This window comes from Burkholderia sp. HMSC10F09, assembly GCF_001806955.1.
Lineage (GTDB): Bacteria > Pseudomonadota > Gammaproteobacteria > Burkholderiales > Burkholderiaceae > Burkholderia > Burkholderia multivorans.
In genome coordinates this window covers 1-53,877 of the sequence record NZ_KV786505.1, presented here as the reverse complement: position 1 = coordinate 53,877, position 53,877 = coordinate 1, and the positions used below count along the sequence as shown (strand labels likewise).

Sequence of the window (53,877 nt, the reverse complement as noted above, 5' to 3'; positions counted from 1 at the left end):
GGCACCGTGACGCTCGGCCGCCAGTACGATCCGGTCGTCGATCTCGTGCAGGGGCTCACGGAGGACAACTACTTTGGCGGCGTGTTCGCGACGCCCGGCGATCTCGACAACTACGACAACAGCCTGCGCGTGAGCAATTCGGTGAAGTACACGAGTCCGCTGATCGCCGGCTTCCAGGCCGAAGCGCTGTACGGCTTCGGCGGCGTCGCCGGTGCGACGGGCAGCGGGCGCACGTACAGCTTCGCGCTCGGCTATGCGAACGGCCCGCTGTCGCTCGGCGCCGGCTACTTCTTCGCGAACGGCGGCACGACGACCGCAAACGGCATCCGCTCGTGGACGAGCAGTTCGGACACGCTGTTCAACACCGTGATCAATCAGGGCTTCTCGAGCGCGAAGTCGATTCAGATCGTGCGCGTGGCCGGCCAGTACGTGGCCGGGCCGGCGACGTTCGGCATCGCGTATTCGAATACGCAATACGGCGCCGATACGCTGTCGGCGTTCCGCCAGACCGCGAAGTTCAACAACGGCTCCGCGTTCTTCAACTGGCAGTTCTCGCCGGCATTGCGCGCGGGCGTCGGCTACAACTACACGTCGCTGACGGGGCCGACCTCCGCGCATTACAACCAGGTCAACGTCGGGGCCGACTATGCGCTGTCGAAACGCACCGATCTGTACGCGCTGTTCGGCTATCAGAAGGCGAGCGGCCATACGCTCGACGCGAGCGGCGCGCGCGTGAACGCGACCGCCTCGGTCGGGTCGTACGGCGTCAATTCCGGTACCGATACGCAGGAACTGGCGATCGTCGGGATCCGGCACAAGTTCTGACCGCTGCCCGCCGTCGCGATAGCGGCGTATCGGCAAGCGTCGCGACGGGCGCGCACTGCGGTGTGCGCCCGTTTTTTTGCGCGCTCGAAAACAAGGCGCCCCATCGCGTGAGCCGCGTGTGCGGCCCGTCACTGGCGGAGGCTGGCGAACTGGACCGTTAGTTGCGTCAACGTGCCGATTGTCACGATGCGGTCGTCGGCCTGCCGATGGCATCGACGAAAAGTGTGCCGCCAAAACGACCGAACAGTTCCGTACCGACAGCACCGGACTGTCCATGGCCAGCGCGCCGTACGCAGCCGAATAATCCTTCAGTCGACGACAGCGACCGACATCGCCGAAGCCGAAGCGAACCGCAAAGCGCACCGACAGCGGTTCGGCTATATTCACACCTTGCTTTTCGTCAGGCGAATACGCCGTGCTCGACGCTCGCATGCGCGCGCGGCCGCCGGCGCCAGGCAAACGAACCCTTCAAGGGTGACGGAGACTCGTCCGGTCATCGGCCGCCCACAAGGCGACCGGCGCGCTGGACGTCAATAGAAATATCAATCGATATGGAGATGGCTGATGGAACGAAGCATTGTCGGCATGCGCTGCAAACCCCTGATCACGGCCGCACTCGCCGTCGCCGCATTCGGCGCGGCGTCGGGCGCACTGGCCGATCAAGTCGTCAAGATCGGCAGCGTTGAACCGACGACGGGCGGCATCGCGCACCTCGGCAAGGACAACGAGAACGGCGCGCGCCTCGCGGTCGAGGAAATCAACGCGAAGGGGCTGACGATCGGCGGCCAGAAGATCACGCTGCAGTTCGACCCGCAGGACGACGCGGCCGATCCGCGTCAGGCGACGCAGGTTGCGCAGAAGCTCGTCGACGACAAGGTCGTCGCCGTGATCGGCCATCTGAACTCGGGCACGTCGATCCCCGCCTCGAAGATCTACAGCGATGCGGGCATCGTGCAGATTTCGCCGTCGGCGACGAACCCGACCTACACGCAGCAGGGCTTCAAGACGACCTATCGCGTGGTCGCGACCGACGCGCAGCAAGGCCCGGCGCTCGCAAGCTACGCGCAGTCGAACGGCGTGAAGACGGTGGCCGTCGTCGACGATTCGACCGCGTACGGCCAGGGTCTCGCGAACGAGTTCGAGAAGAAGGCGAAGGCGCTCGGCCTGAAGGTGGTGTCGCACGACGCGACGAACGACAAGGCGGTCGACTTCCGCGCGATCCTGACCAAGATCAAGGGCGAAAACCCCGACGCGATCATGTACGGCGGCATGGATGCCACCGGCGGCCCGCTCGCGAAGCAGGCGAAGCAGCTCGGTCTGCGCGCGAAGATCCTGTCTGGCGACGGCGTCTGCACGGACCAGCTCGCGCAGCTCGCCGGCCCCGCGGCCGACAACGTGCTCTGCTCGCAGGCCGGCGCGGCCATCGAGAAGATGCCGGGCGGCGCCGCGTTCGTCGCGAAGTATCAGAAGCGCTTCAACCAGGGCATCAAGTTCGATGCGCCGTTCGCGTACGACGCCGTGTACATCGTCGTCGACGCGATGAAGCGCGCGAACTCGACCGACCCCGCGAAGATCCTGGCCGCGATGCCGGCGACCAAGTACGAAGGCGTGATCGGCACGACGACGTTCGATTCGAAGGGCGACCTGACGCACGGGATCATTTCGATCTACGGCTACAAGAGCGGCAAGAAGACCTTCCTCGATCAGGTCCGGATGTAACGGCGGCCGCGACGTCGGCTCGACGGGTGTCGCCGCCCGTCGGCGCCGGCGCCGCGCGGGCCGGCTTTGCTTGACGGAGGACAGCAATCATGTGTGCGATGGCGTATGCCGATTTTCAGCAGGAGTTGAAGAAGGCGCAATTGACCGCGCGCGAGTTCGCGCGGCTGATCCGGATGAATGAAAGCTCGATCACGAACTATTCGAGCAAGGGCACGGTACCGTCGCATCTCGCCGTGATCGCGACGCTGATCGGCGCGCTGGCCGCGCACGAAATCGACTTCCGCCGCGTGATCCGGCAGACGCGGATCGAGCCGAAACGGCCGCGCGGTGTCGGTGCGTTTCCCGCAACGGCCCATCCGCGCACCGCAAAGCGCGGCGACGAACAGTCGTAAAACGCGTCAACCGGCGGCCGCGAACGGCACGCCGCCGCGCGATGAGACTATCCGTTCGGATCGCTCGCATGCGCGCACGCGCGAGTTCACGATAGACGGCACGTCGTTCGATGCGCGCTTCGCAAGCGGCGTTCGCGATCGGTCGATCGCTTCTCGCCGCCCCGCCCTGTCATGCCATCGCAGCCGCCTGTGCGGCCGCCTGAGTTCGCTGCAGCAACTGCTCCCGCATCTTCCCCATCGTCGCGATGTTGCGCGTCTGCACGTCGCCGAAGCCGCGATTCACTGTGCCGCCCGCACGTGATCGAGCAGCACTTGCAGCGGATGCCGCACCTGCCGCGCGGACATGCGCTTGACCTGACTGCGGCACGAATAGCCGGTCGCCAGCGCTTCGCCAGCCGGCTCCGGTGCATCGACGTGCGCGGCCCACGACTGCGCGTAGATCGTCCGCGACGTATCGACGTTGCGAGCCTCGTGTCCATACGTGCCCGACATCCCGCAGCATCCTGCCGGCTGGACCTGCAGACGCAAGCCGCGGCGCGCGAATACCTGCACCCATTGCTTGCCGCTGTCCGGTGCGTTGGTCTTCTCGGTGCAGTGCGGCAGCAGCCGATACGCGCGTGCCGCGTCGCCGGCCCGCGTATCGGCCCGTGTATTACCCCTCACATCGGGCAGCACATCGAGCAGCCACTCCTGCGGCAGCGCGACCGGCGGCACGTCGTGCAGCCCCGGCACCTTGCGGTATTCCTGCCGATACGTGAGCGTGATGGCGGGATCGACGCCGACGAGCGCGACGCCCGCACGCGCGAGCGCAGCCAGCTGCGTCGCGTTGCGGATTGCGGCCCGCTCGAATGCGCGCAGGAAGCCCTGCACGTGCAGCGCCTTGCCGTTCGGCGCGAGCGGCGCGAGCCACACGTGAAAGCCGAGCCGCGCGGCCAGCTCGATCAGCGTCGCCAGCTGTTCGGTGTCGAAATAGCGCGTGAACGTGTCCTGCACGATCACGACGCTGCGCGCGCGCTGCGCATCGGACAGCGCGGCGAGCGCATGCGGATCGGCCGGCCGCACGTTCCACTGCCGAATGACGGCCGCGAGATCGAAGCGGCTCAGCAACGGGCTGTCGACCATGCCGACGTGCCGTTCGAACAGCGTGCGCACCCAGCCCGCACGCATCAGTCCGTTGTATAGCGCCGGCACGCGCGCGAACCACGGCACCGTGAATTCGAGCGAGCCGATCAGGTAGTCGCGCAGCGGCCGCAAGTAGCGCTGGTGATAAAGCTCGAGAAAGCGCGAACGGAACTCCGGCACGCTGACCTTGACCGGACACTGCCCCGCGCAGGACTTGCACGCGAGGCATCCGGCCATTGCGTCGTACACGTCGTGCGAAAAGTCCGCTTCGCCGCGACGTGCGGCGCGCGTGTTGTGCCAGCGGTCGACGAAGCCGCGCAGCCACGGCTGCCGCTCGCGTGCGGCGGCGAGCACGTCGGCGCCCGCTTCTCCTTGCAGACGCAACCATTCGCGCATCAGCGACGCGCGCCCCTTCGGCGAATGCACGCGCTCGCGTGTCGCCTTCCATGACGGGCACATCGCGTCGTCAGGATCGAAGTTGTAGCACGCGCCGTTGCCGTTGCAGTGCATCGCGGTGCCGTAGCTTTGCCATACGCGTTCGTCGATCTGCCGGTCGTGCTCGCCGCGCGTCGGCACTTCGTCGATCTTCAGCAGCCGCATCGCGGGCTGCGGCGGCGTCGCGATCTTGCCTGGATTGAACTGGTTGTGCGGATCGAACGCGGCTTTCAGCTGCTGCAGCGCCGGATACAGCTCGCCGAAGAACGCCGGCGCATATTCCGAACGCACGCCCTTGCCGTGCTCGCCCCACAGCAGCCCGCCATGCCGCTGCGTGAGCGCGGCTACCGCATCCGACACGGGCCGCACCAGCGCGGCCTGCTTCGGGTCCTTCATGTCGAGCGCCGGGCGCACGTGCAGCACGCCCGCATCGACGTGGCCGAACATCCCGTACCGCAGCCCGTAGCGGTCGAGCAGCGCGCGGAATTCGGCGATATACGCGGCGAGATTCTCGGGCGGCACGGCCGTGTCTTCGACGAACGGTTGCGGGCGCGCTTCGCCCTGCACGTTGCCGAGCAGCCCGACCGCGCGCTTGCGCATCGCGTAGACGCGCTTCACCGCATCGTCGCCGGCCGCGATCGTATGGCCGAGGCGCTCGACCGTCGTGTCGGCGCGCAGATGCTCGACGAACGCGCGTACGCGCGCGTCGACGTCGTCGGCATCGTCGCCGCTGAACTCGATCAGGTTGATGCCGAGCGTCGGGCGGCGGTCGTCCTGCGGGAAATAGTCGGCGACGCTGCTCCACACGAAATCCTTCATGGCGAGCATCAGCACGGTCGAGTCGACGGTTTCGATCGACAGCGGCTTGAGCTCGAGCAGCGCGCGCGCATCGCGCAGCGCCTCCATGAAGCCGGCGTAGCGCACGTTGACGAGCACCGAGTACTTCGGAATCGGCAGCACGTTGAGCGTCGCCTCGACGACGAAGCCAAGCGAGCCTTCCGCACCGCACAGCACGCTGTTGAGGTTGAACCGGCCGTCGGGCTCGCGCAGGTGCGCGAGATCGTAGCCGGTCAGGCAGCGGTTCAGCTTCGGGAACTTCGCCTCGATCAGCGCGGCGTGGTCGTCGCTGATCCGGCGCGCGGTGCGATAGACCTCGCCGATCCGGTCCTGCCGCGCGCAGCGGCGCGCCAGCTCGTCGTCGGACAGCGCGGTGCTATGCAGCCGCTCGCCGCCCGGCAGCACGAAATCGAGCGCGAGCACGTGATCGCGCGTCTTGCCGTACGTGCAGCTGCCCTGCCCGCTCGCATCGGTGTTGATCATCCCGCCGATCGTCGCGCGGTTCGACGTCGACAGCTCCGGCGCGAAAAACAGTCCGTGCGGCTTCAGCGCCGCATTGAGCTGATCCTTGACGACGCCCGCCTGCACGCGCACCCGGCGCCGCTTGACATCGATCTCGAGAATCCGGTTCAGGTTGCGCGACAGATCGACGACGAGCCCGTCGGTCAACGACTGCCCGTTCGTGCCGGTGCCGCCGCCGCGCGGCGCGACGACGATGCCGCGATGCGCCGGCTGCGCGAGCAGCCGCGCGAGTCGTTCGACGTCGCCTACGTCGGCAGGGCACACGACCGCCTGCGGCAGGCGCTGGTAGATCGAGTTGTCGGTCGCCTGCACCGTGCGGTTCGCGTAGTCCGCGCGGATCTCGCCGGCAAAGCCGGCCGCCCGCAGCGCATCGAGAAAGTCGCGATAGGCCGCGGCGGTCGGGGCGGCGGGACGGGGCAACGGAGCGATCGGCATCGGAGGAACAGGTCAAGAGAATGAATCGGTCCGCGGCCGCCGCCGAATCATGAATTTTGAGCAAGTTTCCGCGCGGCCGGGGTTTCCAGTATCGTTCGGTTAATAGCCGCAAACAAACGTATTCTTATCAGTCGACACTTGCATAAAACTCATGAATTATCGGCGTTTGACTCCGTCCATGTCGTTGCTGCTCGTCTTCGAGGCCGCCGCGCGTCATGAGAGCTACACGCGCGCGGCTGACGAGCTGTCGCTGAGCCAGAGCGCGATCAGCCGGCAGATCCAGACGCTCGAGGATCAGCTCGGCGTGCCGCTGTTCCGGCGCGAAGGCCGCTCGGTAAAGCTGACCGACGTCGGCCGCCGCTACTTCGCCGAGGTCGGCGGCGCGCTCGGCCGCATTCGCGGCGCGACGCTGCAGGCGATGTCGCATCAGGCGGGCGCCGGCACGCTGCGGCTCGCGACGCTGCCGACGTTCGGCTCGAAATGGCTGCTCCCGCATCTGCATGACTTCTATGCCGCGCATCCGGGCGTGACCGTGCATCTGCATTCGCGGATCGGCAACATCGATTTCCACGTCGACGATCTCGACGCGGCGATCGCGGTCGGCACCGGCGACTGGCCGGGCCTGCATGCGCACCGGCTGTACAACGAGTTTCTGATCGCGATCGCGAGCCCCGACGCGCCGCCCGACGCAAACGGCGAGCGCGCCCCTGCGTGGGCCGCTCGGCAGACGCTGCTCGGCGTGACGAGCAATCAGCACGCGTGGGCGGAATGGTTTGCGCACTACCGGCTCGACCACCGCCAGATGCGGATCGGCCCGAGCTTCGAACTGACGTCGCACCTGATTCAGGCCGTGCGCGCCGGAATGGGGATCGGGCTCGTGCCGAAAGTGCTCGTCGAGGACGAGCTGAGCCGCAACGAACTGGTGTCGATCGGCGAAGCGATCACGAGCCGGCGCAGCTACTACCTCGTGTATCCGCCGGAGAACGAATCGTTGCCGTCGTTGGCGGCGTTTCGGGATTGGCTGATGAACGCGCGCTGAAACGTGCGATCGAGATCGGGTTCGGGTTCGGATCTGTTTGAAACGCCGCTTCCGCGCGATCGTGCGCCGCGCTCGTCGCTCATGTGCCGGCGAAGCGAGTGCAGCGCTGTTTCTCCAAACCTCAAAGACTGATCGCAGCGATCCCGGCCAGCACGACGACGGCGCCGGCGATGCGGCGCGCCAGATGATCTTCGCGAAAGAGCCAGTACGCGAGAAGCGAGCCGATGATGATGGACGATTCGCGCAAGGGCGCGACGAGCGCCAGCGGCGCAGAGAGCATGGCGGTCAGCACGAGGACGTAGGCCAGCGGAGAGAACACGGCGACGATGAGAATCGGCACGGTATCGACGCGGATGGCGGCCTGGATTCGATGCCCTCGCCGCAGCGCGCTTGGCGTCATGATCAGACTCTGTAGCAGCAGTGTGCCGGCGTAGTAACTCACGGGCGCCAGGTGCAGCGTGGTGACCGAGTAGCCGTCCCACAGCGTGTAACCGGCAATGGCGGCACCCGTCGCGACACCCCACAGCATTCCCTTGAGCGGCGCACGCCCGTGCGTGGCTGGATGGCCAGTGACGACAAAAATACCCGCAACCACGAGGCATGCACCGAGCATCGCGACCGGGGTAAGCCGCTCGCCCATGAAGAGCATCGCGAACAGTATCGTGAGTAGCGGCCCCGTCCCTCTGGCGACCGGATATACGACGCCGAGTTCGGCGCGATCGTAACCGGCCTGCAAGGCCAGCGAGTAAACGATGTGCAGCGCCGCCGAAACGGCCGCCCCCGCCGCAAGTTGCCAGTCGATCGTCTGCTGCCCCTTGACGATCTGCACGATGCCGATCGGCACACAAAGCAGTGTCGAGACGCAGCTATAGGCCCAGACGAACACCAGCGTGTCTTCCCGCTTGTACTTCGAGGCGAGGTTCCACACGGCGTGGGCGACGGCCGCGGCGAGGACGATCGCAATCGTGCCGGACTGCATCAATCGATGTCGGGCAGATCGATACCGGCGCGCTCTGCGCAGCGGCTGCGCGCGGGATCGCGCAGCGCGAGGGCGGCGACCAGCGCGTCGATAACGACGAGCTGCGCCAGGCGACTGCCCGCAGCGGCCATCTGCGCCGGCAACGGCGCGCCGCCGACGACCAGCGCGATGTCTGCGAGGTTCGCCAGCGGCGTGCCGTATTGGTTGGTGACGGCAACGAGCGTGGCGCCGGCCGAGGATGCCGCATCCGCGACGGCGAGCGTCGACGACGTGCGCCCGGTCGAACTGACCGCGATGACAACGTCGCCGGGCCCGAGAAGCCGAGCCGCGATCATCGCCGACAGATAGTCTGGAATCCCGACGGTTGTCACGCCGACCGCGCGCAACCGGAAGACTGCGTCGGCGGCGACGGTAGCCGAAGGGCCGGCACCGAACGCGAATACCTGGCGCGCTTGCTGAATCGACGCGACCGCCTTGTCGAGCGCGGCGATTTCGATGGCCCCGCTGAGTGCGGACAGTGCATCGACGCCTGTGCGGATGGACGTCTCCAGCACTGCGGCCGAGCTCGCGTCCGCGGTGAGTACTTCAGGCGGCGCGAAAAAGCGGGCGGTGCCGCGAGCACGCGCGATCTCGATTTTGAGCTCGGTGAACCCCGTGAACCCAAGTGCACGTGCGGCGCGAATGACGGTGGGCGGCGAAACACCGGCACGCGCGGCGACCTGTGCGGTCGTGCTCGCGCCGACGAACAGCGGGTCGCTCAGCAGGAGCTGGACCACCTTCGCCTCGCTCGCGGCCAGATCGCCGCTGCGGGCTTGAATGCTGCCGATCCATTGCTGCAGACGTCGCTCGCCGCCTGAAACGCTATTACCAATATCTTCGCTCATGTGTAATATATTACGTACCATCCGCTACGCGCGCAACCATTCCGTCGGCATGCGCGGTTAAGGAGTCCCTCTCATGAACGCCGAAATCGATACTGAAATCGCTGTCGTCGGCCCCGGCGCCATCGGCACCACGGTCGCGGCGGCACTGCACGAAGCGGGCCGCACGCCCTTACTGTGTGGCCGCACGCCCCGCGATGAGCTGACGCTGCGCGATGGCGACCGCCTCATCGTCGTGCCCGGCCCGGTCCGAACGGATCCCGCGGAAATCGATCGCACGGTCGATCTTGTCTTTCTGTCGGTCAAGGCAACGCAAACTGCCGCGGCCGCAAAATGGCTGGCGGCGCTGACCGGTCCGGAAACCGTGGTGTGTGTCTTGCAGAACGGGATCGAGCAGTCGGATACGGTGGCCCCGCATTGTTCGCAAGGGCGGATCGTTCCCGCGGTCGTATGGTTTCCCGCGCAGGCGCAACCGGACGGCTCGGTACGCTTGCGAGGCGACGTGCGACTCAGCCTGCCGGATACGGCGGATGCCCGCACGGTGGCCGACGCGTTGCGCGGGACGCGATGCGCCGTGGACGTGACGGCCGCCTTCAGTTCTCTGGCCTGGCGCAAATTGCTGCAGAACGCGGTAGCCGGTCTTATGGCGCTCACGGTCCGCCGCGCGGGCATGTTCGGCCGCGCCGACATCGCCGAGCTTGCGCTGGCTTATCTGCGCGAATGCCTGGCGGTGGCTCGTGCCGAAGGCGCTGAACTCGGCGACGAGGTGCCACGAGAGATTCTCGACAAGTTCCGCGCAGCGCCTGCCGACATGGGCACCTCCATCCTCACGGACCGGGAAGCCGGCCGGCCGCTGGAATGGGATATCCGCAACGGTGTCATCTCGCGTCGCGGCCGGATGCACGGCATTCCGACGCCGATCAGCGACGTCCTTGTGCCGCTCCTCGCGGCCGCGAGCGACGGGCCGGGGTGATGCCGTGATCAGCGGTCGTGCCGTTCGCTCTCTTGCTCGTCGCATTCGGAGCCAGGAGCATTCCCGACCTTTTCGACATGAAGAAAGTGCATGCCCACCGCTCGCTACTCCGAACCGCTTCCCTTCTGGTTTCCTTTTGCGTTCCCAGCACGGGACACGCAACTTCCTTCAATTGCCATCGGGCCGGCCATCCGACCGAACGAACTATTTGCTCCGTCCCAGAGCTGTCAAAATTCGACGATCAGCTTGTGATCGCGTGGTCGCTCGCGACAACGTCTCAACAGCCGCGGTGATTCCAGTCTCTATGAAATGATAACGATCCATGTTAACCAGCGCGCCGACGCGGCCCGTTTGACGTTCGATGCATCTTCATGGAACGGTCAGAACAGCGGCCGGGAATTCAATGGTGATGCCGTCGTGCGGGCCGACGGCAAGGCGTTCTGTCTAGGTGCGGATGGCTGCCAACTCGATTTTGCTATTCACGGCGCGCAATTGTGGCTCGAGCAACACGATCAATGCGGCAAAGTACTAGGGCACGGCACAAGGTCGATTTTCAAGGCCCGTAGCGATGACGAGCACGCTCCCAAAAGGGGCGTCGTATTGGAATGACGCACTTGCACTGTTGTTCGCGGGCAGCGGACGCCGGATCGCACCTACGCGCTGATCTTGTAGCCATGACTGCCCGTGTCGCGCGTAAAGGATGTGTTCGCTCGTGAGATTGTGAGCCGCGTGTCGCGTTCCGCGCGCCTCGCTCGGAACACGATCATTGTGCCGCGCCCGCTCGAGCCGTACGTTCCGCCAGCGGGCGAGTAGGAAAACCGTGACGAAAGAGATCGGGTTGGCACCCACGAGATACCACGCAGGCGCCATCGGGTCAGCCCCTCTCGGCCGACTGCAAGATTACCTCCCCAAAGTCAAATCCCTTGAGATTACTCGCCTCTACGGCTCTTCGAAATTTCTCGGAAACAAATACTGTCGCCGGCTTCTCTTTCAACCGGAACATATCAACGTCCCGCACCCGCTTTTCCAAGAGAACAATCTTATTGAATACTGTCGCCTGAGGGTAGACTTTGAATTTGGACGCATCCATATCTACAGCGCCTTCCAGCACACGCGTAACATGGAATCCGCTCATACCGTCCACTGGAGCTTGAACCGGTAATATCTGTCCGCTTGCTTGAAGGAAGGGCATCAACGCATCTAACGCTCTTTTACTAAATACGAGAAACGGAGAAAGCATCGCCTGCAAATCACAATCTTTCTTCTTGCGCGGCGTTCCCCAAGACAGTTTGGGCGGCAAAAAGCTTCCGTCAAACTGCTCTCCACAAAGCGCCGTCGCCTTTATCGCGACACTCTCGTCATATCCAATTTCACCCGCATCATCGACCTGAACCAACGCTTGGAATGCGTCGTCCTGCCTCAAGCCATAGATATTGTTCATATACCCTCACAACTCAGAAAGAACAGATTTCCACGGTGTATCTCTGGATGCATTTTGCAACGTCTCTCTTATCGTCTGAAGCTGGTCGAGAACGGCTTGTTTGCCACCCAGATCAGCATCCTGCAGCAACTGGTTTACTTTTTGGAAATACGTATTCGGATGCTTCCCGTTATGCAATATCCCGGCGAGATTGTCCGTATTATTCCGATTAGGCAAGAATACGCCATTCAATTCAGAATCGACATCAATGCCGTATTTCGAGAGGATGGCGCGCGCCGGCGCCGCTTCCTTCGCGGTATCCCCGACGATGTGGTGCGCGGCAGAGTTGGCCGGACGAGTCACGCCTGACTTTTCCATGTTATTGCTCAGCTTGACCGAACACCAGCCCCACGGATCGACCCACTGCTGTGAATTTGGCCCATAGGCATATAAGTTTCCGCCACCGTACAGGCCGATCGGATCTTGATTGATGAACCGCCCTACGTCTGGATCATAGAAGCGGAAGGTGTTGTAGTGCAGGCCGGTGCCTTCGTCAGCATATTGCCCGGCATAGCGCAACGGTTGCTCGATCCTGGCGATGTGCTTGTTGCTCGACTCAACTTTGCCCCACGCCGTATATTGCCCGGTCCATGCCAGTTCGCCCGACTCGTCTGTCACTTCGAGTGGGGCTCCAACAAGATCAATATGGAAGTGGTAGATCCGCGCTGCACGCTTCGCGGTGTCGATCGCAGCGGCGGCCAGAGCTTCGGCGATCACCTTGTCGACGCGGGCTGCAGGCGAGTAAGGCGCATCCGGACTGTACACATAACTGCTCACGCCGGTCTCGCGCACCTCCTGAGCAAGCCGCAGCCCCTCCCAGACGAACCGCTTCGTCTCGGTGCGCTGCTTCACTCCGCGGATGTCGAAAAACGTATCGGACTTCGCGATGCGCCGACCGAGGGGATCGTAAGCGACGCGCGATTCCACAACACCACGCGCGTCCTGCGTGCGCACCGCGATCAACCGATCCTGCCCGTCGTACGTGAAGCGCTGCGTCCGGTTGGCGCCACGCGTCTTGGCCACCAGATTGCCGAACGCATCATATTCGAACCGCAGATCCTGCCACATTCGCAGACGGTTCCCTTCGACATATCCGCGGCTTCTGCGCTGCACATCGTCGAGCAGGTTACCGGCGGCATCCCACGCAAACTCCTCGAGCTGCCGGCCCAAGATGTTCACGCGGCGAGTCAGCTGTCCAGCCGGGTCGTAGCTGTACTGCGTGCTGCCGCGCAGGTTGTCACTCGTTTCGATCAGTTCACCGGCGGCGGCGTACCCGTAGTTACGCCACAGATGGCCGCGCCCGCGGCCCAGCGCCTCTGGGTGGAAACCGGCGGACTGCCAGACCTTTCGGCCGAGCGGGTCATACGCAGAACGCTGAATCAGCCGCCCTTGCGTACGCGTCACCTCGCGATGCAGGTCGTCGCGCTCGAAGTCGCTGACTATCTGATCGCCGCACCGAATTTGATGCACGTGGCCTGAGCCATAGCGCAGCATCTGCAGCTTCTGCTCGTGCGGCAATTCGAGCGCTATTACGTTGTCCAGCGCATCGAGCGTGTACTGAACGGTTCCGTTCGCACCATGCTCGGCAACAAGGCGGCCGGCCTTGTCGTACTCGAACTCGACGGTATCCGGCGCAACGCCGAGCGCGACGCCCATGGCCGTCGGGGTGCGCTCCACCTTCAGCAGCCGATCTCCCTTGTCACGCTCGTAGCGGGTCACTTCGGTCGGCGTATGCTGGACCTTCAGGTTGCCCATCCGGTCACGTTCGAAGCGGACGGTGCGGATCGGTCGATTCGAGGTTGTACCGCTGTCCGGCGCGCCGACGATGTCCAGCGCAACCAGTTCGCCGGCTTCACCGTACCCGAACCGCCGCTCGACACCATCGGGACGTGTTTCGGTCGCTAGTCGACCGCCGGCGCCATACGTGAAGGCGTAGTGCGCGTGCCCCTGCTGTAGCTCGCGAAGCCGCCCCTCGGGATCGTAACGAAATTGGGTCCGTCGACCAGCCGGATCAATTGCCTCGACAAGTTGCCCGCGCGCATTGCGCAGCGCTTGTTGAATCCGGCCGCCGAGTCCGACGTGCTTCACTACGAGCCCGGCGGCATCGTATTCGAACCTTTCGGAGCTGCCGTCGGGATACGTGATCCGACGGGGCTCACCGGTCGGACGCACGTCATACGAGATGCGCTGTCCGAGCGCGTTCTCGCCCGCGAGCGGAAGGCCGAACGCATCGAAGAACGCACGCGTTGTCTTGCCTGAGCAGTCCGTGTAGCCGGCCAGTTCGCCAAGGCGGTTCCATTCCAGCATTTTGCGGCCGCCGCGTGCATCGATGTGCGCGGTCGGCAGCGCGGTCAATCCCGTGGGATATTCGTAGCGATTCTCACGGCCCAGTGGGTCCTGAGTCGACAGCAACCGACCTTGTGGATCGTATTCGGCGCGCCAGGCGCCGCCATCGGCCCCGATGATCTCGACGGGCCGCATGCTGTTACCGTCATAGCGAGTACGCGTCGTGCGCCCGAGCGGGTCGGTCTCGGCAACGATTCGGCCGGCGTCGTCGTACTCAAACTCGACCGTGCGCTCACCCGGCAGCATGAGCATCGTCGGCATACCCGCGTCGTTGTACTTGATCCGGTAGAAGCCGCCGTCGAGGTCGGTGTACTCGACGATCTGGAACGCAGCGTCGAATCGCCAATGCGCAGTACGGCCGTCAGCATGCCGAACGCGGGTTTGCCGACCGTCGACGTCGTACTCGAAAGTCCAGTGTTCACCCTCGCTGGTGTTCGTCTCGACGACCCGCCGCTGTCCTTCGATCGTTGACCACACGTAGCTCGACGTGAAACCCAGCGCATTGGAATGGCTCGTCATCAGGCCGTCGGCATACGTGAATCGGCGCACGATCGCGCCGTTTGCATCCGTCACAGAGGCTAGTTGGCCGTTTTCGTCGTACCCGTACGTAACGGCAACCCGGCGCTCGTCACCGTGAACGAGCGTGACCGCGCCAAGGCGCCCATGCTCCGGTTCATAATCGAGCGCAGCCTGCAGGCCGCCGCACGTCTGGATCTCGGTGACGCGGCCACGGCTGTCGCGCTCGAACTGGTACCACTGTCCGGCCTGATCCTCAATACGGCGCACCCACGCAATACGCCCGGAATCCGGCTCGTATCGGCCGAAGTCGAAATATGTCTCGCCGATGTCATGCAGGATGTAGCGGCCATCCGGCGTGCAGGTCAGGTATCGCTGGTCGGCCTCGCTGAAAGCCGCTTGCCCGGTACGCAATAGCGGGAATCCGCTCTCACGCCCTTGGGCGTCGGTGTACCAGAGGCGTCCGTCTCGCGCTTGAAGTCGAAGCTCCCACGGCAGCACCCAGCCGCGGCCGAGCGTGCCTACGTAATCGAGGCTGCTCGAATAGAACCGCTTGATCGCGACTGGAATCGGGCTCGGGATGACGTAGTCGATTTCTGATTCGGCCAACAGAATCTTCCGACCCGTCGTGACGTCGACCGGGTTGCCGAACATCCCGCCGATCGCCTTGTTGATCGCGGGACCGGCAACATAGCGACCTACGGCTTCGCCCAATACGTATCCACCGATAAACTTCGCAGCGCACGGCAAGACCGCGCGCGATAAACCGCCTGCCGCCTTCAGCAGTCCACCGAGCCCGCCGACCAGACCCGCAAGTGCAAAGACCCAGTCGGTCGCAGTCCGCAGCCACGGCGGGACTTCATCGTCGACCGGAAGATACGTCTGAGTGCCGCCGTGGAAGAAGGTGTCGTGCGAACCACCGCCGATCGTCGCGCCGCAAGTGATCTTGTCGTCCTTGCGGGCCGCAGGCCGATTGTTGATGAAGATGTTTGTCGAGCCCTGGGCGACCAGCGGAACGGGGTTGTGCTTGCTGCACGCCACGCCGCTCAGCGTTGCATAGGCCGCCGGCTTGCCGTTGACATAGACGTTCGTCGAGCCGGTGATGATGTTGCCGGACTGCGAGCTGAACATCTTGCCGATCGCCTCGCCTAACGATAGCAGCCCCTGTGCACCGATGCCTGCTGCCATACCCGCCAGCAGCGCCACACCGAATCCACACGTGAATGTCGCGAATGCCACGGCGGCGATCAGGGCGATGCCGAGTAAAGCGCCGACCAGAAAGCCCGCGAGCGCGCTCGTATGCTCGATCGGATCAGTGACGCGTGCGGCTTCGTACACGATGAATGTCCTTTGCTGTTGTCATGCCGACGCTTGCTCAGCCGGCCGGTAGCCGTCGAGCCAGGTGCGCCAGAATGTGTCGAAGGTGCCGTTGAAGCTTTTCGCGTTCGACGCCGTGAAGATAAGTACGCGCCCGGGCGCGACGATGAACGCGGCTTGCCGTTGAAACACCATCTTTGCGCCGTTCCGATAGGCGGTGTCGATGCGTTCTCCAGGCATCCCGTCCGCCTCAGGCCCGAGCCGCTCGGCTTGACGACCGAGCAGACGAAGGCCCTGCAAACGGGATTTGAGCAACGTGACCTGCCGGTCGATGTATGGCGCGAGCGTTTCTCCATCCTTGAGCCAGTCGCGGGCCACACTAAGGTTCGGCTGCGTGGTCAAGTCGGCAGGCACAAGCAGATTGGTTGTGCGATCCTCGAAACCGTCTGGCAGTACGATGCTGCCTTCGTGAATCCGGATGCGGTTTTCGGAATCGGTCATGCGGGTAATCTCGTGAAACGGGGAAGTCGAAAGGAGTCAGGCGCCTTGGTAAAACTCAGTTGCCGGGCAGTGCGGTAGCGGCGTCCTGACGCAAACGCAAACCGCCCAACAACAACGCAACCTGCGAGATGAGCCAGACGTAGAAGGCAATGCCGAAGCCCGTGATCGGAGTGGCGTCGGCTTCGTTGAAGTACCACTTCGTCGTGAACAGCGAGCAGAGTGCGCATACGACTGCCGCGCCGGAAAATACGCTGGCGCGTCCGTATCGTGCACGGCCAAACTGGACCGCAGCGATCACATAAAGCGGATTGGCGAGCCATGAAGGATTGAGCATCAGCAACCCGCACCAGCCCTGAGCGAGAACGGACATCCCGATGAGCGGGGCTTCCTTTTCGAAATACATCGCGGGCAGCAGCAGCGAGACGACATACAGCCCGACCGATGCCCCCAGGACGGTTCCTCGTCGAACGCGTGGCAGCGATTCCAAGGCACGCGTCATTGCCTGATTCCTTCGCAAGCCGGATTATCGATTACCCACACGCTCATTCCGTTTGGCCAGCCGGTGTCACGACCTTTTCGCCACGCGCGCGCATGGCCGCGCGTTGCGCTTTCGGATCGACCGGCGGCCACGGCGCACCAGCCGCTACAATCTTGCGGCGGATTGCGTCGATGCGCGCACGCGCCGGCGAATCGGGCGTCGTGTGGTTTTTCAGTTCGTTCTGCAGCACCCAACCGTAAGAAACGCCCGTTTCGTCAACGACCTTCGGGTCCGCGCCATGCGCAAGCAGATAGTCGACAGCATCCCACTGTTGGAGCGACGTTGCATCGAAGATAGCCGTCGTACGAAGTGAATCGCGAAGATTCACGTCTGCCTTATGTTCGACTAGCAGCTTCAACTGCGGCAAGAGCTTGTTCTCGGCGACTTCAAAAATCATTGGCGTGTCGCCACTGGGCCGCCAGTTGGGATCGAGGCCACCGTCCAGCAGCACGCGCAGCAGATTCGGTGTGTCGGCACGCAGAGCGACATCGACGACCGTCCCACCGCTGGCTCCGACCGGCGCCTTAGGATCAGCGCCATTCTTGAGCAGCGCCGAGATGATCTGGTAGCGCGTATTCGATGCGTCGTTCTTGACCGGCACGATTTCCTGCACGGCATACGACAGTAGTGTCGTATTCTTTGCACCCGGTGCATTGAGGTCGGTCTTCGGTGCAAGCTGCTGCACGCGGGTAAGGTCGCCGTCATGAATGGCCTGCGCTAACGCGAGCTGCTGCCCCGAGAAAAACTCTTCCGGTGCGTAACGTTTGAAGCCAGTCATGTTCGTCCCTTGAGCTTGAGTGGGCCACCAGAGCGGTGAGGTCGCTCCCACCAGTACGGCAATGGCGCCGGCAGTTATCGCCTTCTTGTATTGCATATCAATGTGATGAATTCAATTGGGAAACCAGGTCGAACTCGTCCTTGGCGACCTGCTGATTCATCCCGCTCGTCACATCTCCCATCATGTGCCGACCGACGGTGGTGATGCTTTGGCCGTCGAGTGTAACGGGGGTGCCAATCGCTTTAGGCATGAGTTGCGCGGTACCGTCGCTAATCGGCCCGAGCCGGCCTTCCTGCAGTCCGGTCAGGATGTCGCCGTCTACCCGATAGGCCGTGATGTTGGTCGCTTGAACGGTTCCGCCGTATTGCGCGACGGTTTCCGGATTGAGGCCGGCCGCATTGAACGTCACGGCCGAACTGCCACTCGCTTCGGCCGCAGCAGAAGCCATCCCCCCGCCGAGCGAGTGTCCTGTGAAATCGACATTCGACGATATGCCGGCCTGCTCGAGGCGGTTGCCGATCGTGACGGCTTTGCGATAGTACGGGGATTCCCCACCGAGCCCTTGGGCAATGTTGTTGGTCATGTCGTCGCCGACGGGACTGAGGCTCTGCGTCCCCTTGAACGCGATCGTCGGCTTCATGCTGTCGCCAAAAACCTTCGGGTCGGGGGTGTACATCTGCGCACCGAAGTTGCTGTCATTGAGATGGAAGTTGTCCGGCTTCAGGCGGAATGCCTTGAGCGCTTCCGGATCGTTGGTGACCATCTTCCATCCGGTGGGCGGCGGATCGTTCGGGTGATAAACGTGATCAGCCAGTTTCGCCATTTGCTGGGCTTTCAGGGAATTCGCCAGCTTGCCCGCGGCGGCGCGAGTCGCGGGATCAGGGCTCGCCAGCCCTTGGGCAATCATCGCTTGTGCTTCCGCCCACTGAAGCGCAAGCGCTTGTTCAGGCGCCTGTGCACTGCCCTGATTCAGGTGGATGACCGGCGCGTCGAGATAGATCCCGTTCGCGTTCATGAGGATCGTCGACGGTCCGTGCGCCAGCTTGATGCCGTCCGGCGTCATCGTCACGATGCTTTCGCCGACACGAAACTCCATGCCGTCGCTGGCCTGGTGACTCTGCATCCCGGGGCCGGCCTTGCTTGCGATCGCCTTCGTGTTGATCACGTTCGCGGTGGTGTCGCGCGTCAGCGCGATGGTTTCCATCAGCCCGCCCTGTGCAATCTGCTTGGTTTCGCTGCCCTTGAGCAATGAAACAGTGCGCGCGCCGGCTTCGACAGTATGCGTTTCGGAATCCTTGATCACGGTCTTCATATCCTTCTGCGCATGCAGAAAGACTTCCTGAGCACCGTTCACGTCGGAAAACCGCAATTCGTTCGAGCCCTGTCCTTTGTGCGTCTGGCTCTTGATCCCCATCGTCTGGCCAGCCGCACCATGGTACGGATTGCCTTGCTCGCCGTTGAAGACGCGCCCCACAATCACCGGGTTATCAGGATCGCCCTGATTGAACGAGACTAGAACTTCCTGCCCGATCCGCGGAATCGCAGCTGCACCCCACCCCGCACCCGCCCATGGCTGGGACACTCGAATCCACATCGAGTCAGACCCATCCATCTGGCCGCGCCGATCCCACAAGAAGTGCAGCTTCACGCAACTGCCATTCGTATGGATTTGCTCGCCCTTCGGGCCGACAACAATCGCCGACTGAGTTCCATGGATGACCGGCTTCGGCGTGTTACGCGGCGCGCGGTACGGAATGTTTTGCGGCAGAAGCGCAAACGAGTTGCGGTACGGCATCTTCGCGGCATGCTGGGTGTAGTCGTTCACCGCTTCATGCCGCACGTGCAGGATTGCGTATTCCTGATTGTTTGCCATCACAGGATGGTTGGCTACCGTCACACTGCATGCGGTGGTCATCCTCCATGCATAGCCACTACCGGTATATCGATGCGCCTGCGCTTCCTCCGCCTGCATCGCGATGCGCGCGTAGCGATTTCCGTCGTCACCGTGGTCATACAGCGACTGGTGCTCGAAACGCTCGGTCGCGTCGAGCCGCGCGTGTCGCAACGTCTGCGGCTCGGCTTGTACGAGCATCAGTGGCGACGACGGATTCTGATGATTGAAATCCTGGAACGTAACCTTGCCGACGCCAAAACGCCGCCCTTCGTGCAGCTGATCGATTCCGTTGAACTCACTGGCTTCGCTGTCCGCGTAAGGAACCGTCGAAAGTCCTTCGATCGGGCGGAACACGAAGTTGGTATCGCCGATCACGAGAATGTGTTTGTCCTTCTCGTAGCGGTGCGTCCAGATCAGCCCTTCCTGCTCCATCAATCGCGCGCAGAAGTTGTAATACGACTCCTGGTACATCACGATGTACTCGATGGGTTTCTGGGCGGTCCGGATGTCGAACTCGAAGTCGGTGAATCCGTGATCCTGGAAAATCTCGCCGAGGATCTCACGCGAAGTCTTGTTCTGGAAAATTCGGCAATCGGTCGAGCGCGTCAGGAACCAGAACCAGGGCACCGCGGTCATGTGGTACTGCGTTACGCGCCCCGGATTGCCGGCGCGATCGAACGACGCGACATACCCGTCGAAATAGCGGTTATTGTCGGCGCCGCCGGACATTACGATGCGTTCGAGTGTCGACTGCCGCGCATTGTGATCGAGCCGCAGCTTGATCGGCTGGCCGATCAAATGATCCGGCGTGAGATCATGCTTATGCGACAGCAAATCGAGATGAATTTCCGGCAGGCGATTGACGTGTTCGTCGATGACCGCAGCACCGACCAATAACACGTCGGGCCCGAGCGGAGATTCGATCGTCACATACCGGTTCAGTTGCGTCAGACGAGCGACGCCGCCCGTTGCATTGTTGAGCGCATCCGCAATCGCAGCGGGCGTCTTGTTCATCAACGAGAAACCGGTCTGCGCCAGCTGGACCGCGCGTTGCACGGTGTCGAGATGGCCCGCGACGCCAGCAAGCGGGCCCATTTGGCCGGCCACTGTGGACGCAATTGGACCGGCAAGGCCGCCGAGCGCACTCAGTGAGCCCAACGAATTCCCTCCGAATCCGCTCGGAATACCGCCATTCGGGGCGAAACTCATTCTTGTTCCTTTCTTCTCGTCTCAGGTTCTACCCCGGCAGACCGCCAATCCGAGGCCCCGCTACTGTAGGACAAATTGCAACAGGGCGAAAGATGCTCGAAACTACCTTTCGATTTCATTTCACTGAAAAGGCAACCTATTTATCGGGCGAGGGGGTGGTTGCCCGAACACGGCTCACCGCATCGCAGGGTTGCGCCCGTAATAGCCGATAGCAGCGCGATCTGTACAAAGCCGGTGATCGGCACGTAGCAGGCCAAGATCCGGTCCGCTACTCTGCCCAGCTGACATCGTCATTCCCCCGCAACTATCAATTCGGCGGGCTCCCTTCCCTACTTCGCCGGCGCGACTGCCGGTTCTGGCGCACGCCGGGCTCCATGCCGCAGCAAGGTCAAATAGAGGGCCGACACTGCGGTATCGCACCCTGCGAAGCCCGCCATCACCCGACACGCCCTCCACCCTCACATATCGATAATCGGCCGCAGCAGCGCCTGCCCTTCATACAGATAACGCAGACAGCGCTCGCGAATGTCGCCGAGCGACAGCGACGACACCTGCGTCGTGATCGTGAGGCTCGCGCACATCTGCCCGGCGCGATTCGTCAGCGGCACGCCGAGGATCCGCATGCCGACCTCGTACTCCTGATCCAGTTCCACGTACCCCTGCTCCCGGATCTGCGCGACGATCGCCTTGATCTCGTCGACCGACGTGCGCGTAAACGGCGTCAGCGGCTTGCGCTCGACGCGCGCCAGATACGCGTCGACCTCGTCGTCGGGCAGCGACGCGAGCCACAGCCGGCCGCTGCCCGTGCAGTACATCGGTAGCCGATAGCCCTGCCGGATCGACATCGACGACACGTTCGCGATCCGGCTGCGCACGATATGCACGACCTCGTCGCCGTCGAGCACGGCTACCGACACGTGTTCGCGCGTTTCGCTCGCGACCTTCTCGACGATCGGCCGCAGCATGCGCGGCAGCCGCGCCGAATCGACATACGCCTGGCCGATCCGCAGCGTCTTCGCGGTCAGCCAGTATTGGCGACTGTCGGTCTGCGCATAGCCGTCGTGCACGAGCGTCAGCAAAAAGCGCCGAGCCGCGCTTCGCGTGAGCCCGGCAAGACGCGCGACGTCGGCGACGCTCAGCCGCGGTGTTTCCTCGGTGAACAGCTGGATGATCGCGAGCCCTTTCTGCAGACCGACGATCAGGTCGCGCTCGTGGATGGGCGGCTGGGGCATGGTTTGGGTCCGAAACGGCAAACGAGTGCGATTATCGCATCGTCATTGCGCTGATCGCTCGAATCGGCCGATTCCGGCGTTGTGGCCCGGCGGCCGCGGTCGCACCATGCGTGCTGTTCGCCCTCCCACTCCGGTGCATTCATGATCAGCGGTACGACCGAATTATTGGCCATCGTCGGCTCCCCCATCGCGCAGGTGAAATCCCCGCAGAACTTCAACGCATGGTTCGCGCGTCATGGCAAAGACGCATCGATGATTCCGATCGATCTCGAACGCGAATCGCTCGACGCGTTCGTCCGGACGCTGCGCGCATGGCGCAATCTTCGCGGCTGCGTGATCACCGTGCCGTACAAGCAGGAGATCGCCGCACGCATCGACATGCTCAGCGAGCGTGCGCACGCACTCGCGTGCGTGAACGTGATCCGCCGCGAAGCCGACGGCACGCTCGCGGGCGACATCGTCGACGGCGACGGTTTCCTGAAGGCCGCGCGCCAGCACGGCTTTTCACCGCGCGGCGCGCGGGCGCTCGTGATCGGCGCCGGCGGTGCGGGCAGCGCGATCGCGTGGGCGCTGTGCGAGCACGGCGCGACCGCGCTCACGCTCGTCGATCTCGACGCGTCGCGCACGCAGCGGCTGCGCGCGCTGCTGCGCACGCGTTTTCCGGCGGTCGACACCGGCACGCAGGTCGATTCGCTCGCCGCGTTCGATCTCGTCGTCAACGCGTCGCCGGCCGGCATGCCGGACAACGACGTGCTGCCGCTCACCGAACATCGGCTCGCGACGCTGCGCGCGACCACGCTCGTCGCGGACGTCGTCACGACGCCGGACATCACGCGCTTTCTTGCGATCGCGCGCCGTACCGGTTGCCGGATCCAGACCGGCGCCGAGATGGCGCTCGCGCAGTTCGACGACCTGCGCGCGTTCATGACGGCGCCGCTCGCCGCGTGAGCCCGTGCGCCGCGCGCGCCGGCGCGAACCACTGCGCGCAGCCCACCTACCCGATAGCAAAGACAGGAGACGACAGATGAACCTCGATGCGACAACCGCTGCGCCATCCAGGCAGCAGACCCGGCGCGCGACCGCCAGCGGCTGGATCGGCTCGGTGCTCGAATACTACGACTTCTTCATCTACGCGCAGGCCGCGTCGATGGTGTTTCCGCAACTGTTCTTTCCGCACGGCGATCCGACGCTCGCGATCGTCGCGTCGCTCGCGACGTACGGCGTCGGCTACGTCGCGCGGCCGATCGGCGGCTTTGTGCTCGGGCGCCGCGGCGATACGCACGGCCGCAAGCATCTGCTGCTGTTGTGCATGTTCCTGATGGGCGTGTCGACGTTCGCGGTCGGCCTGCTGCCGACGTACCGGCAGATCGGCATCGCGGCGCCGATCGCGCTCGTCGTGCTGCGGTTGATCCAGGGCTTCGCCGTTGCCGGCGAAATCTCGGGCGCGAGCTCGATGATTCTCGAGCAGGCGCCGTTCGGCAAGCGCGGCTACTACGCAAGCTTCGCGCTGCAGGGCACGCAGGCCGGCCAGATCCTCGCGGCGGCGATCTTCATGCCGCTCGCATACTGGCTGCCGGCCGATGCATTCGCGTCGTGGGGGTGGCGCATTCCGTTTCTGCTCAGCGCACTCGTGCTCGCCGCCGGCTACATGATCCGCCGTCATGTGCAGGAATCGCCTGCGTTCATCGGCGAAGGCACACAACACGCGATGCCCGAATCGCCGATCCGCGTCGCGCTGCGCGACAGCTGGCGCGACATCGTGCGGATCGCGGTCATGGCGACCGCCGCGGTAATCGCGATGGTCGCGACGATCTTCGGCGCCGCATATGCGGTGCAGCCCGCCTACGGGATCGGCTTTCATGCGGATACCTATCTGGTGATCCCGTTCGTCGGCAACGTCGTCGCAGTGATCCTGATTCCTTTCGTCGGACGATTGTCCGACCGCATCGGCCGCCGCATTCCGGTCGTCGTCGGTTCGCTGGGCGCGGGGCTGCTGTCGTATGCGTATCTGTATGCGATCAGCGTCGGCAACGCGCCGGCCGCGATTCTCACGTCGGTGCTGATGTGGGGCGTCGTCTATCAGGGCTTCAATGCGGTGTTCCCGAGCTTCATGCCGGAACTCTTTCCGACGCGCACGCGCGTCTCCGCGATGTCGATCGGGCAGAACGTCGGCATGGCGCTGACTGCGCTGCTGCCCTCGCTGTTCGCGGCGATCGCGCCGCCCGGCACGCACGACATTCCGCTGCGGATCGGCACCGTCACGCTCGCGATCAGCGCGCTCGCGGCCCTCGCCGCATGGACGGCACGCGAGACGCACCGCACGCCGCTGCACGAACTGGGCGGCCCCGCCGCGACGCGCCGCGCCGCCGAACGCCTTGCACCGGCCGACGCGATCGAGGCGCGCTGAAGCAAAAACGCACAACCTGTCGCAATCGTGATGATTCGCGTCGTGTCCGGATAAAAGCGCGGCCGCCGCGGTGCCGTTAACGCGTTCGCAGCCCGGGCGCCGCGCGCTGCATGCGGCGTTCGTCCCTCCGACCCGGAGCACTTCTGCGCCAACGGCCGCGCGCGGCCGCCGGCAAGGGAACGACATGCGAAAACGATTCACGATCCGCGGCGGGCTCGTCGCGACCATCGCCGGCTATACGCTGCTGCTCGTCCTCATGGTCGCCGCGTGCATCGGCGGCCTATACCTAGGCAACGACTCGCTCGAAGCGATGTACCGCGACGACACCGCGTCGCTGCTGCACCTGAAGACCAGCTCCGAGCGCATGCTCGTGCTGCGCGAACGCATGGCCGACGTCGCGCAGATCATCAGCGCCGGCCGGCCCGCGAAGGACGAAATCGCTCAGCTTCACACGCTGCTGCAGCAGAGCAACGACGAACTGCTCGCGTATTCGCGGCTGCATAAGCGCGACGCGCAGGAGCAGACGCTGTTCGACGCACTGCAGGCCAGTCGCCGCGCGCTGCTCGATCGCGTGTTCTCGAAGGCGCTCGCGCAGCTCGATCAGGACGACGCGTTCAATTTCCTCGACACGCAGCGCACCGCGCCGCCCGATCTGTTCGCCGCCTACCAGAAGGCGATCGATGCGCTCGAAGCGTTCCAGGTCGAGCGCGAGAAGGCGCGCTACGAAGCGGCCGGCGAGCGCTTTCACCGGATCGTGTGGGCGATGGCGGCGGTCGCCGCGATCGCGCTGGTCGTCGGCTTCGTCGCGCAGCGTCTGCTCGCCAAGGCGATCATCGAGCCGATCGCGCTCGCGGTCGATCATTTCGACAAGATCTCGAAGGGCGATCTGACCAGTGCGGTCGCGATCGGCGGCGACAACGAGATGGCCTATCTGCTCAACGCGCTGAAGCGGATGCAGGACGGGCTCGTCGACACGGTCAGCCAGGTACGCGCGAGCACGGAAACGATCGTCGGCGACGTGCGTACGATCGCGAGCGGCAACGTCGATCTGTCCGCGCGCACCGAACAGCACGCGGTGTCGCTGCAGCAAGCGGCCGCGAGCATGGAGCAGTTGACGGCGACGGTGCGCCAGAACGCCGACAACGCGCGCGATGCGCGCAGCTACGTCGAAGGCGCGGCCGGCATCGCGGCGCGCGGCGGCGAGGCGATGCAGCGCGTCGTCGACACGATGTCGGCGATCTCGCAAAGTGCCGCGCAAATCGCCGGCATTGTCGGCGTGATCGAAAGCATCGCATTCCAGACCAACATCCTTGCGCTCAACGCGGCGGTCGAAGCGGCGCGCGCCGGCGAACAGGGCCGCGGCTTCGCGGTCGTCGCGACCGAGGTGCGCGGGCTCGCGCAGCGCTGCGCGGCGGCGGCAAAGGAGATCCGCGAGCTGATCGGCGATTCGACGCAGCGCGTCGAACACGGCAGCGGCCTCGTCGCGCATGCCGGTTCCGCGATGACCGAGATCGTCGCGGCCGTCGAGCGCGTGAACGCGATCATGAGCGACATCAGTACCGCGTTCGACGAACAGTCCTCGGGCATCGAGCAGGTGAACGCGACCGTCACGCAGATGGAGCAGACGATGCAGCGCAATACCGCGCTCGTCGAAGAGACGGCTGCCGCCGCGCTGTCGCTCGAGGAGCAAGGCGCGCGGCTCAGCAATGCGGTCGCCCAGTTTCGGCTGCGGGAGGCGGCGTCCGCATGAGGTGAGCGCGCGCAGTCGCAACGGTTCGTCGAGGCGATCCGAACGGGTTACCCCCCAGCCTCCACCCCGCTCGAAGCAGCGCGCGCCGTTACCTGTACTTTCGAACGGCCGACGCATATGCGGCACTCCCATTCGGGAGGGAACCGGCTGTCCGGCGAGGGGCTTTGGGCGCATCGCGATAATCGTGTTTCGCCTCCCGTCTCGCTGCGCAAACCGAAAATGAGAAGCAGTGTCGCTTCGAGAATCAGTGGCGTTGCGGATCGACCGTGCGCTTGCGCGTAACGGCTTCAACTGCTCGGCATCGCGCATCGGGCCGCTGCGGCATCTCGATCCAAAGCATCTGCGCCCACGATTCGGCATCCCGATGCGCACGCGCCGCTCGATTCCGCCGATCATTGCGCACGCATCGACTGTGTCTTTTTGACTTGCGGCGCTCCAAACGGCATCGCGTACCGACCTCCCGATACCTCTCCTCCCGACGAATTGCGGCGCAGCACGCGGCGCCGGGCGCCGCCCGCGCAACGAACGCCGACGCGCTGCACGACGTGCGCCGCCATCGCACGCGATCCGTCGCCGCAGCACCGCATCGCGATCGGCGGTCCCTCGATACGCGCGCCAGGCACGACGCTTGCCCCTGTCGGCCGGCCTGCCGTACGGCACGGCGAGCGCGCTTCGCTTCGCGGCTCGGAGCGCACACGGCTGGCCAGCGCCGCATTCACTCAGGGAGACGTTGTCATGGACGGGACCGGAGCATATCGCCATTACGACCGGCGGCGCTTTCTCGCCGGCGTTGCCGCTGTTGCGGGCAGTGTCGCGCTATCGGGCTGCGGCGGCGGGGGTGGCGACGGCGGCAACGGCGGTGGTAACGGCGGATCGGGCGCCGACGGCAATGCGGCCGCGCCGTCGATCGGCAACACGCCTTCGCCGAACGGCGGCGATCGCTACAGCCTGCCGCGGCCGCCGCTGCCGGACCCGTCGAACGCCGGCATCGACCACATCGTACTCGTCACGATGGAAAACCGTTCGTTCGATCACTTCCTGAGCTGGGTGCCCGGCGCCGAGGGCATGCCTGCGAACCGCCAATACAACGACGCGTTCGGCGCGACACATGCACCGTTCGCGCTCGCGTCCAATTCCGCGTACGGCTATCAGGCCTGCGCGTATCACGACCCGAACCACAGCTACGAAGGGGCGCGCACGCAAGTCGCGTCCGGCGCGATGAACGGCTGGCTGCTGACGCCGGGCACGAGTCAGACGCAAGGGGACCTGCTCCCGATCGGCTATTACACGTCCGCCGATCTGCCGTTCTTCAGCGCGGCGGCGACTCACTACACGATCGGCGACTTCTACTTCACCGGCATTCTGACGAGCACGTTTCCGAACCGCCTGTATCTGCACAGCGGCGCAACCGACCGCCTCGGCGACGGCATCGATACGTCGACGCTGCGCACGATCTGGGACAACCTCGCCGATGCGAACGTCGGCTGCCATTACTACTATCACGACGTGCCGTTCACGGCGCTGTACGGCACGCGCTATGTCGGCATCTCGCATCCGTTCTCCGAGTTCCTGTCGAATGCGGCGGCCGGTACGCTGCCGGCGTTCTGCATGGTCGACCCCGCTTTCGCGGGCGAACGGGAGGGCACGTCCTCCGACGATCATCCGCACGCCGACATTCGCGACGGCCAGGCATTTCTGAATCAGGTGTATGACGCACTACGCACGAGCCCGACGTGGAGCCGCACGCTGCTGATCATCGTGTACGACGAATGGGGCGGGTTTCTCGAACACGTGGTGCCGCCGACGCGGCCGATCAGCAACAACGAGCTCGCGCTCGGCAACGACGGCAAGCTCGGCTGCCGCGTGCCGCTCGCGCTGCTCGGCCCGCGCGTGCGGGCGGGCACGGTCACGCGCTATCCGTTCGATCCGAGTTCGATTCATGCGCTGCTGCAATGGCGCTTCGGCCTGAAGCCGCTCGGCGTGCGCGGCAGCGATCCGGCGACCGTCAATCTCGCCTACGCGCTCGATCTCGCGAGTGCGCCGCGCACCGACGCGCCCGCCTTTACCGTGCCGCAAGGGCCGTTCGGCGGGCTATGCGCCGGCGCAACCGCACCGGCGCCGTCCGACTCGATCTCGCAGATCGATCCGTCGCAAATGGCCGCGAAGCCCGCGGTGAATCCGACCGCCGACCGCTTCGCGGACCTGCGCGCGAAGGCGGCGGCGCTCGGCTTCGCGACCGGCGGCTGACGCACGCGCAGCCGCCAAGGGGCGGCGCCTACGACCGCGGTACCGCGCCGGCTGCCGTCGCCGCTTGCAGGGCGACGGCCGGCGGCGCGAGCGTCTGTTCGCCGCCGTCCGCGTTGCCCGCACGCGCACTACGGCTGAAGCGGCGAACGGCCTGCGGCGGCTGACCGATCGTCCGCAGGAAGGCGCGCCGCATCCGTTCGCGATCGGCGAAGCCCACTTCATCGGCGATCACGTCCAGCGACAGGCGTCCTTTCTCGAGCAGCAGCCGCGCGGCTTCCACGCGCAGATGCTCGACCGCCTTCGCCGGCGACTGGCCGGTTTCCGCACTGAACGCGCGGCTGAACTGGCGCGGACTCAGTCCCGCGACGTCCGCGAGCTCCTCGACGGTCAGCGGCTTGCGCAGATTCGCGCTCGCATAGTCGATCGCCTTCTGGATCCGGTCCGATTTCGGTTCGAGATCGAGCAGCGTCGAGAACTGCGATTGCCCGCCTGCGCGACGGTGGTAGACGACGAGCTTGCGCGCGACCGCGCGCGACACCTCGTGTCCGTGATCCTTCTCGATCATCGCGAGCGCCATGTCGATCGTCGCGGTCATCCCGGCCGACGTCCAGATCGGCCCGTCGACGATGAAGATCTGATCGTCCTCGACCGTCACCTCCGGATAACGGCGCTGAAGGTCGGCCGCGAAGCGCCAGTGCGTCGTCGCGCGCCGGCCGTCCAGCGCGCCGGCCTCCGCGAGAATGAACGCGCCCGTGCACGGCGCCGCGATGCGTCGCGACGTCGCGAGCGCGCGCCGCACGAACGCGGTCAGCGCAGGCGAAGCGATGTCGATCTCGACACCGGAACCGAACATCACCGTATCGAACGACGTGTCGGAAAACGGCTGCGTCTCGACGCGGATGCCGGCCGACGACAGCACGAGCCCGCCCTCCTCCGACAGCACCGACACCTGATACGCCGGTTCGCCGAGCACGACGTTCGCGAGCTCGAACGCGGTGATCGCCGCGAAGCCGAGCAGATAGAAATTCGGGAAGACGACGAAACCGATCGTATGCATGCGCGTGCTCCGGCGATGTCCGAAATTGCTTGTATATATGACATTTGAGACACGGTCAATCGCGACTATCCTCTCCGCGTATCGCTCCCGAAACCCTTACCGTCAGAGCTTTCGTATGGATCGTCGACTATCGATACTCGCCGTCGGAATGTTCGCGATGGGGACCGACAACTTCGTCGTCGCCGGCATTCTGCCCGGCGTCGCGGCATCCCTTCATACGTCGGTCGCGCTCGCCGGACTCATGGTGACCTGTTACGCGTTCACGTACGCCATCGCCGCGCCGATCATGGCGGCGCTCGCCGGCCGCTGGCCGCGCAAGCTGCTGCTGGTGTCCGCGCTGGGCATCTTCGTCGCCGGCAACGTATTGAGCGCGCTCGCGACCGACCTCGGCGTCGTGCTGTTCAGCCGCGCGCTGGCCGGCTTCGGCGCGGCGCTGTTTTCGCCGACCGCGCTCGGCGTCGCATCGGCGCTCGCGACACCCGAACGGCGCGGACGCGCACTGGCCGCCGTGACGGCCGGGCTGACCGGCGCGACCGCGCTCGGCTCGCCGCTCGGCACCTTCATCGGCGGCTTCGGCGGCTGGCGCTCGACGCTCTGGTTCGTCGCCGCGCTTGGCGCCGTCGCGATGATCGGCGTGTGGACCATGCTGCGGGCCGTGCCGCGCCCCGCGCCGGTCGGCCTGCGCGAGCGCATCGCGCCGATGCGCGACGCGCGAATCGCACTGACCTTGCTGACCTCGCTGTTCGCATTCGGCGGCTTCCTGATGGTCTACACGTATGCGGGCGTCGTGCTGCAGCGCGTGACGCACGGCGACGAACGCATGCTCGCCGCGCTGTTCCTGCTGTGGGGCGTCGCGGCCACGGCCGGGAATTTCATCGCGGGCCGGCTCGTCGACCGCTTCGACAGCCGCCGCGTGATCGACGCGATGCTCTGGGTTGCGATCGTCAACTTCTGCCTGCTGCCGTGGACGGCGGCCCACGTATTCGGCGCGATCGTGTCGCTGACGATCTGGGGCCTCTGCGGCTGGGGGCTGATCGTGCCGCAGCAGCACCGCCTCGTGCATGCCGCGCCGCAGGTCGCGCCGCTCGTGCTCGCGCTGAACAATACGGCGACCTATATCGGGCTCGCAGGCTCCGGCGTGCTCGGCGGCCTCGTGCTGCGCACGATCGACGCGCGCTACCTGAGCGTGGTCGCGGCCGCGCTGATCGTCGTCGCGTTCGTGTGCGCCGAAGCCGCGTATCGACGGATGCGCGCGCCCGCCGCGATCGACCGAACGACACCGGACACGCGTATCGAAACACGCGTACTGACAACCCCCGTTGAACATGGAGAATGACATGACCCGCCGTCTCGACTATGCGCAGATTGCGCCCGCCGGCATGAAGGCGCTCGGCAGCGTCTACGGATACGTGATGCAAAGCGGCCTTTCGCCGATCCTCGTCGATCTCGTCTATCTGCGCGTCTCGCAGATCAACAATTGCGCATACTGCCTCGACATGCACACGCGCGACCTGATCGAACGCGGCGTGAGCATCGAGAAGCTCGCGCTCGTCCAGGCATGGGCCGAAGCCGGCTCGCTGTTCGACGAACGCGAACGCGCGGCGCTCGCCTGGGCCGAAACGGTCACGCGCGTCGCCGAGACCGACGTGCCCGACGCTGCGTACGAGGCCGCGCGGCAGGTATTCGACGAGCGGGAAATCGTCGATCTGACGATTGCGATCAGCCTGATGAATGCCTATAACCGAATGGCAATCAGCTTTCGCAACACGCCGCAGGCGGCGCTGTAATCGTTCGGCGCGGCCTGCACGCGACGCCCGCAGCGAGGCCCGCAACGATGCTCAGGATCGGCAACCTGTTCGATATCGAACGCACGCCCGGCGACGGCGAACGCTTCGACACGCTCGTCGCCGGATCGAACGTGACGATCGAGCGGATCGTCTCGGCCGGACACGCCAGCCCGCCCGGCTTCTGGTACGACGATCCGCGCGCCGAATGGGTCGTGCTGTTGTCGGGCGCGGCCGTGCTCGAGTTCGAACACGACGCCACGCGCCACGCGCTGCACGCCGGCGACCATCTGCTGATCGACGCGCATTGCCGGCACCGCGTCGCGTGGACCGATCCTTCGGTGCCGACCGTGTGGCTCGCCGTCTACCACGAACCCGAGCGCGTCGCTTCATCGGCATCGGCGCCGTCGCGCCCTTCTTGAACCGCGCGTCGAGGTCGATGCCGGCGCTTCGTCGCGAACCGGCATCGAGCGTCCGACAGCAGGATCGACTTCATCCGCATCGTAGTCGCCATGCGTCGCAACGCAGTAGCGCCAGGAACGGAGGCCCGCTGTTGCCGGTTCGGCGCCCGTCGCGCGTCGTACGGTTTACGATGTCGGCTTCGTTATTCGACGACGGAGCCCGATCGATGCAACCCCGAATCAGCGTGCTGACGCTAGGCGTCGACGATCTGGAAGCGGCGCTGCGGTTCTACCGCGACGGCCTCGGCCTGAAGACCGACGGCATCGTCGGCCGCGAATTCGAACATGGCGCGGTCGCGTTCTTCGATCTGCAGCCCGGGGTCAAGCTCGCATTGTTCGGCCGCGCCGACCTCGCGCACGACACCGGCCTGCCGCCTGCGACGCGCGACGGCATCGCATCGACGATCGGCCACAACGTCGCGAGCGCACGCGAAGTGGACGACGTGATGCAGCAGGCAGCGGCCGCCGGCGCACGCATCGTGAAACCCGCCGGCGAGACATTTTGGGGCGGCTATTCCGGCTACTTCCAGGATCCCGACGGCCACGTGTGGGAAGTCGTCTTCAATCCGGCCTTCGTCCCGGCAGGCTGAGCGGCAAAGCGGCCCGGCCGCAGCCGGGCGCGACCGTACCGCGACGTGCCCGCCGCGCTCGCCGTGAACGACACCGACATGGAAACGCATGCGGTGCTGTCGGGCCTCGGGGTCGGACAGCTCGGCAGCTTCAGTGCGGCGATGCATATCCGCAGCGGCCGGCTCGTTCCGTTGCTGACCGAACACGTGGTCGAGCACGGGATGATCTATCTGTACTACGGTCACCGCACCGAGCGGTCGCTGCGCATGAAGACGTTCATCGACTTCGTCGTCGACCGGCTCGCCGACAATCGCGACTTCTTCCTCGCCGCAGCTGAGCTGCGCGCGATGCAGCACGGTACGCCGCGGCGGCGCGCGGCCAAAGCGCGCCGGTGGCGGCCGGCGCGCCGGCCCGTCGCCACGCGCTTCGCTACGCGCACGTTCGCCCTGTCAGGCCGCGACCGGCTGCCGCTGCGCCTCCAGTTCGCGCACGAGCGGCAGCACGCGCTTGCCGAAGTATTCGACTTCCTCGATGAAATGCAGGAAGCCGGCGAGCACGAGATCGACGCCGATCGCCTTCAGCTCGACGATGCGTTGCGCGATCTGCTCGGGCGTACCGATCAGGTTCGTGCGGAAGCCGTCGTTGTACTGGACCAGATCCTCGAACGTCGATTTCGCCCAGTTGCCCTCGCCTTCCGGCGAAGCCTTGCCGGCCTGCTTCACCGCGTCGCCGAACGCGTGCACCGCTTCGACATGGGCGTGACGGACGATATCGTCGAGCACGGCGCGCGCCTCGTCCTCGGTGTCGCGCGCGATCACGAACGCATTGACGCCGATTCGCACGCGATGGCCGTTCGCGGCCGCCTTCGCGCGAATGTCGTCGATCTGGGTCTTCAGGTTTTCGGGCGTATTGCCGTTCGTGAAGTACCAGTCGGACACGCTTGCCGCGTTGTCGCGTGCGGCGCGCGAGCTGCCGCCCTGGAAGATTTCCGGATGCGGCTTCTGCAGCGGCTTCGGGCTCAGCGTGTAGTCGTTGAAACGATAGAAGTCGCCCTTGAACGTGAAGTTGTCCTGCGTCCAGATGCCCTTCAAGGCCTGAATGAATTCCTTCGAGCGTCGATAGCGCTCGTCATGCTCGAGCCACGGCTCGCCGATCGCGGTGAATTCGTCCTTGAACCAGCCGCTGACGACATTGATCGCGATGCGTCCGTTCGAAATATGGTCGATCGTCGCGAGCTGCTTCGCGACGACGGCCGGATGCCACGGCCCCGGCAGGATTGCCGCGAGCACTTTCAGTTTCGTCGTCGCGTGCAGCAGCGCCTGGCTGAACGATACCGACTCGTGCTGATACTCCGCGCCGTAGCCGGCCGTGAAGCGGATCTGACTCAGCGCGTAGTCGAAGCCGGCCGCTTCGGCGACGCGCGCGAGCTGCTGGTTGTATTCGAGGCTCCAGTCGGTACGCTGCTCGATCGTGCTGACCACGAGTCCGCCGCTGACGTTCGGCACCCAGTACGCAAATTTGACGCCATCGGCGTGCGATTCGGTAACGCTCATGAATTGTCCTCGTCGGGAAAAGCGGGATTACGCGGCGGCGCCTGCCGCCACCGGGAACTGACGTGCGCCGAGGTGCGGCGCGGCATGCCGGGCTGCGCGTGCGATGCGCGCGTGTAGCGCCGGATTCGCGATCGCGTAGCGGTCGAAATCGCTTTCGGATGCATACACACCGATCGGCAGCGTGCGCGCCTGGAAGAAGCCGAGCAGCGGGCGCAGCTGGTGGTCGATCACGAGCGCGTGCCGCTCGCTGCCGCCGGTCGCGGCAAGCAGCACGGGAACGTCGATCAATGCGTCGCGATCGACGAGATCGAACAGATGCTTGAGCAGGCCCGTGTACGACGCGCGATAGACGGGGCTCGCGACGATCAGCACGTCGGCCGTTTCGATCGCGCGCAGTTGCGCGTCGAGGTCCGGCGGCACCTGTGCGCGCGTCGCGGCGCCGGCAAGCCGGCTGCCGATTTCCGCGAGTTCGATGCGTCGTGTTTCGATGCGTGCCGCATTGCCGAGCGCCGCGAGGAGCGCGTCGATCAGCACGAGCGTGCGCGACGGTCGTTGCAGGCTGCCCGATACCGCGACGACATTCACCGGTTTGCTCATTGCTTGCGTCTCTCCTGTCGAAGCGGGCCAGGTGCCCGTCGCCGGACTGCGTTGCAAGCGGCGTGCCATTTCGGCGAGTCGCGCAGAGGTGCAGCGGCGAAGGGCGGGTGTCGGGATGGTGCGCGACTTCTGGCGGGCGCCGCGGCGTTATTCCACGCGCGACGATATGCGTGTGAGCAAGACGCTCATAACGCTATCGGCGGGCGAGATGAACGAGCGTGAACAATGATGCTGATTCGGTGCTGCTGGAGCAGCAGTGTCCGGAGCGTGGCGGGCGCGTGCTCGGTCGGCATTTGTGTTCGTTCGCGGCGAGCCATTGTTATCGATCCACGATTGCCGTTCGTCGTGGCGCGTCGCAATAGCCGCTCGCAGAGTGCAGCGGCGCTTCCTTTCCGCGCGCCGTCAGGCCGGTCGCTGGTCTCGTCGCGAACGCTCGAGCGCGCGGTTCAGACATCCGCCTCGAGACACGAAGCATTGGCGCCAGCGCGCTCCTTTGTCTCGGGACAATGACCGGGTTCGGGCGCGGTCACCCGCCACGCGGATGATCACATCGATCACACAAATGATCGATTTGCGCAAAATGCGCGGCCGAAGTACACTCCGGATTGATCGTTTCAATCATATAAGTGACCGATTCAATCAAAGTCCGATCAGAGAATGGAGACTGGCATGGCTCAAATACACATCAAGCGCGGCATCGAGCGCGTACCCGGCGGCATGATGATCGTGCCGCTGCTCGTGGGCGCACTCGTCGCCACGTTTTTGCCTGACATGCCGAAGTTTTTCGGCTCTTTTACCAATGCGCTGTTCACCGGTGCGCTGCCGATCCTCGCCGTGTTTTACGTCTGCATGGGCGCGAGCATCGATGTCAAGGCAACGCCCTACCTGCTCAAGAAGGGTGGCGCGCTGTTCGTCACGAAGGTCGGTGCCGCGATCGTCGTGGGCGTCGTCATGGGGCATTTCCTCGGCGAACAGCCGATCTCGTCGGGATTGTTCGCCGGCCTGTCGACGCTCGCCGTCGTCGCGGCGATGAACGACACGAACGGCGGGCTGTACATGGCGCTCATGGGCCAGTACGGCCGCTCCGAAGACGTCGGCGCGTACACGATCATGTCGCTCGAATCCGGGCCGTTCCTGACCATGGTCACGCTCGGCGTGGCCGGACTGTCGGCGTTCCCGTGGCCGACGCTGGTCGGCAGCATTCTGCCGCTCGCATTCGGCATGCTGCTCGGCAATCTGGATCGCGAGATGCGTGCGTTTCTCGGTAAAGCGGTACCCGTGATGATTCCGTTCTTCGCGCTGGCACTCGGCGCGAGTCTCGATCTGCACAAGGTCTGGCAGGCCGGCGTGCTCGGCGTCGGTCTGGGGATTGCTGTCGTGATCGTGACGGGCATTCCCCTTTACCTTGCGGACCGTCTGACGGGCGGCACCGGCGTCGCCGGTACCGCTGCGGCGAATACGGCAGGTAACGCGGCCGCCGTGCCGGCGTTGACCGCCGCGGCGAATCCGGTCTACGCGGAGGCCGCCAAGAGCGCGACGCTGCTGGTGGCCGCGTGCGTCGTCGTGACCGCGGTCCTTTCGCCGATCCTGACCGCGGCCGTCGCAAAACGCGTGCAGGTCGGCCGCGAAGCAACGGAAACGGCGCAATGAGCATGCTGATCATCGCGGACGATCTGTCGGGCGCCGCCGATTGCGCGATCGGCTTTGCGAACGCCGGCTATCGGACGGTCGTCACGCTCGACGTGCCGGCGCAAGGCCTCGACGCGACCGCCGCCGACGTGATCGCAGCCGATACCGACACCCGCCGTCTCACGCCGGCCGAGGCCGCGCAGCGCACGTCGGCCGCTTGGCAGGCATTGCGCGAACCGGGCCGGCGTCTCTACAAGAAGATCGACTCGACGCTGCGCGGCAATTGGGCCGCCGAAGTCGCCGCGTTGCAGCCGCTCGCGGGTCTTGCGATCGTCGCGCCGGCGTTTCCGGCGACGGGCCGCACCGTACTCGGCGGCCGTGTGTTCGTGCGCGGCGAGCCGCTCGAAACCACCGATACCTGGCAGCTCGAAAATGCGGGCCGCACCGCAGACCTGCACGCGATGCTCGCGCAAGCCGGTGTTTCGACCGCCCAACTCGACGTGGACGCATTGCGCGAAAGCAGCCAGACGCTCATCGCGCGAATCGCCGCCGTGGCGGCGAGCGGCACCGAGGCGCTGGTGGTCGACGCCGAGACGAAGGACGACCTGATCGCACTTGCACGGGCGACGGCACAGATGGACGACGCGCTGTTCTGGGTCGGCTCGGGCGGGCTCGCGCGGGAAATCGCGAGCGTGGAAAGTCTGTTCGCCCCGCGCGCGGCGCGAACAGACGCCGTCGCTTCGCAACGGCAGCCACGACACGCACCCGTGCTGGTGCTGGTGGGCAGCCTGTCGGCGGTATCGGAGCGGCAGTGCGCGATGCTGCGAGAACGCGCCGGCATGATGGAACTGACGGTACCGCCCGCCGTGCTGCGCGGCGGCGAGCGCCACGCGGACGTACCGCAATGGCAGGCGCGCATCGGCGACGCGCTGCGAACGGGTGCGGACCTGCTGCTGCGCATCGGCAGCGACGACGCGTTCGATCCGGCGGAAGGCGCGGTGCTGTCGGCCGCGCTTGCCGCGCTCGTCAAGCCGCATTTCGCGACGCTCGGCGGCTTGATCGCGACGGGCGGCGAAACCGCCCGCGCGATGCTGAGCGCCGTTGGCGTCGGCAGCGTCGAACTGATTGAGGAGATAGAGGCGGGCGTGGCCGTCGGCAAGCCGATCGGTGCCGCCACTTGCCAGCCTCACCTGCGTATCGTCACGAAGGCGGGGGCGTTCGGCACCGATCACGCATTGTTCGCCGCGTGGCGCTATCTCCGCGAAACGCCGGCAGCGAGCGTCAGCGCAGGCGCCCGCTCACACGGTTCGGCCTGATCGTTCCTACGCGATCGGGCATGCAGTAGAGCAGAATTCAAGGACATCAAGGCAAAACATCATGAGCAACTACCTTCCCGCGATCGGCATTACGATGGGCGACGCAGCAGGCGTCGGCCCGGAAATCATCGTCAAGAGCCTCGCACACGACGTCGTTTATCGGCAATGCCGTCCGCTCGTGATCGGCGATGCGCGCCGGCTCGAACGAGCAAACGAGATCGTCGGCGGCACGGCGAAGATCCGTCGCATCCAGGAAGCGGCCGACGCGCGCTACGAGCCGGGCACGATCGACTGCATCGATCTCGGCCTGATTCCGGCCGACCTGCCCTTCGGCCGCTTGTCGGCCGTCGCGGGCGATGCGGCCTATCAATTCATCGCGCGCGCGGTGAAGCTGGCGGAAGCCGGGCAGATCGACGCCATCTGCACGGCGCCGCTCAACAAGGAAGCACTGCACGCCGGCGGCCACAAGTATCCCGGCCATACCGAAATGCTCGCGCATCTGACGGGCGTCGACGAAGTATCGATGATGCTGGTCGCGCCGCAACTGCGCGTGATTCATGTGACCACGCATATCGGGATCATCGACGCGATCCGCAAAATCGAGCCGGGCCTCGTACAGCGCACGATCGAGCGCGGCCACGCGACCCTCGTGAAGGCCGGCATCGCAAAGCCGCGCATCGGCGTATGCGGGATCAATCCGCATGCCGGCGAGAACGGTCTGTTCGGATACGGCGAGGAAGAAGAGAAGATCGTGCCGGCGGTCGCGGTGTTGCAGGAACGCGGCCTCGACGTGACCGGCCCGCTGCCTGCCGACACGCTGTTTTTCCGTGCGGGCCGCGGCGACTTCGATCTCGTGGTCGCGATGTATCACGACCAGGGTCACGGCCCGGTGAAGGTGCTCGGGCTCGAAGCGGGCGTCAACGTGACGGTGGGACTGGAGGTCATCCGCACATCGGTCGATCACGGCACCGCGTTCGACATTGCGGGCACGGGCGTCGCCGACGAGCGCAGCCTGCTCGAAGCGCTGCGCCAGGGCGCCGAACTCGCGACGCGGCGCGGCTGAGCGCACAACCAGCGTGACGGAATGCGCGCGGGCCGTGGTGTAACATCGGCAACCTCCCATCCTGCAGATGTCAGCCATGAAAGCGTCCGAGCGCCATCGCGCGATTCTCGATCTCGTCCTGACGGGCGACGCCAGCGTCGAACAACTCAGCGCCGCGCTCGGCGTATCCGAAGCAACCGTCCGGCGCGACCTGACGACGCTCGCCAACCAGCGCCGTCTCGTGCGCACCTATGGCGGTGCGACGGCGCTGATCGGCGCGCACGAACCGGAGGCGTCGCTCGAGGAGCGCAAGGCGACGCAGCGCGAGCAGAAGGAAGCGATTGCCCGCGCGGCGGCCGCTCACGTGCACGACGGCGATACGCTGCTGCTCGACGGCGGCACGACCTGCGCCGCGCTGGCGCGGCATCTCGTCTCGCGCGTCGATCTTCATGTGGTGACCAACAATCTGCTTGCCGTCATGACGCTGGCGAACGCGCCCGGCGTCCATCTCACGTTGATCGGCGGCGATCTGCGCAAATCGAGCATGAGCACGCTCGGGCCGCTCGCCGAGCTGTCGCTGAGCCGCTTGAGCGTCGACAAGGCGTTTCTCGGCGCGGACGGCGTGGTCGCGGAGTTCGGGCTGTGCGAAGCGAGCGCGCAACAAGCGTATCTGAAGGACTGCATCATCCGGCGCGCGGCTCAGACGTTTGTGCTTGCCGACGCCGACAAGCTCGGTCGCTCGCGGCAGCAACACTGGACGCCGCTCGAACGAGACTGGCGGTTGATCACGTCCAGCATGGCCGACGAGGCGCTTCTTGCGCCGTTCAGGGCGCTCGGACGCGTCGTGGTCGAGACGGCCGATATGGACACGCCGTCGCGCTCGACGATCTCGTAATACTGCGCGAAGCGCGCCGTACAACGAAGCGGAAAGGCGCAGGACCTTCGACGACGAGGTAGCGAACCGTCGGCCGAAAACATCCGACGTCACGTTCCATCCTTACCTCCCTGTAAAACGTCGCGGCCTTGCTGCGATGCCGACCTGACGAACGCGTGCAGATCGCGGTTGAAACGCTCGGGCTCCTCGATGAACGGCGCATGGCCGGCGTCCGCGTACACCTCACTTACGATGTGCGGATTCAGCGCGGCCGCGCGGGCGAGCGTCGCACGCGTGTCGACCAGTACGTCGCGACCTCCGTAGATGAAGAGCAGCGGTACGCGCGCCTTGGCGAGCCCCTGCGCGGCGAACACCGTCATGGTCGGCACTTCTCGCTGCATGTCCCACGATGCCATGGCGGCGTTCGCGAGCAGCCGCGCGAACGTGTCGGCGTCGGGCCGATGATTGAAACAAAGGCCGACGAAGGTGCGCTCGCCGTCCAGATGCGTCTTCAGATCGGCCGAATTCATGTCGCGATAAACGTCGGGGTGAGCGACGATCTGACCGGGCGCGAGCTCGACCACGCCGTCGACATACACGGCCCCCGCGATCCCGCTATCGCCGTATTTCGCGAGATAGTTCGAGATCACCACGCCGCCGAGCGACCAGCCGACCACGACGGGCTTGCGCGCATGCGAGCCGCGGATTACCGCTGCGAGGTCGTCGGCCCAGCGGTTCCCGTCGTGATAGGGCTCCGGGCCGGGCGGCTTGCCGGACAGACCGTGGCCGCGCAGATCATAGGTAATGATCCGGTATTGGCTCAATTCGCGACTTCGCACCTGCGCATCCCAGTTCAGGCGGCTGCCAAGCAGTCCATGCACCAGAATGATCGGCGGGCCGCCCGGATTACCGCTTTCCTGAACGTCGATCCTTACCCCGTCCGCCGATGTCACCGTATAGCTGTTCGGTGCCGCAAACACGTCGGGGGCGGACGCAAGCAGCGTAACCGCCGAGAGCGCGGAAATCAAAAGGTGAGAGAACGTCCGTAAGCTCATTGTCTTGCCTGGGAGAGTGTCGGTACGCTTACTCTCAACCCTTACACTGATGTGAGAGTCAAGCGAATCGTGCTACGCTGCTTTGCATGAAAAACACGCCTTCCCGGCAGCTGCTGGCGATCGGACAACTTTCGCAACTCACTGGCGCCAGCGTGCGGTCGATCCGCCACTACGACGAACATGGTCTGCTCGCTTCGGTACGTGCGAGCAATGGCTATCGCATGTTTCCCGAGAAGGCCGTCACGCAGGTCAAGCAAATTCAGCGCATGATCGCGACCGGATTCACCATCGACGATATTCGCGGTTTCCCCGACTGCATGCTTTTGATCGAGGGTGCCCGTTCTTGCGATCAGATTACGGACGTTCAGCGGGCAAGGCTCGAAGCGATCGAGCGTCAGATCGCCGACCTCGAAAAGCGTCGGGCGCGTCTTCTCAAGACCTTGCATGAAGGGGTGATTCCGCCGGTCGATTGAGGCGGCGTGGCACCTGGAGATCGCCCTCGAACGGGAACGGTGGACGTGCTTTTTTCTTCCGAATATCCACTCTCGAGCTGCCGTCCTTATTCTCATCGATCGCAGCCGTATCTCTCGGACCCAGCGCATTGGCGGACAACGCGCAGATTCTCGTGCCGTGCGCCGGGTGGCACGGTAACCGCGATGAAAGCTGCGGGAATCGCCCCATCACTGCAGAAACAAATCCGCCACCACCGACCGCAACCAGCGATTACCCGCCTCGTGGTGGTATTTCGCATGCCAATGCTGACGCACCGCAAACTTGTCGACCGGAAACGGGCAGGGATGAACCGCGATCCCGTTCACGCGCGCCAGCGTCTCCCCGATGTTTCTCGGCAGCGTCGCAATCAGATCGGTCGACTGGATGATCGACCCAAGCCCGAGCATACCCGGCAGCTCGAGCACGACGTCGCGGTCGATGTTCTCGCGCAGCAGCGCCTGCTCCAGCAATTGCGCACCCGTGCCGGCCGCGATGATCACGTGTCCTTCGCGGCGGTATTGCTTGAGCGTCAGCTTCGCGCGCACGCGCGGATGATCGGGATTGGCGAGACAAACCCAATCCTGCATGTAGAGCTGCTGCTGGTACATGCCGCTGCCGAGCCACGGCACATACCCGATCGCGAGATCCGCCTCGCCCGATTCCAGCGCGCGCTCCGTGTTCCCGTCGATTCTCGCCGCTTCGAGTCGAATGCCCGGCGCCTGCGCGCGCACATGCGCGAGCATTTTCGGCAGCAGCGTGATGTGACTCGCATCCGTCATGCAGATCCGGAAGCGCCGCTTGGCCGTGGCAGGATCGAACGAGATTTCCCATGCCGAAAACCGCCGCAGCGACTCCAGGATTTCCCGGCATGGGCCGATCAACGCGTCTGCCTGAGGCGTCGGCGTCATCCCGGCGGGCGTGCGCACGAACAACGGATCCTGCAGATGTTCGCGCAGCCGCCCCAGCCAGATGCTGATCGTCGGCTGGCTCTGCCCGAGCTGCTCCGCCGCCCGCGTCACGCTGCGCACGTCATACAGCAAGTCGAAAAGCTGAAGCAGCTTGAGATCCGGCAACTCGGCAGTGCCCATGGGTTCATTGTGTTTCGCAATGTCGCCATTGTAGTCATTTCGTTGCGCCTATGCGGCACGTCCGACGAATAGACGCCCGCGGACAGGACTTGACGCCCTGCTTTCCGGATCGCAAGAACATCACACTAATGGCGGTTGCGCTCACTCCGGCGCAGCCTGCTCGTCATGTCGCACGAGCGGAACGGTGAGCCGATCGATCAGCGCACGCGTCTGCGGTCGAACGCCGCGCCACCATGCGAACGCTTCGGCTGCCTGCTCGACGAGCATCCCGACACCATCCGCGATGCCCTGCACACCGGCGCTGCGCGCGAGCTGCAGGAACGGCGTCAAGCCCTTGCCGTAGGCGAGTTCGTAGGCGCTGCCGCTCGCGCTGAATACGCTGGGCGGAACCGGCGGCAGTTGTCCGGTGAGGCTTGCCGAAGTCGCGTTCACGACGAGGTCGAAGCGTCCCATCGATTCGAGGTCCGCATAGCTGCACGCGCGCAGCGCGCTACCCGCGCCTGCCTGCTCGACCAGTGCCTGCGCCTTGTCCGGATGTCGGTTGACGATGACGAGTTCGGCGGGGCGCGCGCCGATAAACGGCAGCAACGCGCCGCGCACGGCGCCGCCTGCGCCGAGAATGAGTACGCGCTTGCCGGCCATCGGCCGATGCAGATTGACTTCGATGTCGCGCACGAGGCCGACGCCATCGAAGTTCTCGGCGACGACGCGACCGTTCTCGAACTTCATCGCGTTCACGGCGCCCGCGAGCGTCGCGCGTTCGCTGCGTTCGTCGGCCATCGCAAACGCTTTCAGCTTGAAGGGCGCGGTGACGTTCATGCCCTTGCCACCGGCCGCGATGAAGGCTGTGACCGTGTCGACGAACGCGCCGTCCGGTTCCAGCGGCGCCTCCATCGCGACATACGCGATGTCCTGCCCGGTCTCCTCGGCGAACAGACGGTGGATCAGCGGAGACTTCGTGTGCCCGATCGGATTGCCGATTACCGCATACTGGTCGCTCATCACGCGCTCCTTTTCGAGAACAGCACGCCGTCGGTTTGCATCGCGTCGATTTCCGCTGCACTGAAGCCGAGCGATTGCGCGACCTCCACGTTGTGCTGACCGAGGTCCGGGCCGACTTCGCGAATCGACGTATCGCAATCGGAAAAACGGAACGGCAGGTTCGGCAGACGCAGCGTGCCGAAGCGCGGATGCGCCTGTTCGATCACCATGCCGCGCGCGACGATTTGCGGATCGTTGACGACCTCGTCGATGCGCTGCACCTTCGCGCAAGGAACGTCGACCTCGTCCAGCAGCGCCAGAACGTCGGCCACCGAGCGGCCGGCCACCCACGGCTTCACCACGGCAAGAATGGCTTCGCGATGGGCGTTGCGGCCGTTCAGGTCGTGAAAGCGCGTGTCGGTTCCAAAACCGGCGGGGCCGCCATGCTGCTCGACGGCCGCCGCGAACCGCTTCCACGCATCGTCGACTTGCGCGGCGATGACGAGGTCGCCGTCGGCGGCGCGGAAGACGCCGTACAGCGTGGACGTCGGCATGTCGTGGCCGGTCTGCTCGGGAACGACGCCCTGCATCGTGTAGCACTGGACGGCATATTCGTGCATCGACACCAGCGTGTCGTACAGCGCCATGTCGATATGCTGCCCGCGCCCGCTCGCTACGCGGCCGAGCAGCGCGGCGTTGATCGCGGCGACCGCGTGAATGCCCGTGTACATGTCGCCGAGCGAAATGCGCATGAGCGGCGGCGGCTCGCCCGGATTGCCGATCATCTGCATGATGCCGCTCTTCGCTTCGGCGATCAGGCCGAAGCCCGCGCGATGCGCGTCGGGCCCCGTGTGGCCGTATGCCGAGATCGAGCAGTAGACGAGCCGCGGATTGCGCGCCGACAACGCCGCGTAGCCGAGACCGAGCTTGTCCAGCGCACCGGGACGATAGTTCTCGATAAACACGTCGGCCGAGTCGCACAGGCGTTGCATGAACGTCTTGCCGCGCGGGTCCTTCATGTCGACGCTGACACCGCGCTTGCCCATGTTGAGCTGCAGAAAATAGGCGCTTTGCTGGTCGTCCAGAATCGTCGCGTGCCGGCGCCCGGCGTCGCCGCCGCCGGGGCGCTCGACCTTGATGACTTCTGCGCCGAGCGCGGCGAGGCAGCGGCCGACATACGGGCCGGCAAGAAAGTGGCTGTAATCGACGACGCGAATGCCTTCGAGGGGACGGGCCTGCATCAGTACGCTCCCGGACGACGCGGAATCATCAGACGATGCTCGCCGCGCTGGACGACCTGGCCGTCCTGGTTGATCAGTTCCGACGGCAAAACGACGATGCCCCAGTCGGGCCTGCTCTTGCTGGCGCGCATCGCGCCGACGCGGAACTTGACGTGCAGTACGTCGTTCACCTTGATCGGCAGCAAGAAATCCCAGGTCCAGCCGAGCGACATGCCGGGTACGAAGCGATAGTCGCTTTGCGTCTTGAGGCCGTCGGCGACGGACAAGCCGAACAAGCCATGCGCGACGATGCAGCCGAAGTGGCTCGCGTTCGCGTAGTCCTCATCGACGTGCACGGGCGTGTGATCGCCCGTGAGATCGGCATAGGCGAGAATGCGTTGTTGCGTGACCGTGTAAGTCGGGCTGATGCATTCGTCGCCTTCCTGCGCATCGTCCCAGTATTTTTCGATGATGCGGCTCATGCTCACGCCTCCGCCCGCGGATCGATCGCCAGCGCCTGTGCGACGCACGTGGCCGGTTTCGCCTGAATGAGTTCGATCGCGAGTCCGTCGGGCAGGCGCAGCCAGTTGCGTCCCTGCGGCATTTCGGTCACGCCGAATGCCTGCGCCGCAGCGATGGCCGCGTCGAGGTCTTCGCACATCACGCCGAGGTGCGCAAGCCGGCCCTCCGGTCCGTCGTAATGCGGCTCGCTGATGAATTGCAGACCGCCGAGCGTCCAGTATTGACGCGGCGCTTCCCGGCTGCCGTCGACTTCGCGCATGGTCATGCCGAGCACTTCCTCGAAGAAGCGGATATGCCAATGGATGTCCTTCACCCGGATGGCGACGTGCTCGAGATAGGCTTTCGCGGCGCTCATGCCGAGACCTCCTCTTTCCGGCGATCGATCATGGCGCGTTCAATCCCCTTGATGCAGGCGATGAGCGTCGCATTGACGGGCGTCGGCACGCCGAGCCGTTCGCCCCAGCGCACCACGGCGCCGTTGATGAAGTCGATTTCGGTGATCGACGCTTTCTCGAGGCTTTGCAGCATCGACGTCTTGAACGCGGCCGGAAGGCCTTCCGCGGCCATGTTCCACGCATCTTCCGCTGCGGCGATGGACAGCCTGACACCGGCGGCTTTGGCCGCGGCCATCGCTTCTTCGATCGCCGCAAGCGCCGTCGCCTTGAGGACGGGCTCGTCGTAAAGCTGACCGTAGGTCAGGCGCGTGATGCCGGTGATCGCGCCGGTCGCGACATTGATCAGCAGCTTGTCCCACATCGTGCCGAGGATGTTGTCGCTGACGCGCGTGGTCAAACCCGCGCCGTTGAACGCGTCCGCGACCGCTTGCACACGGGCCGTGATCCGGCCGTCGAGTTCGCCGACGATCGTGAGCTTGCCCGCGACGCCGCTCTGAATCTGGCCCGGCGCGCGCAATACGCCGCCCACGTAGGTTTTGCCCGCGAGCACGCGCTCTCGTCCGACGATTTCGGCGAGCACGTCTTCATGACCGAGGCCGTTTTGCAGCGACAGAACGACGGTCTCCGGCCCGACGAGCGCGAGCGCGCCGCGCATCGCCGCATCGGTATGGAACGACTTGACCAGCACCATCACGAGATCGACCGTGCCGACTTCGGCGGGATCCATCGTCGCGCGAACCTTGACGCGCCGCGTGCCGCGCTCGTCGTCGATCTGCAGCCCGTCGCGCGACATGGCCGCGACATGCGCGGCAAACCGGTCGACGAGCCATGTCTCGTGACCGGCTTCGGTCAGCGTGGCACCGATGGCGCAGCCCAGCGCGCCGGCGCCCAAAAATGCGATCTTCATCAACGTCTCCTTGAATGGAGACCACGATACGGCGCGCGACACATGTCGGCAATGCAATGAATTCAATGGCGCCATTGCGGATCGCAATATTGAGTCGACACGGACATAGCACTGCCGTAGCGCGCACGCCGTTTTGCGAGCCGCTCGCGCTCCCCGCCACGCCGCCCAAAAAGCGACAAGCCCGGCGCGAAGCCGGGCTTGTCGCGTGTTCGAACCTGACGTCCCAATGTCTATCGCGCCGACGAAGCGGCCGACTCGCCACTGTCCGCGCGCCGCCGGTACAGCGCGAGCGTCGCGCCGAGCCCGCAGAGCGCGGCGAAACTCAGCCAGTAGCCCGGCGCTGCCTTGTCATGCAGCGCCTGAATCAGATACGTCGACACGGCCGGCGTAAACCCGCCGAACAAGGCGGTCGCCAGACTGAACGCCAGCGAGAACCCGGCGACGCGTACTTCGACCGGCATCACTTCCGTCAACGCGGCGACCATCGCGCCGTTATACATGCCGAAAAAGAACGAGAACCACAGCAGCACGATCAGCATGCGCGCGAAGCTCGGCGCATCGGCGAGCCAGAACAGCGCCGGATAGGCCGTGAAGATCGCGAGCACGGAAATCGCGACGAGCAGCGGCTTGCGGCCGATGCGGTCCGAGATCGCGCCGCCGATCGGCAGCCAGACGAAATTCGACGCGGCCACGAGCAGCGTCACCATCAGGCTGTCCGACGTGGACAGCTTCAGCACCGATCTGCCGAAGGTCGGCGTATAGACGGTGATGAGATAAAACGTCGTGGTCGTCATCGCCGTCAGCAGCATGCCGCCGACCACGGTCCGCCAGTTGCCGAGCAGCATCGCGAAGATCTCGCGTGCCTGCGGATGGTGCCGCCGCGCTTGGAACGCCGCGGTCTCCTGCAGCGAGCGCCGCAGCAAGAACAGAAACGGCACGATCGCACAGCCGATGAAAAACGGCACGCGCCAGCCCCATGCGCCGATCTGCTGCGCCGACAGCCACTGGTTCAGCCCGTAACCGATGGCCGCCGCCATCACGATCGCGACCTGCTGGCTCGCCGATTGCCAGCTCGTGTAAAAACCCTTGTTGCCGGGCGTGGCCATTTCCGCGAGATAAACCGACACGCCGCCGAGCTCGGCCCCCGCGGAGAATCCTTGCAGCAGCCGCCCGAGCAGCACCAGCGCCGGCGCGAGCAGGCCGATGCTCGCGTAGCCCGGCACGCACGCGATCAGGATGGTGCCGCTCGCCATGATCGAGAGCGTGACGATCAGGCCGGTGCGCCGCCCGACCTTGTCGATATACGCGCCGAGAAAGATCGCGCCGAGCGGACGCATCAGGAACCCGGCGCCGAATACCGCGAACGTGAGCATCAGCGACGCGAACTCGCTGTCCGACGGAAAAAAGATCTTCGAGATCGATGTCGCATAAAAGCCGAACAGAAAGAAATCGAACTGTTCGATGAAATTGCCGCTGGTCACGCGCAGCACGGCGGCGGCCCGCGTCATCGGCGAAACGCCGGACGTCGCGGCAATGGGTTCGGTACGGCTCATGGTGTCTCCTGCCTATTGTGTTTTGTGGCGATGGGCGCCGGCGGCGCCCGTGACGCTAGTCGGCGCCGACGCTCGACGCGTTGCGCTGCCGCTTCTCGATCGACGATTTGAGCAAGGCGGCCGAGCGGAAAATGCCGTGCGCGAACTTGCCGTAAGGCAGCGTTGCGAACAGCGCGATCACGATGCCGAGATGGACGGCGAGCAGCGAAGGCATCGCGGCAGTCGTACGACCGGCGAGCAATGCGAGACCGGATGCACTGGTCAGCAACAGCAGCGCGATGAAGCCGCGGTCCATCGGACGCTGACGCGGATCGCCGCGCTCCGGCGCGCGTGTCAGGTTCAGCCAAAGCAGCCCTGCCGGCCCCGCGATCAGTCCGATGCCGCCCGCCGTTCCGAGCAGCACCGGCACGCTGAAAAACGGATACGGCGCTTCCAGACCGAACGCGTAGTGATAGAGCGTGGCGACCGCCGTTGCCGCGAAGCACAACATGAAGCCGTAGAACGTCAGGTGATGGAAACGGCGCCGGGCCAGCGTGAACGCATCGTCCCGTTCGTTGCAGCCGTCGCCGTGGCCGCCGTCGAGGTACCTGAGCGTCAGCGCGTTCTTCGCCGCTTCGGCCACCGCCGGCGCGCTCGCGCGTGTCGTTCCCGCCGACACGTCGCGCCAGAAGCGCGTGACGCCCACGCCGAGCGCGACCATGGCGAACACAAATACGCTGCCGAACATCGCGGCGAGCAGCGTGTGCGGAAAGACCGCGTAGAAGTTCGCAGGCGCGACGTCGCGCGACAGGCCGCCGTGCAATGCGGTGCCGAGCAGCAGAAACAGCGCGAGCCCGGCCGCGAGTGCAACCGACAGCGTCAGACCGTTGCGCTTGTACAGCGCGCCGAACGCCGCAGGAAACGCGTACTCGGTGTAGGTGTCGAGCCGGACTTCGGCCATCGCTTTCGGCACGTTCACGGCGAATTCATGCGGTGGCGCGTATTGGCACGCGTGATAGCACGCACCGCAGTTGTGGCACAGATTCGCGAGATAGTTGACGTCCGCCTTGCCGAATTCGAGCCGGCGCGTCATCGCGGGGAACACGGCGCAAAAACCTTCGCAATAACGGCATGCGTTGCAGATCTGCATCTGGCGCGCCACTTCGGTTTCGCTCGCGCTCATCGGCACGATCGGGATCACGCGTGCCGCGCCGCCGTGCGAAGTTTTTGGGGTATCGACCGGCGACGCCGTGTGCGTGCGTTCGGTCGCGAGTGCGTCAGGCTGCTGCACGGCTTGCCTCCGTTGTTTTGAGTGCCGCACGTGCAGCCTGCGTCCCGGCGATGCGCCCGAAGGCCGTGCCGATCGACATGCCGACGCCGGCCGTATAGCCCTTGCCGAGCACGTTGCCGGCCATCATTTCGCCGGCGACGAACAGGTTTTCGCTGGCTTCGCCGCCGAAGTGGACCTGCGCGCGCTCGTTCGTCTTCAGGCCGAGATAGGTGAACGTAATGCCCGGCCGCAACGCATAACCGTAGAACGGCGGCGTATCGATGCGGCGCGCCCAGTGCGTCTTCGGCGGCGTGAGGCCTTCGGTGTGGCAGTCGTCGAGCGCCGTGTGATCGAAGGTGCCGACGCGGCACGCGTCGTTGTAGCGCGTCAGCGTGTCGACGAAGCGCCGTTCGGGCAGGCCCAGCTTGCGTGCGAGTTCCGGCAGCGTGTCCGCCTTTTCGCCGGGAAACACCGGCGGCATGAAACGGCCGATCGCTTTCGAATCGATGATCGAATAGCCGATCTGCTCGGGCTGCTGCGCAACGAGCCGCCCCCAGATCGCATAGCGCTTCGGCCAGAAATCCTCGCCCTCGTCGTAGAAGCGCTCGGCGTCGCGATTCACGACGACGCCGAGCGACACGCAGTCGATGCGCGTACAGATGCCGCCGTCATACAGCGGTGCGCGCGCATCGATGGCGACGCAGTGCGACTGCGACGGATCGCCGATCATGTCCGCGCCGGCGTCGCGCATATGCTTGAGGAGCACGCCCTGGTTGAATCGCGTGCCGCGAATCAGGAAGTTGTCGGCCGGCCATTCGCCGCGCGCGTTCTGCCCCCACGCGTCGCGCAGCCATTCGCGGTTCGATTCGAAGCCGCCCGCGGCGAGGACGCAGGCATGCGCCTCGAAACGCCGGCTGCCGCTGCGCGCCGCGACGAAACGGCTGCCGTCGAGCTCGATCGCATCGACCGGCGTGTCGTACCGGATGTCGACGCCGAGCGCTTCGGCGCTGCGGTAATACGCGTTGACGAGCGCCTTGCCGCCGCCCATGAAGAACGCGTTCGTGCGCGCGACGTGAAGCGCACCGGACAGCGGCGGCTGAAAGCGCACGCCGTGCTTCTGCATCCACGGCCGGCACGACGACGACGCGCGGATCGTCAGCCGCGCAAGATGTTCGTTCGTGATGCCGCCGGTCACCTTCAGCAGGTCCTGCCAGAATTCCTCTTCCGGATAGGCATCGACGAGCACGTCTTGCGGCGCATCGTGCATGCAGCGCAGATTGCGCGTGTGTTGCGAGTTGCCGCCGCGCCATTCGCGCGGCGCGGCTTCGAGAAGCAGGACCGACGCGCCCGCTTCGCGCGCCATCAACGCCGCACACAGGGCAGCATTCCCTCCTCCGATTACGAGCACATCGACCATCAGACTTGCCTCCTTTCGGACAAATCGTAGGGATCGCGTGCCCGCTGCGCTATCAGGCGGCCGTCAACGGGTCTTCACTTTTTGTGAAGAGTCGGTTTCGCGCAGCCGCGCACCGGGCCAGCGGCCTTCATGCACGAGTTGACGCGCGACATCGGCAAGGACCACGCGCGCGGCGAGCCCGGCCGGCGACAGTTCGTCATCGGAAATGCTCGCGATCAGGTTGGGCCGCCGCGCGTATTTCTCCGCGACGGGCACGCTCGTCAGCGTCGCGTTCTCGCGTCTGGCGAGTGCTGCGCCCGGCTGTATGGTCGCCCCGATGCCGGTGCGGACGATGTCCATCAGCAGCGCGAGGCCGTCGACTTCGGCGACGATGTTCGGCTCGTATTCGGCGCGCTTGAACGCCGACGAAAGCAGCGAACGCAGCCCGTGCGTACCGCTGGGCAGAATGAGCGGCAGCTTGCCGAGATCGGTCAGCCGGATCGATCCGCGTGTCGGCATTCCGTCGAGATCGGCCGCGCCGATCAGGAACAGCCGCTCGTCGAGCAGCGGCTGCACGCTCCAGCGTTGCGCGGATTCTTCGCGAAACAGCACGGCGAGATCGATCTGGCGCGCGCTCAGCATCGACGCGAGATGACCGGACAGACTTTCGACGAGATGAAGCCGCACATCGGGATAGCGTGCGCGCATTGCCTGCATGAACGCCACGCCGAGCACGCTCGCCGTGCTCGGCGCCATGCCGACGCTGACATGGCCGGACAGACGCGCCGAGCGCGCGGCGAGCGCCGCGTCGTCGATATGACGCAGCGCGAGTTGCGCCTGACGCCAGAACGCCAGCCCTGCGTCGGTCGGAATGACGCCGCCCGACGTGCGCTGTAGCAAACGCGTGGACAGTTCGCCTTCGAGTCGGCTGATCTGCTGACTCAGCGCCGAGGTCACCACGCCGAGTTCCAGCGCGGCCTTGCCCATGCTGCCGTGTTCGACGACGCTGAGAAAATAGCGTAGTTGTCTGAGTTCCATTCCGCGATCGGACAGAGGATGACGCGCGTATTCTGACAGAACGTCGACGACGGTCTTTCGCGTGGCGCGCGGCCGACTTTGCGGCGCGGCGTTGGCGCTGCAAGCGTCGCAGCGGCGAAAGCAACGCTTCGAACCGCATCGGCACGCCCGCGCCGCTGCGCAAGCTCGCGACTTTGCTTATCAGAAATCGATGTTTCCCGTGCGGCGCGAATCGATCGACACTTTGCTGCTCAGGCAGCACCGCGGCAGCAATGCGTGCTGGCGTGCGCCCTTCCGTTCAACGACGCGTTTCGATTCATGAGCCGTTTTCTCCCCGATCCATGGCCGGGCGGTGCGGACCTCGCCGCCGCCGACCGCGACGCCGATTCCGCTACCGCCGAGCGATCGTACGCAGGCGCGCCGGCGTCCGCTTCGTCGATCCGCGCGAACGCCGGCGTATTCGCCGATCCGCGCTCGCACGCGCTGCTCGAGCAGATCCGCGCGGTCGCACCGAGCGACGCGAACGTGCTGATCGTCGGCGAAACGGGCACCGGCAAGGAGCTGGTCGCGCGTCGCCTGCACCAGGCGAGCCGTCGTCGCGACGGCCCGTTCGTCGCGGTGAACTGCGGCGCGTTGTCGACGACGCTCGTCGAAAGCGAATTGTTCGGTCACGAGAAAGGCGCGTTTACCGGCGCGTTCGGCGCGAAGGCCGGCTGGTTCGAAACCGCCGACGGCGGCACGCTGTTTCTCGACGAGATCGGCGACCTGCCGCTGCCGATGCAGGTCAAGCTGCTGCGCGTGCTGCAGGAGCGCGAAGTCGTGCGCGTCGGTGCGCGGGCCGGCATTCCGATCGACGTGCGCGTCGTCGCTGCGACGAACGTCGATCTGCAGCAGGCGGTTGCGGCCGGCCATTTCCGCGGCGACCTCTTCTACCGGCTCGCCGTCGTGCAACTCGCGGTGCCGCCGCTGCGCGAGCGGCCGGCCGACATCCTGCCGCTCGCGCGCCATTTCGTCGACGACTACCGCCGCCGTCTCGGCTACGGGCCGCGCAGCATCGACGCGCGCGCCGCACGCGCGCTCGAATCGTATGACTGGCCCGGCAACGTCCGCGAGCTGGAAAACGTCATCCATCATGCGTTGCTCGTGAGCCGCCACGAGACGCTGCAGCACGCCGACCTGACGTTCGCCTCGGCCGGCACGGCCGCTGCGGCACCACATCGAGACGAGCCGTGTGCGGGCGCGCAGGCCGCACTCGAAGCCGCGCTGCGCGCGCTGTTCGACGAAGGTCACGGCCGACTGTACGAACGCATCGAAGACACCGTGATGCGCGTCGCGTTCGAGTTCAGTCACCGCAATCAGCTTCAGGCCGCGCGCTTGCTCGGCATCAGCCGCAACGTGCTGCGCGCGAGACTGATCCGCGCAAACGAGATCGCCGCGTTGAAGTAAGCGCGCTTCGGTGCCTGACGACCGGGCCCATCCGCTCGCGGCCGGCGCTCGGACCGCGAGCGCGCGCCGCCCGTGGAGCGGCGTGCCGACCTGATGTATCGTGGCACCGAAGCGCGCACCGGCGAGATCCATGGCACTGCCCCACCGCCGCCACGGCGCGCGCATTCCCGCAACCCGACAGCCCGAGGCGCCGGATCGGTTCGGCCCGCGGGCTTTCATCTGCCCGGAAACCGTCGCCATGAAAAAACTCGTGAACCGTCCGTCCGACGTCGTGCGTGAAATGCTCGAAGGCATCGCGCGACAGTCGCCGCATCTCGCGATGCTCGGCGACGAGCACGTGCTCGTCCGCCGCCCGCTGCCCGAACCGTCGCAGCGCACGGTCGCAGTGCTGTCGGGCGGCGGCAGCGGGCACGAGCCTGCGCACGGCGGCTATGTCGGCGACGGAATGCTGAGTGCGGCCGTGTGCGGCGAAGTGTTCACGTCGCCGTCCACCGACGCGGTACTCGCTGCGATCCGCGCGACAGCGGGCCCGAACGGCGCGCTGCTCGTCGTGAAGAACTACACCGGCGACCGGCTCAACTTCGGTCTGGCAGCCGAACTCGCGCGCGCGGAAGGCATTCCGGTCGAGACCGTGATCGTCGCGGACGACGTATCGCTGCGCGGCCGCGTCGAGCGCGCGCAGCGGCGCGGCATCGCGGGCACCGTGCTGATCCACAAGCTCGCGGGCGCGGCGGCCGCGCGCGGGCTGTCGCTGCCGCGCGTCGCGGCGATCGCGCGCGATGCGGCCGCCGATCTCGGCACGATGGGCGTCGCGCTCGACGGCTGCACGCTGCCGGGCGCCGACCAGTCCGGATTCAGCCTCGCCGACGACGAAATCGAGCTCGGTCTCGGCATTCACGGAGAAAAAGGCGTCGAACGCACGGCGCCGCTGCCGGCCGACGCGCTCGCCGACACGCTGCTGTCGGCGATCGTCGCCGACCTCGTGCTCGACCGCGGCGAACGCGTCGCGCTGCTCGTCAACGGTCTCGGCGCGACGCCCGATATGGAGCTTGCGATCGTGCTGCGCGCCGCCTACGAAAACCTGAGCCGTCGCGGCATCGCGGTCGAGCGCGCGTGGGCCGGCACGTTCCTGTCGGCGCTGAACATGCCCGGCTGTTCGATCTCGGTGCTGCGGCTCAACGACGAACGGGCGGCGCTGCTCGACGCACCGACGCAGGCGCGCGCGTGGCCCGGCGGCGGCGCCGTCAACGCGCAGATCCGCGTCGCCGCCGCGGCACCGCAGGAACCGTCGCCGCCGCC

At 65.5% G+C, this 53,877-nt stretch carries 45 protein-coding genes and 1 pseudogene; 22 read left to right on the top strand and 24 right to left on the bottom strand.

All coding sequences use genetic code 11. The features are described 5' to 3' along the window. From HMPREF3115_RS01610 to HMPREF3115_RS01600, 3 genes are all read left to right on the top strand, one after another. On the top strand, positions 1–825 hold an 825-nt coding region (locus tag HMPREF3115_RS01610), incomplete at its 5' end, for a porin (RefSeq protein WP_256275947.1). A gap of 564 nt (positions 826–1,389) precedes the next feature. Then, positions 1,390–2,544 carry a branched-chain amino acid ABC transporter substrate-binding protein gene (locus tag HMPREF3115_RS01605; RefSeq protein ID WP_070553289.1) on the top strand — a complete coding sequence of 385 codons (1,155 nt, stop codon included), beginning with the start codon at positions 1,390–1,392 and terminating at the stop codon, positions 2,542–2,544. Positions 2,545–2,633: 89 nt separating this feature from the next. After that, positions 2,634–2,936 carry a DNA-binding protein gene (locus HMPREF3115_RS01600; protein WP_006399241.1) on the top strand — a complete coding sequence of 101 codons (303 nt, stop codon included), beginning with the start codon at positions 2,634–2,636 and terminating at the stop codon, positions 2,934–2,936. A gap of 279 nt (positions 2,937–3,215) precedes the next feature. Here HMPREF3115_RS01600 and HMPREF3115_RS01595 read toward each other — a convergent pair whose 3' ends face one another. Further along, entirely contained in the window at positions 3,216–6,287 is a 3,072-nt protein-coding gene (locus tag HMPREF3115_RS01595; RefSeq protein ID WP_070553288.1) for a D-2-hydroxyglutarate dehydrogenase YdiJ, read from the bottom strand. Positions 6,288–6,438: 151 nt separating this feature from the next. Here HMPREF3115_RS01595 and HMPREF3115_RS01590 point away from each other — a divergent pair, with 151 nt between their 5' ends. Next, entirely contained in the window at positions 6,439–7,326 is an 888-nt protein-coding gene (locus tag HMPREF3115_RS01590; RefSeq protein WP_035488494.1) for a LysR substrate-binding domain-containing protein, read from the top strand. Between the two features lie 121 nt (positions 7,327–7,447). Here the strand turns inward: HMPREF3115_RS01590 and HMPREF3115_RS01585 are convergent, their stop codons facing one another. After that, a complete protein-coding gene (locus HMPREF3115_RS01585; protein WP_006408965.1) occupies positions 7,448–8,305 on the bottom strand; it encodes a DMT family transporter in 858 nt (285 codons plus the stop codon). After that, positions 8,305–9,189: a MurR/RpiR family transcriptional regulator gene (locus HMPREF3115_RS01580; protein ID WP_070553287.1), complete on the bottom strand. Its 885-nt coding sequence runs from the start codon at positions 9,187–9,189 to the stop codon at positions 8,305–8,307. The genes HMPREF3115_RS01585 and HMPREF3115_RS01580 overlap by 1 nt, the downstream gene beginning before the upstream one ends. Before the next feature lie 73 nt (positions 9,190–9,262). Here HMPREF3115_RS01580 and HMPREF3115_RS01575 point away from each other — a divergent pair, with 73 nt between their 5' ends. Then, entirely contained in the window at positions 9,263–10,159 is an 897-nt protein-coding gene (locus HMPREF3115_RS01575; protein WP_070553286.1) for an oxidoreductase, read from the top strand. 309 nt (positions 10,160–10,468) lie between these two features. Next, positions 10,469–10,768: a hypothetical protein gene (locus HMPREF3115_RS31425; RefSeq protein ID WP_175835873.1), complete on the top strand. Its 300-nt coding sequence runs from the start codon at positions 10,469–10,471 to the stop codon at positions 10,766–10,768. Between the two features lie 265 nt (positions 10,769–11,033). Here HMPREF3115_RS31425 and HMPREF3115_RS01570 read toward each other — a convergent pair whose 3' ends face one another. The 7 genes from HMPREF3115_RS01570 to HMPREF3115_RS01540 all read right to left on the bottom strand — a co-directional run bounded on the left by HMPREF3115_RS01570 (position 11,034) and on the right by HMPREF3115_RS01540 (position 21,970). Continuing rightward, complete coding sequence (locus HMPREF3115_RS01570; protein WP_059936105.1) at positions 11,034–11,600, bottom strand: imm11 family protein; 567 nt, start codon at positions 11,598–11,600, stop codon at positions 11,034–11,036. Between the two features lie 6 nt (positions 11,601–11,606). Further along, the gene (locus HMPREF3115_RS01565; RefSeq protein WP_070553285.1) at positions 11,607–15,839 is read right to left on the bottom strand and encodes an RHS repeat-associated core domain-containing protein; all 4,233 of its coding nucleotides are present in this window, start codon (positions 15,837–15,839) and stop codon (positions 11,607–11,609) included. A 21-nt stretch (positions 15,840–15,860) separates the two neighbouring features. Continuing rightward, positions 15,861–16,319, bottom strand: coding sequence for a DUF1795 domain-containing protein (locus HMPREF3115_RS01560; protein ID WP_012218404.1), 459 nt, complete (start codon positions 16,317–16,319; stop codon positions 15,861–15,863). 55 nt (positions 16,320–16,374) lie between these two features. Then, a complete protein-coding gene (locus HMPREF3115_RS01555) occupies positions 16,375–16,818 on the bottom strand; it encodes a hypothetical protein (RefSeq protein ID WP_070553284.1) in 444 nt (147 codons plus the stop codon). 43 nt (positions 16,819–16,861) lie between these two features. Beyond that, positions 16,862–17,731, bottom strand: coding sequence for an ankyrin repeat domain-containing protein (locus HMPREF3115_RS01550; protein ID WP_059936093.1), 870 nt, complete (start codon positions 17,729–17,731; stop codon positions 16,862–16,864). Position 17,732: 1 nt separating this feature from the next. After that, positions 17,733–20,738, bottom strand: coding sequence for a type VI secretion system Vgr family protein (locus HMPREF3115_RS01545; RefSeq protein ID WP_070553283.1), 3,006 nt, complete (start codon positions 20,736–20,738; stop codon positions 17,733–17,735). A gap of 458 nt (positions 20,739–21,196) precedes the next feature. Beyond that, entirely contained in the window at positions 21,197–21,970 is a 774-nt protein-coding gene (locus HMPREF3115_RS01540; protein ID WP_065497170.1) for an IclR family transcriptional regulator domain-containing protein, read from the bottom strand. Between the two features lie 141 nt (positions 21,971–22,111). On the opposite strand from HMPREF3115_RS01540, the gene HMPREF3115_RS01535 reads away from it, so the two are divergent. The 4 genes from HMPREF3115_RS01535 (at position 22,112) to HMPREF3115_RS01520 (ending at position 28,374) form a co-directional block, all read left to right on the top strand. After that, the gene (locus tag HMPREF3115_RS01535; RefSeq protein WP_070553282.1) at positions 22,112–22,918 is read left to right on the top strand and encodes a shikimate dehydrogenase family protein; all 807 of its coding nucleotides are present in this window, start codon (positions 22,112–22,114) and stop codon (positions 22,916–22,918) included. A 76-nt stretch (positions 22,919–22,994) separates the two neighbouring features. After that, entirely contained in the window at positions 22,995–24,377 is a 1,383-nt protein-coding gene (locus tag HMPREF3115_RS01530; RefSeq protein WP_070553281.1) for an MFS transporter, read from the top strand. A gap of 184 nt (positions 24,378–24,561) precedes the next feature. Continuing rightward, positions 24,562–26,127, top strand: a complete 1,566-nt coding sequence (locus HMPREF3115_RS01525; protein ID WP_070553280.1) for a methyl-accepting chemotaxis protein — start codon at positions 24,562–24,564, stop codon at positions 26,125–26,127. Positions 26,128–26,862: 735 nt separating this feature from the next. Further along, the gene (locus HMPREF3115_RS01520; protein ID WP_070553279.1) at positions 26,863–28,374 is read left to right on the top strand and encodes an alkaline phosphatase family protein; all 1,512 of its coding nucleotides are present in this window, start codon (positions 26,863–26,865) and stop codon (positions 28,372–28,374) included. Between the two features lie 28 nt (positions 28,375–28,402). On the opposite strand, the gene HMPREF3115_RS01515 is transcribed toward HMPREF3115_RS01520, so the two are convergent. After that, entirely contained in the window at positions 28,403–29,431 is a 1,029-nt protein-coding gene (locus HMPREF3115_RS01515; protein WP_070553278.1) for a GlxA family transcriptional regulator, read from the bottom strand. 115 nt (positions 29,432–29,546) lie between these two features. Between HMPREF3115_RS01515 and HMPREF3115_RS01510 the strand changes: the two genes are divergently transcribed. The 5 genes and pseudogenes from HMPREF3115_RS01510 to HMPREF3115_RS28395 form a co-directional block, all read left to right on the top strand. Continuing rightward, a complete protein-coding gene (locus tag HMPREF3115_RS01510) occupies positions 29,547–30,767 on the top strand; it encodes an MFS transporter (RefSeq protein WP_070553277.1) in 1,221 nt (406 codons plus the stop codon). A gap of 1 nt (position 30,768) precedes the next feature. Beyond that, on the top strand, positions 30,769–31,218 hold the full coding sequence (locus tag HMPREF3115_RS01505; protein ID WP_070553293.1) for a carboxymuconolactone decarboxylase family protein: 450 nt from the start codon (positions 30,769–30,771) through the stop codon (positions 31,216–31,218). Between the two features lie 47 nt (positions 31,219–31,265). Then, on the top strand, positions 31,266–31,637 hold the full coding sequence (locus tag HMPREF3115_RS01500; RefSeq protein ID WP_070553276.1) for a cupin domain-containing protein: 372 nt from the start codon (positions 31,266–31,268) through the stop codon (positions 31,635–31,637). A 206-nt stretch (positions 31,638–31,843) separates the two neighbouring features. Further along, complete coding sequence (locus HMPREF3115_RS01495) at positions 31,844–32,266, top strand: VOC family protein (protein WP_070553275.1); 423 nt, start codon at positions 31,844–31,846, stop codon at positions 32,264–32,266. Between the two features lie 36 nt (positions 32,267–32,302). Continuing rightward, positions 32,303–32,638 (top strand): annotated as a pseudogene (locus HMPREF3115_RS28395) (LysR substrate-binding domain-containing protein); the annotation flags it as partial. Positions 32,639–32,695: 57 nt separating this feature from the next. Here HMPREF3115_RS28395 and sfnG read toward each other — a convergent pair. Together sfnG and msuE are read right to left on the bottom strand one after the other, a co-directional pair. Beyond that, positions 32,696–33,799: a dimethylsulfone monooxygenase SfnG gene (gene sfnG, locus HMPREF3115_RS01490; RefSeq protein WP_053299111.1), complete on the bottom strand. Its 1,104-nt coding sequence runs from the start codon at positions 33,797–33,799 to the stop codon at positions 32,696–32,698. 27 nt (positions 33,800–33,826) lie between these two features. Then, positions 33,827–34,396 (bottom strand): FMN reductase, encoded by a 570-nt coding sequence (gene msuE / locus HMPREF3115_RS01485; RefSeq protein ID WP_070553274.1) that lies wholly within the window; start codon positions 34,394–34,396, stop codon positions 33,827–33,829. A 669-nt stretch (positions 34,397–35,065) separates the two neighbouring features. Between msuE and HMPREF3115_RS01480 the strand changes: the two genes are divergently transcribed. The 4 genes from HMPREF3115_RS01480 to HMPREF3115_RS01465 all read left to right on the top strand — a co-directional run bounded on the left by HMPREF3115_RS01480 (position 35,066) and on the right by HMPREF3115_RS01465 (position 39,278). Next, a complete protein-coding gene (locus tag HMPREF3115_RS01480) occupies positions 35,066–36,046 on the top strand; it encodes a 2-keto-3-deoxygluconate permease (protein WP_070553273.1) in 981 nt (326 codons plus the stop codon). Beyond that, on the top strand, positions 36,043–37,341 hold the full coding sequence (locus HMPREF3115_RS01475; RefSeq protein WP_070553272.1) for a four-carbon acid sugar kinase family protein: 1,299 nt from the start codon (positions 36,043–36,045) through the stop codon (positions 37,339–37,341). Before HMPREF3115_RS01480 ends, HMPREF3115_RS01475 begins: the two co-directional genes overlap by 4 nt. 61 nt (positions 37,342–37,402) lie before the next feature. Beyond that, positions 37,403–38,404: a 4-hydroxythreonine-4-phosphate dehydrogenase PdxA gene (pdxA, locus tag HMPREF3115_RS01470; RefSeq protein ID WP_070553271.1), complete on the top strand. Its 1,002-nt coding sequence runs from the start codon at positions 37,403–37,405 to the stop codon at positions 38,402–38,404. Positions 38,405–38,480: 76 nt separating this feature from the next. Next, a complete protein-coding gene (locus HMPREF3115_RS01465; RefSeq protein WP_070553270.1) occupies positions 38,481–39,278 on the top strand; it encodes a DeoR/GlpR family DNA-binding transcription regulator in 798 nt (265 codons plus the stop codon). Between the two features lie 89 nt (positions 39,279–39,367). Here HMPREF3115_RS01465 and HMPREF3115_RS01460 read toward each other — a convergent pair whose 3' ends face one another. Continuing rightward, on the bottom strand, positions 39,368–40,312 hold the full coding sequence (locus HMPREF3115_RS01460; protein ID WP_070553269.1) for an alpha/beta fold hydrolase: 945 nt from the start codon (positions 40,310–40,312) through the stop codon (positions 39,368–39,370). 86 nt (positions 40,313–40,398) lie between these two features. Here HMPREF3115_RS01460 and HMPREF3115_RS01455 point away from each other — a divergent pair, with 86 nt between their 5' ends. Next, positions 40,399–40,785 (top strand): MerR family transcriptional regulator, encoded by a 387-nt coding sequence (locus HMPREF3115_RS01455; protein WP_070553268.1) that lies wholly within the window; start codon positions 40,399–40,401, stop codon positions 40,783–40,785. Between the two features lie 207 nt (positions 40,786–40,992). Here the strand turns inward: HMPREF3115_RS01455 and HMPREF3115_RS01450 are convergent, their stop codons facing one another. The 10 genes from HMPREF3115_RS01450 to HMPREF3115_RS01405 all read right to left on the bottom strand — a co-directional run bounded on the left by HMPREF3115_RS01450 (position 40,993) and on the right by HMPREF3115_RS01405 (position 51,153). Further along, positions 40,993–41,892 carry a LysR family transcriptional regulator gene (locus tag HMPREF3115_RS01450; protein WP_059781674.1) on the bottom strand — a complete coding sequence of 300 codons (900 nt, stop codon included), beginning with the start codon at positions 41,890–41,892 and terminating at the stop codon, positions 40,993–40,995. 141 nt (positions 41,893–42,033) lie between these two features. Further along, on the bottom strand, positions 42,034–42,894 hold the full coding sequence (gene aroE, locus HMPREF3115_RS01445) for a shikimate dehydrogenase (protein WP_070553267.1): 861 nt from the start codon (positions 42,892–42,894) through the stop codon (positions 42,034–42,036). Further along, the gene (locus HMPREF3115_RS01440) at positions 42,894–44,114 is read right to left on the bottom strand and encodes a CaiB/BaiF CoA transferase family protein (RefSeq protein WP_059936069.1); all 1,221 of its coding nucleotides are present in this window, start codon (positions 44,112–44,114) and stop codon (positions 42,894–42,896) included. Before HMPREF3115_RS01440 ends, aroE begins: the two co-directional genes overlap by 1 nt. After that, complete coding sequence (locus tag HMPREF3115_RS01435) at positions 44,114–44,575, bottom strand: MaoC family dehydratase (protein WP_006405475.1); 462 nt, start codon at positions 44,573–44,575, stop codon at positions 44,114–44,116. Before HMPREF3115_RS01435 ends, HMPREF3115_RS01440 begins: the two co-directional genes overlap by 1 nt. Positions 44,576–44,577: 2 nt before the next feature. After that, positions 44,578–44,970 carry a VOC family protein gene (locus HMPREF3115_RS01430; RefSeq protein ID WP_006405476.1) on the bottom strand — a complete coding sequence of 131 codons (393 nt, stop codon included), beginning with the start codon at positions 44,968–44,970 and terminating at the stop codon, positions 44,578–44,580. Further along, positions 44,967–45,917: a ketopantoate reductase family protein gene (locus HMPREF3115_RS01425; RefSeq protein WP_070553266.1), complete on the bottom strand. Its 951-nt coding sequence runs from the start codon at positions 45,915–45,917 to the stop codon at positions 44,967–44,969. Before HMPREF3115_RS01425 ends, HMPREF3115_RS01430 begins: the two co-directional genes overlap by 4 nt. 230 nt (positions 45,918–46,147) lie before the next feature. Next, positions 46,148–47,470 carry an MFS transporter gene (locus tag HMPREF3115_RS01420; RefSeq protein WP_069221544.1) on the bottom strand — a complete coding sequence of 441 codons (1,323 nt, stop codon included), beginning with the start codon at positions 47,468–47,470 and terminating at the stop codon, positions 46,148–46,150. A 55-nt stretch (positions 47,471–47,525) separates the two neighbouring features. Beyond that, entirely contained in the window at positions 47,526–48,740 is a 1,215-nt protein-coding gene (gene tcuB, locus HMPREF3115_RS01415) for a tricarballylate utilization 4Fe-4S protein TcuB (RefSeq protein WP_070553265.1), read from the bottom strand. Next, positions 48,727–50,136, bottom strand: coding sequence for an FAD-dependent tricarballylate dehydrogenase TcuA (gene tcuA / locus HMPREF3115_RS01410; protein WP_065496810.1), 1,410 nt, complete (start codon positions 50,134–50,136; stop codon positions 48,727–48,729). Before tcuA ends, tcuB begins: the two co-directional genes overlap by 14 nt. A 63-nt stretch (positions 50,137–50,199) precedes the next feature. Next, the gene (locus tag HMPREF3115_RS01405; protein WP_006405482.1) at positions 50,200–51,153 is read right to left on the bottom strand and encodes a LysR family transcriptional regulator; all 954 of its coding nucleotides are present in this window, start codon (positions 51,151–51,153) and stop codon (positions 50,200–50,202) included. A gap of 297 nt (positions 51,154–51,450) precedes the next feature. Here HMPREF3115_RS01405 and HMPREF3115_RS01395 point away from each other — a divergent pair, with 297 nt between their 5' ends. Next, positions 51,451–52,578 (top strand): sigma-54 interaction domain-containing protein, encoded by a 1,128-nt coding sequence (locus HMPREF3115_RS01395; protein ID WP_233632881.1) that lies wholly within the window; start codon positions 51,451–51,453, stop codon positions 52,576–52,578. A gap of 238 nt (positions 52,579–52,816) precedes the next feature. Beyond that, positions 52,817–53,877 (top strand): dihydroxyacetone kinase family protein (locus HMPREF3115_RS01390; RefSeq protein WP_083302117.1); only part of this gene is annotated, 1,061 nt, incomplete at its 3' end.

Excerpts from the sequence above, each read along its gene's own strand:
- HMPREF3115_RS01560 (WP_012218404.1), bottom strand. The coding sequence starts at position 16,319 with ATGACCGATTCCGAAAACCGCATCCGGATTCACGAAGGCAGCATCGTA.
- HMPREF3115_RS31425 (WP_175835873.1), top strand. The coding sequence starts at position 10,469 with ATGATAACGATCCATGTTAACCAGCGCGCCGACGCGGCCCGTTTGACG.
- HMPREF3115_RS01450 (WP_059781674.1), bottom strand. The coding sequence starts at position 41,892 with ATGGGCACTGCCGAGTTGCCGGATCTCAAGCTGCTTCAGCTTTTCGAC.
- HMPREF3115_RS01525 (WP_070553280.1), top strand. The coding sequence starts at position 24,562 with ATGCGAAAACGATTCACGATCCGCGGCGGGCTCGTCGCGACCATCGCC.
- HMPREF3115_RS01505 (WP_070553293.1), top strand. The coding sequence starts at position 30,769 with ATGACCCGCCGTCTCGACTATGCGCAGATTGCGCCCGCCGGCATGAAG.
- HMPREF3115_RS01515 (WP_070553278.1), bottom strand. The coding sequence starts at position 29,431 with ATGCATACGATCGGTTTCGTCGTCTTCCCGAATTTCTATCTGCTCGGC.
- HMPREF3115_RS01575 (WP_070553286.1), top strand. The coding sequence starts at position 9,263 with ATGAACGCCGAAATCGATACTGAAATCGCTGTCGTCGGCCCCGGCGCC.
- HMPREF3115_RS01480 (WP_070553273.1), top strand. The coding sequence starts at position 35,066 with ATGGCTCAAATACACATCAAGCGCGGCATCGAGCGCGTACCCGGCGGC.
- HMPREF3115_RS01435 (WP_006405475.1), bottom strand. The coding sequence starts at position 44,575 with ATGAGCCGCATCATCGAAAAATACTGGGACGATGCGCAGGAAGGCGAC.
- tcuA (WP_065496810.1), bottom strand. The coding sequence starts at position 50,136 with ATGGTCGATGTGCTCGTAATCGGAGGAGGGAATGCTGCCCTGTGTGCG.
- HMPREF3115_RS01405 (WP_006405482.1), bottom strand. The coding sequence starts at position 51,153 with ATGGAACTCAGACAACTACGCTATTTTCTCAGCGTCGTCGAACACGGC.
- HMPREF3115_RS01540 (WP_065497170.1), bottom strand. The coding sequence starts at position 21,970 with ATGCCCCAGCCGCCCATCCACGAGCGCGACCTGATCGTCGGTCTGCAG.
- msuE (WP_070553274.1), bottom strand. The coding sequence starts at position 34,396 with ATGAGCAAACCGGTGAATGTCGTCGCGGTATCGGGCAGCCTGCAACGA.
- HMPREF3115_RS01510 (WP_070553277.1), top strand. The coding sequence starts at position 29,547 with ATGGATCGTCGACTATCGATACTCGCCGTCGGAATGTTCGCGATGGGG.
- HMPREF3115_RS01605 (WP_070553289.1), top strand. The coding sequence starts at position 1,390 with ATGGAACGAAGCATTGTCGGCATGCGCTGCAAACCCCTGATCACGGCC.
- HMPREF3115_RS01595 (WP_070553288.1), bottom strand. The coding sequence starts at position 6,287 with ATGCCGATCGCTCCGTTGCCCCGTCCCGCCGCCCCGACCGCCGCGGCC.
- HMPREF3115_RS01395 (WP_233632881.1), top strand. The coding sequence starts at position 51,451 with ATGAGCCGTTTTCTCCCCGATCCATGGCCGGGCGGTGCGGACCTCGCC.
- HMPREF3115_RS01590 (WP_035488494.1), top strand. The coding sequence starts at position 6,439 with ATGAATTATCGGCGTTTGACTCCGTCCATGTCGTTGCTGCTCGTCTTC.
- HMPREF3115_RS01600 (WP_006399241.1), top strand. The coding sequence starts at position 2,634 with ATGTGTGCGATGGCGTATGCCGATTTTCAGCAGGAGTTGAAGAAGGCG.
- HMPREF3115_RS01550 (WP_059936093.1), bottom strand. The coding sequence starts at position 17,731 with ATGCAATACAAGAAGGCGATAACTGCCGGCGCCATTGCCGTACTGGTG.
- HMPREF3115_RS01460 (WP_070553269.1), bottom strand. The coding sequence starts at position 40,312 with ATGAGCTTACGGACGTTCTCTCACCTTTTGATTTCCGCGCTCTCGGCG.
- HMPREF3115_RS01440 (WP_059936069.1), bottom strand. The coding sequence starts at position 44,114 with ATGCAGGCCCGTCCCCTCGAAGGCATTCGCGTCGTCGATTACAGCCAC.
- HMPREF3115_RS01520 (WP_070553279.1), top strand. The coding sequence starts at position 26,863 with ATGGACGGGACCGGAGCATATCGCCATTACGACCGGCGGCGCTTTCTC.
- HMPREF3115_RS01420 (WP_069221544.1), bottom strand. The coding sequence starts at position 47,470 with ATGAGCCGTACCGAACCCATTGCCGCGACGTCCGGCGTTTCGCCGATG.
- HMPREF3115_RS01465 (WP_070553270.1), top strand. The coding sequence starts at position 38,481 with ATGAAAGCGTCCGAGCGCCATCGCGCGATTCTCGATCTCGTCCTGACG.
- sfnG (WP_053299111.1), bottom strand. The coding sequence starts at position 33,799 with ATGAGCGTTACCGAATCGCACGCCGATGGCGTCAAATTTGCGTACTGG.
- HMPREF3115_RS01425 (WP_070553266.1), bottom strand. The coding sequence starts at position 45,917 with ATGAAGATCGCATTTTTGGGCGCCGGCGCGCTGGGCTGCGCCATCGGT.
- HMPREF3115_RS01585 (WP_006408965.1), bottom strand. The coding sequence starts at position 8,305 with ATGCAGTCCGGCACGATTGCGATCGTCCTCGCCGCGGCCGTCGCCCAC.
- aroE (WP_070553267.1), bottom strand. The coding sequence starts at position 42,894 with ATGAGCGACCAGTATGCGGTAATCGGCAATCCGATCGGGCACACGAAG.
- HMPREF3115_RS01580 (WP_070553287.1), bottom strand. The coding sequence starts at position 9,189 with ATGAGCGAAGATATTGGTAATAGCGTTTCAGGCGGCGAGCGACGTCTG.
- HMPREF3115_RS01535 (WP_070553282.1), top strand. The coding sequence starts at position 22,112 with ATGATCAGCGGTACGACCGAATTATTGGCCATCGTCGGCTCCCCCATC.
- HMPREF3115_RS01555 (WP_070553284.1), bottom strand. The coding sequence starts at position 16,818 with ATGACGCGTGCCTTGGAATCGCTGCCACGCGTTCGACGAGGAACCGTC.
- HMPREF3115_RS01430 (WP_006405476.1), bottom strand. The coding sequence starts at position 44,970 with ATGAGCGCCGCGAAAGCCTATCTCGAGCACGTCGCCATCCGGGTGAAG.
- pdxA (WP_070553271.1), top strand. The coding sequence starts at position 37,403 with ATGAGCAACTACCTTCCCGCGATCGGCATTACGATGGGCGACGCAGCA.
- HMPREF3115_RS01500 (WP_070553276.1), top strand. The coding sequence starts at position 31,266 with ATGCTCAGGATCGGCAACCTGTTCGATATCGAACGCACGCCCGGCGAC.
- HMPREF3115_RS01570 (WP_059936105.1), bottom strand. The coding sequence starts at position 11,600 with ATGAACAATATCTATGGCTTGAGGCAGGACGACGCATTCCAAGCGTTG.
- HMPREF3115_RS01475 (WP_070553272.1), top strand. The coding sequence starts at position 36,043 with ATGAGCATGCTGATCATCGCGGACGATCTGTCGGGCGCCGCCGATTGC.
- HMPREF3115_RS01455 (WP_070553268.1), top strand. The coding sequence starts at position 40,399 with ATGAAAAACACGCCTTCCCGGCAGCTGCTGGCGATCGGACAACTTTCG.
- HMPREF3115_RS01530 (WP_070553281.1), top strand. The coding sequence starts at position 22,995 with ATGAACCTCGATGCGACAACCGCTGCGCCATCCAGGCAGCAGACCCGG.
- HMPREF3115_RS01495 (WP_070553275.1), top strand. The coding sequence starts at position 31,844 with ATGCAACCCCGAATCAGCGTGCTGACGCTAGGCGTCGACGATCTGGAA.
- HMPREF3115_RS01545 (WP_070553283.1), bottom strand. The coding sequence starts at position 20,738 with ATGAGTTTCGCCCCGAATGGCGGTATTCCGAGCGGATTCGGAGGGAAT.